This is a genomic window from Arthrobacter sp. Soil736, assembly GCF_001428005.1.
Classification (GTDB): domain Bacteria; phylum Actinomycetota; class Actinomycetes; order Actinomycetales; family Micrococcaceae; genus Arthrobacter.
In genome coordinates, this window is record NZ_LMSB01000045.1 from 230,549 (window position 1) to 286,515 (window position 55,967).

A 55,967-nucleotide genomic window follows, 5' to 3' on the forward strand; every position below is an offset into this window, starting at 1 on the left:
TACGAACCCGGAAACGCAGAGCGCGTAGAGGTCGGCCGTGTGACCACCGCAGGTGACGGCATCGCCCGTGTTGAGGGCCTTCCCTCGGTCATGGCGAACGAGTTGCTTCGTTTCGAAGACGGCACGCTGGGCCTCGCCCAGAACCTCGACGTCCGCGAGATCGGTGTCATCATCCTCGGTGATTTCACGGGCATCGAAGAAGGCCAGGAAGTGCACCGCACCGGACAGGTTCTGTCCGTACCGGTCGGCGACGCGTTCCTAGGCCGTGTGGTTGACCCGCTGGGCGTGCCCATCGATGACCTCGGCGAGATCAAGGCCGAGACCACCCGTGCCCTGGAGCTCCAGGCACCTGGCGTGACGCAGCGTAAGTCTGTGCACGAGCCGATGCAGACCGGCCTGAAGGCAATCGACGCCATGATCCCGATCGGCCGTGGCCAGCGCCAGCTGATCATTGGTGACCGCCAGACCGGCAAGTCCGCAATTGCCATTGACACCATCATCAACCAGAAGGCCAACTGGGCTTCCGGTGACGTGAAGAAGCAGGTTCGCTGCGTTTACGTGGCAATCGGCCAGAAGGCGTCGACCATCGCCGCCATCCGCCAGACGCTCGAGGACAACGGCGCGCTGGAATACACCACGATTGTTGCCTCCCCGGCTTCTGACCCCGCTGGCTTCAAGTACCTGGCACCCTACGCAGGTTCCGCCATCGGCCAGCACTGGATGTACGGCGGCAAGCACGTCCTCATCGTGTTCGATGACCTCTCCAAGCAGGCCGAGGCCTACCGTGCAGTGTCCCTGCTGCTCCGCCGTCCGCCGGGACGTGAAGCCTACCCGGGTGACGTGTTCTACTTGCACTCCCGCCTGCTGGAGCGTTGCGCGAAGCTCTCCGACGAGCTCGGCGCGGGCTCGATGACCGGCCTGCCGCTCGTCGAAACCAAGGCAAACGACGTCTCTGCCTACATCCCGACCAACGTGATCTCCATTACCGATGGCCAGATCTTCCTGCAGTCGGATCTCTTCAACGCCAACCAGCGTCCTGCTGTTGACGTTGGCGTCTCGGTGTCCCGAGTCGGCGGCGCCGCACAGGTCAAGTCGATGAAGAAGGTCTCCGGTACCTTGAAGCTGGACCTTGCACAGTACCGCGACATGCAGGCATTCGCGATGTTCGCATCGGACCTCGATGCCGCATCCCGCCAGCAGCTGACCCGTGGTGCACGCCTGATGGAACTGCTCAAGCAGGGCCAGTACTCGCCGTTCCCGGTCGAGAACCAGGTTGTGTCCATCTGGGCAGGAACGCAGGGCTACCTGGATGAAGTCCCGGTTGAGGACATCAGCCGCTTCGAGTCCGAGTTCCTGGAGCACCTGAAGCACAAGTCCTCCATCCTCACCACGCTGGCGCAGACCAACGTTCTGGACGATGACACCGCAGAAGCACTGAAGACCGCGATCGTGGACTTCAAGAAGGGCTTCTTCGGCGAGGGAGACAACCATCTGGTAGGTGCCGGCCACGAGGAGCATGATGCTATCTCCGAGGGCCAGGTCGACCAGGAAAAAATCGTCAGGCAGAAGCGCTAGTTTCGCTGGCAGGGACTGCCGGACCCATTCGTGGTCCCGGCAGTCCCGGCCATCGGGATCTTAGGAAAGGATAAGTATGGGAGCCCAGATTCGGGTCTACCGCCAGAAGATCGCCTCGACGACGTCGATGCGCAAGATCTTCAAGGCGATGGAACTGATCGCTACCTCGCGCATCGGCAAGGCCCGCGCACGCGTAGCAGCTTCACTGCCTTACGCGAACGCAATTACCCGCGCCGTTTCTGCTGTCGCAAGCCAGAGCGAAATCGACCACCCTTTGACCACCGAGCCGGAGAAAATCCGCCGCGCCGCAGTCTTGGTAATCACCTCGGACCGTGGCTTGGCAGGTTCTTACTCCGCGAGCGTGCTGAAGCAGGCGGAAGGCTTGAACGAACTGCTCCGCGCCGAAGGCAAGGAAGTCAAGACGTACCTGGTTGGCCGCAAGGCACAGGCGTACTTCGACTTCCGGGGCCGCCCCTACGGGCGGGTCTGGACCGGCGGCACTGATGCACCGGAGTTTGCCACGGCGCAGGAAATCGGCACGGCATTGCTGGAGGACTTCGCAACGGACTTTGCGGAGGACGGTGTGGATGAAATCCACGTCGTTTACACCCGCTTCAAGTCCATGGTGACTCAGGAGCCGACGGTCATCCGTCTTCTTCCGCTCGAAGTTGTGGAAGAGCAGGCCGCTTCCGAATCGGAGCTGCTGCCCTTGTACGAATTCGAACCGGAGCCGGAGCAGGTCCTCGATGCCCTGCTGCCCCGGTACATCGAAGCGCGGATTTTCGCGGCCATGCTGCAGGCAGCGGCTTCCGAGCTCGCATCGCGCCAGCGGGCCATGAAGTCTGCCGGCGACAACGCCACGGACCTCATCAAGAAGTACACGCGTCTGCGCAACACCGCCCGCCAGGCTGAGATTACGCAGGAGCTTTCCGAAATCGTGGCCGGCGCCGACGCTCTCGCGTCGTAGCTGGACGGTTCCGGATCCAGCTTTACCTGCACCAAAAGATAAACTTAACCCCCACGCCATCTACTGAGTGAAGTGAGAGAGATGACTGCCACCGCTACCGAACACGTAGCCGCAACGTCCGGTGCTACCGGCCGCATTGCACGTGTTATTGGCCCGGTTGTCGACGTCGAATTCCCGGCTGACGCAATCCCCTCGATTTACAACGCACTCACCACCGAGATTACTCTCAACGGTGAGACCAAGACCGTCACGTTCGAGGTTGCCCTGCACCTGGGTGACAACCTCATTCGCGCCATCGCCCTGCAGGCTACCGACGGACTCGTCCGCGGCACCAACGTGGTGGACACCGGCTCGCCGATCACCGTTCCCGTCGGCGACGGCGTCAAGGGCCACATCTTCAACGTCCTCGGCAAGCCGCTTGACGTTGACGAGTCCGAGATCCAGGCTTCGGACCACTGGTCAATCCACCGCAAGGCACCGTCTTTCGCATCGCTTGAAGGCCAGACGGAAATGCTGGAGACCGGCATCAAGGTCATCGACCTTCTGACCCCCTACATCAAGGGTGGAAAGATTGGCCTGTTCGGCGGCGCCGGTGTCGGCAAGACCGTTCTGATCCAGGAAATGATCACCCGCGTTGCCCGCAACTTCGGTGGTACCTCCGTGTTCGCCGGTGTCGGCGAGCGTACCCGTGAAGGAAACGACCTCTGGGTTGAAATGGAAGAGGCCGGTGTTCTGAAGGACACCGCCCTGGTGTTCGGCCAGATGGACGAGCCGCCGGGAACGCGTCTGCGCGTTGCCTTGTCCGCCCTGACCATGGCGGAGTACTTCCGCGATGTGCAGAAGCAGGACGTGCTGTTGTTCATCGACAACATCTTCCGCTTCACTCAGGCAGGTTCCGAGGTTTCCACCCTTCTCGGCCGCATGCCGTCCGCTGTGGGCTACCAGCCGAACCTTGCCGACGAGATGGGTCTCCTCCAGGAGCGCATCACGTCCACCAAGGGCCACTCCATCACCTCGATGCAGGCCATCTACGTTCCCGCGGATGACTACACCGACCCGGCACCGGCCACCACGTTCGCACACCTCGACGCGACCACGGAACTTTCCCGTGAAATCGCCTCCCGTGGCCTGTACCCGGCCGTGGACCCGCTGACGTCGACGTCCCGAATCCTGGACCCGCAGTACATCGGCAAGGACCACTACAACACGGCCGTCCGTGTGAAGCAGATCCTGCAGAAGAATAAGGAACTCCAGGACATCATCGCCATCCTTGGTGTTGACGAACTGTCCGAGGAAGACAAGATCGTCGTGTCGCGTGCACGCCGCATCCAGCAGTTCCTCTCGCAGAACACCTACACCGCCAAGCAGTTCACCGGCGTCGAAGGCTCCACCGTTTCCATCAAGGACACGGTCGAAGGCTTCACCGCCATCTGCGACGGCGAGCTTGACCACGTTGCAGAGCAGGCGTTCTTCAACGTCGGCGGCCTGGATGACGTTGAGCGCCAGTGGGCCAAGATCCAGGAACAGACCAAGTAATATGGCTGAGCTTGAGGTTGAGATTGTCGCGGCGGACCACTTCGTGTGGTCCGGAGCGGCCAAGATGGTCAAGGCCCGCACCAGCGATGGTGAAATCGGAATCCTGCCCGGCCACTCGCCCGTGCTGGCGATTTTGGCCGAGGGTGAAATGGCAATCGAGCCTGTTTCCGGTGACCGCATTGCAGTAGTTGTTGACGGCGGATTCTTCTCCGTTGACAACAACCGCGTGGTTATTGTTGCTGACAACGCCCAGCTGGGTGACGCGGCCACTGCGGGGATCCGCTAGCACGACCTTGATGGACGTTACTGGTTTTCCGTTCATCGCAATAGCAGCCGTCTTCGCGTTGCTGATCTTTACGCTGTGCCTTTTCGGGGTGCGCCGCTTCAACCTGCGGCGCGCCCTGGGCACGGTGGACGCCTCCATTTGCACAGCTGGTAAAAGCTGGCAGATGGGGGTTTGTCGTTATCAGGACAACGAGCTGGAGTGGTTCAAGCTGCTCTCGCTCAGCGTCCGTCCCCGGCACCGCTTCAAGCGCAGTTCCCTCGAGCTCCTGGGGCGCCGGCAGCCCACGGAGGCTGAGCTGGTCAAGGTCCAGCCGGACGTAGTCATCGTTGAACTGCGCTACGAGGGCCAGGACGTCTTCCTGGCGATGAAGTTCGACGCCTACACTGGACTGTCCTCGTGGCTCGAAGCGGGCCCGGTGATCGGGATCGGCACCTGGCGCTGAACCTGTAACCCCACCATTCTTTCCGGAACATGCGCTTGCCCGTGAATGTTTCAGGTCCTGAAAATATCTATGACACATAAAAAATGATCCCCGGCACGAATGCCGAGGATCATTTGTTTCAAGGGCAATTCCCGTTAGGGAAGTCCTCGATAAATTAGACCAGCGTTACGCCGGTGGCCTGGGGGCCCTTGGCGCCCTGACCGATTTCGAACTGAACACGCTGGTTCTCGTCGAGGGTCTTGAAGCCACCCGTCTGGATCTCAGAGTAGTGAACGAAGACATCGCCATCGGAGTCATCCGGGGTGATGAAGCCGAAGCCCTTTTCAGCGTTGAACCACTTGACGGTTCCCTGTGCCATTTATTTCTCCTCATAATGGAACTAAATTAAGGCCAGCACACTTCGTACTGGTCTTGGTCACTCCGCGAGAAGAATCCTGGCCTGCAGCCCCGGTGAGACCGGATATGCGTTGCAGGAGCTTCGCGCTCGCAACATGTCTTGCGAGCATGAAAAACACCTACACAAAGACTGGTACAAGAATTTCATGACAGTCCGGTCTGGTCAACGGGCAAAACGCGGAATCGCATAAATTTTGGGCAAATCCAAAGTAAACGCGTGATCACGGACGTCTTGCCTTGCCTGCGGGAGCCTCAGAACAGCCGGGACTCGATATCGTCCACGCCCCGCATGGCGTCATAGTCCAGCGTGATGCAGTCAATCCCGCGGTCCGTTGCGAGCACGCGGGCCTGCGGCTTGATTTGCTGCGCGGCGAAGATCCCGCGGACAGGTGCCAGCAACGGATCCCTGTTCAGCAGCTCCAGATACCTCGTCAGCTGCTCCACGCCGTCGATGTCGCCGCGGCGTTTGAGCTCAATGGCAACGGTGGAGCCGTCCGCGTCCCTGGCCAGAATGTCCACGGGGCCGATGGCTGTGAAGTATTCCCGGCGGATGAGGGAGAAGCCGGTGCCGAGGGTTTCTATCTGCTCGGCCAGGAGGCGCTGCAGGTCGGCCTCCACGCCGTCCTTGATCAGGCCGGGATCCTGGCCCAGTTCATGCGACGTGTCGTGGAGCTGCTCATGGATGTTGATGATCAGCCTGTCGTCCGTCTTGGCGGACTGGACGGTCCACTGCTCGATGACACCGACTTCAACGTCTGTGTCATCGGGAGGGGACACCCGCAGCGAGGCGGGAGGGCTCATCCAGTTCAGCGGCTTGTAGGAGCCGCCGTCGGAGTGAACCAGCACCGAGCCATCTGCCTTCACCAGCAGGAGCCTGGTGGCGAGGGGGAGATGGGCTTTGAGCCGGCCAACATAATCTACGGAACAACGGGCTATGACTAGACGCACGCCGTACACACTACCGCGTCGGCAGCGGGGCCCGCGCACCGGGTGGCGGGCGTAACCCGGGGCGCGCGGGACCGGGTACGGCCACGGAGCCGTTCCGGCTGGGGCAGAATGGATGCATGCCCCGCTCGAACCGCCCCCGCCGTGCAAAGACGGGGCGTGCAACCCCTGGCAACGCCGCAGGCGGAGGAAAGCACAGTTCAGGGCCGGCCCCGGAGCTTGACCTGGAGCGGGCCCGGGCGGGGATTGCCCGCCGCGAGAGCGCCCCCGACGGCGTCTGGATGGTGCGGAGCATGACCGCGCGCAAGGCGGAGAAGGCCTACATCTGCCCCGGCTGTTCCACCGCCGTGCTGCCGGGAGTCGCCCACCTTGTGGTGTGGGCCGACGACCACCTCTTCGGCGCGGCCGCCGGCCTGTCGGAGCGCCGGCACTGGCACACGAACTGCTGGACGTCGCGCAATTTCCGCTACCGCTAACCGCGATCGGCGGCCGCCCGCGCGGTCCGGCAGGGAACGAACGCGGCCGGCGCGGAAGATAAGCTGATACGCATGACTTTTGACCCGACGTCGTACGTGTTCAGCCAGCCGTCCGAAACGACCGCGATCCGCGCGTCCACGGTCCTGCCCGCCCGTCGCGAAAACATCGAGATCCGCACCGAGGACGGCCGCACCCTGGTGGGCGAGCTGGCTCTGCCGGAGTCCGGACCGGTCACAGCCACGCTGATCACGCTGCATCCGCTGCCCACGCACGGCGGCTTCATGGACTCGCACGTCTACCGCAAGGCCTCCTACCGGCTGCCGGCGCTGGCCGGCGTGGCCGTGCTGCGGTTCAACACCAGGGGAACGTCGTCGCCGCGGGGAACCAGTGACGGCGAGTTTGAAGAGGGCATCGGGGAGCAGTATGACGTTGAGGCAGCGGTGCGGTTCGCCGTCGAGCGGGGGCTGCCCAACCGATGGCTCGTGGGCTGGTCGTTCGGGACTGAGCTGGCCCTGATGTACGGTGCCGTGGAACCGGTGGCGTCGCAGGTGGAAGGTGCCGTGCTCCTGTCACCGCCGCTGCACCGCGCCACCGACGCGCACCTGAAGCAGTGGGCGGTTGCGGGGAAGCCGCTCACCGTCCTCGTGCCGGAGCACGACGACTACCTCCGCCCCGTCGAGGCAGCCAGGCGCTTCAGCCTGGTTCCCCAGGCACGCGTGGTGGGGGTCGACGGCGCCAAGCACCTTTGGGTGGGGGAGAAGCACGCGGCGAGGGTACTGAACGAAATCGTGGACGACGTCACGAGCAACGGTTCAGGTTCCGCCGGGCTGCCGCAGGAGTGGCAAGGGCCGGTGGCCACGGCCACCGCCTGAGCCGTGTCCCGGGGCCGCCCGCCCCGGACTCCTCGCCCGGGGCCGCCCGCCTGGGGCCCGTGCGGGCCGTTCCCGCGGCTTTCCCGCTAGTGCTTGTCCTGGCGCACGATATAGATTTCCTTGACGAGGAGCAGGAAGGCGGCCGCGGTGGGGATGGCGATCAGCGCTCCCAGGACTCCGAGGAGGCTGCCGCCGGCGATCACCGAGATGACCGCCACGGCACCGGGGACGGCCACGGCCTTCTGCATGATCCGGGGCGAGATGAAGTAGGCCTCAAATTGGAGGTAGGCGAAGTAGCAGATGGCGTACGCGACTGCCGGCTGCCACCCCAGGGTCAGGGTTATCAGGATGACCACCACTCCGGCAATCAGTCCGCCGACCAGGGGAATGAACGCGAGCAGCGCCACCACGAACGCAAGAAGCACCGCAAAAGGCACGCCGATGACGGACATCACGATGAAGGCGAACGTGGCGTTCAGCAGGGCGACAGCCGCCTGGCCGATCACATAGTTGCCCACCGACCGGGTGATTGCCTCGGACAGCGCCTCCACCCGGGGCCGCCTGGACCGCGGGGCGAGCCGGTACCCCCACTTTTTCATGGCGGGCAGGGCTGCGAGGAAGTACAGGCTGAGCACCAGCACGATCAGTGTCCCGAAGAGGCCGTTCGCGACGGTGGAGCCGAAGCCCACCACGCCGCCGAAGATTCCGCCCATGGCCTCGGGGTTCTTGACGAACTTGTCCAGCTCCTCGGTGATGCGGTCGCGAACCCCAAATTGGTTGTCGAGGGACCTGAAGAACTCCGAGTCGATGAAGTCACGGACCCACACCGGCGCCTGTTGGACGAGTTCCGTCACCTGCTCGACGATCGTGGGAATGAGGGTGGCAAAAAAGCCCACCACCGCAGTGATCAGCACCGATACGGACAACAGGATGCCGGCGGGCCTGGGGATCTTGCGGGTTTCGAGCCAGCGCACCACCGGGTCCAGGCCCAGGGCAATGAAAAGCGCCGCCACAATCCACAGGAGCAGCTGCGTGGTGTTGGAGCCGATCCAGTAGACCAGGAGGGCAAGACCGACGCCGACGGTGCCCATGAAGCCGACGTACAGGGGATGCTGCGCAGAAATGCGCGGGCCGGGGGCACCGAAGCGGGCTGTTTCCGTGTCCCCGCCGGCAGCGGCCCCGGGCTCGAGGTTGTCCAGTTCCTCGGGGGGCATCTCAAAGCGGAGCCGGGGCTGTGCCCCGGGGATGGGCTGGCGAAGCCGGCGCAGCACGGCGACGACCGCAGCAGGGCGGGCCCTGGCTGCGGGCACCTTCGCTTGCGGTGCCGACGGATTCTCGGGGGAGCCGGCGTCGGGCAGGTTTTCCGGGCCGTGGGTGGACGGATCCGTCTGTTCAGTCACTGCTTTTGATGCCTTTTCCGTCCATGGCGCCGCGGCTGCGGGCCGGATGTGATGATCATCGCAAACACTATCAGCAGCCTTGTCAATAGACGGATGGGGGCCCGTTCAGGGGGTGGCTGGAGCTTGCTGCGGAGGGCCGAACTGACTGATTGGTAACAAAACGGTTACTATTGAAAGCAAACCCCCCGCTGATGATAGGTATACCTTTGCGTTTCAAGACTGCAGTTGCACTTGTGCTGCTCGGCCTCCTGACACTGCTGGCCGGAATCGGGCAGAAGACGATCTGGGCCCCGGCCGAGACCTTCACGGCCACGGCTCCCGCTGATTCGAAAGCCGCGCCGCTGACCGTTATTGACCACAAACTTCGCACCGTCGAAGGGGGCACGGTCACCATCAAGGTCAAGGGTGAGGGCAGTTTCCTGCTGGCCGCCGGCCGCCCGGATGACGTCGACGCGTGGGTGGGCAAGACCGCCCACAACACGGTCACCGGACTCTCGGAGGACAAGAAAGCCCTGCAGGTGGAACGCACCGACGGTGAAGCCAAGGCTCCCACTCCGGCAGGATCGGATCTCTGGGTTTCCACAGAAAGCGCCAGCGGTGAGATGGACTACACGTGGTCTGCGCCGGCGGACGGCGACTGGTCGCTGCTGCTGGCCAGCGACGGCACCAAGCCTGCTCCGTCGTCGATTTCCATGACGTTCCCCAATGACACGTCCACGCCGTGGGCCGTGCCGCTCATGGTCCTCGGTGGGCTCCTGATGATTGCAGGCGCTGCGCTGGTCGTCCTCAAGCCCAAGGACGGGACGCCCGGGCAGGGCGGTCCGCTGCGCAACCTGGGAAGTCAGTTCGCCAAGCGGGCCCGTGCCAAGGCCACTGCGAGGGCATCCGCCAAGGCCGGCACCGGATCCGGCACGCGGCTCAGCATTCTGGTGGCAGCGTCCACGGCCGCGGTCCTCGCCGGTACCGGCGTGGCAGCCCAGGCCAGCCAGACGCCGGAGCCGGCCGCCACGGGCGCTCCGTCCAGCGCCGCTCCTTCCGCGGCACCGGCCGCCGGTGATTCGCCTGTGCTCCTTGACGCCCAGTTCCGCCGCATCCTGGAACAGGTTGCCAGCGCCACCGATGCCGGCGATGCCGCCAAGGATGCCAAGAAACTTACAACCCGCGTCGCCGGAACGGAGCTCGAAGTCCGGACGCAGAATTACAAGATCCGCTCACGGGTGGCTTCCTACGATGCGCGCATGCCGGTGCGCTCCACCAAGCTCCTGACCACCGTCGTGACGAGCAAGCGCGCCTGGCCGCGGTCTGTCCTGGCGGTCACGCAGGGCGAAGGCAATGTGGTGCCCCAGCTGCTCACCCTCGTGCAGGGCTCCCCGCGGGAGAACTACAAGCTCGTCGGCACCACTCCGCTGCAGCCGGGTACCACCTTCCCGTCGATCGAACGTAACGGCACCGAGACCCTGTCCAAGGACGACAAGTCCGGGCTGCTGTACAGCGGGGAGGAAGCCCTCGCAGGACTGGCCGACCGCCTGACCAAGGCCAACTCGACCTTCAAGGACAAGCTCGTGGAAGGGGAGTCCTCGCCGTACATCGCGGACACCCTGTCCTACCAGGCTGACGTGGTGAAGGAAGGCGTCAACGGCAAGTTCTCCTTTAGCCACAAGGTGGTACCCGGAAGCACGGTGGTCTTCCGGACGGCGGACGGCGGCGCACTGGTTCTTGGCCGCCTCACGTTCAACTTCGACGGCACTCCGAAGTCCGAGGGCGACAAGCTCTCCATCGGAAGCGACGCGGCGGTCCTTGCCGGCGGCAAGGAAACCACCAGCGGAATGGTGCTGAACTTCGCGGAGTCCATGGCCGTCTACGTGCCGCCGGCTGATTCGAAGGACCCGATGAAGCTCGTGGCTGCCACCCGGGGACTCGTCGGAGCCAAATTCAAGTAAACCCGGCTCCAAGCAGACCCGGGCAGGAGGCCCCGGCCCGGTAACCCGGGCCGGGGCCTCCTGCGTCCGCTGTGCTGTCCGCGGTGCTTCCGGCGGACGCGGGAGTGGCTAGAGTGGAAGCTATGAGTTCGCCAGCATCCCGTCCTGTCCCCCCAGCCGCCGCCAGCCAGCTCAACCTCCGCGGCGCCGTCGATCTTTCCTCGCTCAAGCAGCGGCCTGCACCGCCGGCGGCTGCACCCGGAAGCGGCCCCGGAAACGGTCCGGCAGGGGCTCCGGCGTCTGGTCAGCCAGGCGCTGAGGGGCCCGCGCTCCGCGTAGAGGTCACGGAAGGAAACTTCCAGGACCTCATTGAGTTGTCAGCGCAGGTGCCGGTCGTGTTCGCCCTTTGGGCGGCGTATTCGCCGGAGTCCGCCGGCGTGCTGGACGCGCTGGAGCGGATCGTCCAGAGCTATGCCGGACGGCTGGTCCTTGGCGCTGCCGACATTGACGCCTTCCCCCAGCTGGCCCAGGCCTTCCAGGTGCAGGCCGTGCCCACCGCGGTGGCCGTGCTCAAGGGGCAGCCCGTGCCCCTGTTCCAGGGCGGAGCGGACGAAGAACAGATCCGCGCCCTCCTTGACGAACTGCTCAAGGTGGCCGCCGCAAACGGCGTGTCCGGCAACGTTGGAGGCGGATCGCCGGGCGAGCCCGCCCCCGCTCCCTTGCCGCCGCTGCACCAGAAGGCCTTCGATGCCATTGAGGCCGGGGATTTCGCCGCCGCCGCTGCGGCCTACCGGCAGGCGCTCACCGAGATGCCGGCAGACGCCGAAGCGAAGGCCGGACTTGCCCAGGTTGAGCTCATGGATCGCCTCCAGAAGCTGTCCGGGCCTGACGGCGACGCCCTCCGCCAACTCGCGGCGGACGAACCGGACAACCTCACGGCCCAGCTTGGCGTTGCCGACCTCGACATCGCAGGCGGCCATGTGGAGGATGCCCTGAACCGGGTGGTCGGCTTCATCGGCAGGAATTTCGGCCCGGAGCGCGAGACCGCGCGGATCCGCCTGCTGGAGCTCTTCGACGTCGTCGGGGCAACCGACGAACGCGTCGCGAAGGCCCGCCAGGCTCTGGCACGGGTGCTGTTTTAGTGGCTACGCCCGCGCTCTTCAGGCCCCTGGCCCTGCGGTCATTGGAACTGCAGCACCGGGGCTGGGTCTCGCCCATGTGCCAGTACAGCTGTGACCCGGCCGCTGCGCCCGGAGTGCCAAACGACTGGCACCTGATGCATCTGGGCTCGTTCGCTGCCGGCGGAGCCGCCCTCATCCTGACAGAAGCCGCGGCCGTCAACGCCGCCGGGCGCATCAGCCCGCGCGACGCCGGTCTCTACAACGATGAGCAGGCGGCGGGCTGGGAACGCATCGTCAGCTTCGTGCACCGCCACGGCGTGGCAGACACGAAGATCGGTGCCCAGCTCGCCCACGCGGGGCGCAAGGCGTCCACCTACTGGCCGTTCTCCGGGGACAAAGGCTCCGTGCCCGCTTCCGACGGCGGCTGGGGCACTGTCGGGCCGGGCACCGCCGCTTTTGACGGCTATGCGCGGCCGGCGGCCATGACCGAGGAGGACATCCGGGGCGTCATCGCGGACTTTGCGGCCTCCGCCGCGAGGGCCGTTGACGCAGGCTTCGACACTATTGAAGTGCACGGAGCCCACGGCTACCTCCTCCACCAGTTCCAAAGCCCGCTCGTGAACGACCGCACCGATGCCTGGGGCGGAGACTCGGACGGCCGGAACAGGCTGACGCTGGATGTTGTCGACGCCATCCGGAAAGTGATCCCCGATTCCATGCCGCTGCTGCTGAGGATCTCCGCCACTGACTGGGCCGAGGGCGGAATCGGCATCGAGGACTCGGTGCACCTGGCGTCGCAGGCCGCCGAACACGGCGTCGACCTCATCGACGTTTCGAGCGGCGGAGCCGTGGCACACCAGCGGATCCAGCCCGGGCCGGGTTACCAGACCGGATTCGCCGCACGCATCCGGCGTGAAACAGGCATCGCCACGGGGACCGTCGGGTTGCTGACATCGCCCGGCCAGGCAGAGCACGTGGTGGCCACCGGCCAGGCCGACGGCGTCTTCATCGCCCGGGCCGCCCTCCGGGATCCGCACTGGTGGCTCCGGGCGGCCTTCGAGCTGGGCCACGACCTGCGCTGGGCTCCCCAGTACGAGCGGGCGGTTCCGCGCCACGCGTTCTGACCGCCCGCGGTCATCCCTCTTCTACTCCTTCTGGAGGATCCCCATTGGAGGGTGCGCGGCTTAGGGTGAGTTCATGACCCTTCCCGTTACGGCCCTGTCGATCAGGGGCCTCGCCAAGCGCTTCGGCAGCAAGATCGCCGTGGACGGAATCAGCCTGGAGGTCCCGGCAGGTTCGTTCTTCGGAATCGTCGGCCCCAACGGTGCCGGCAAAACCACCACGCTATCCATGGCCACGGGGCTCCTGCGGCCGGATTTCGGCACGGCGGTGGTGCACGGGGTGGACGTCTGGGCCCGGCCGCTGGAGGCCAAAAAGCTGATGGGGATCCTGCCCGACGGCGTGCGCCTCTTCGACAGGCTCAGCGGCGAACAACTTGTCACCTATGCCGGGCTGCTGCGCGGCATGGACAAGGACGTTGTGGCTTCCCGGGTAGGGGAACTTCTGGCCGCGCTTGACCTCAGCCAGGACGCCGGCACGCTCGTGGTGGACTATTCCGCAGGCATGACGAAGAAGATCGCACTCGCGTCCGCACTGATCCATGCCCCGAAAGTCCTGGTCCTGGATGAGCCCTTCGAATCCGTGGATCCTGTCTCCGCCGCCAACATCCGGGACATCCTGGACAGATACGTGGCCACGGGCGGCACAGTGATCGTGTCGAGCCATGTCATGGACCTGTTGCAGCGGATGTGCGATCACGTGGCGGTGGTTGCGGCCGGACGGCTCCTCGCCGCCGGGACGGTGGACCAGGTCCGCGCCGGCGCGAGCCTGGAGGAGCGCTTCGTCGAACTGGTGGGCGGCCGAAGCCAGACAGAGGGGCTGGAATGGTTGCGCACCTCCTAAGGCTGAAGCTGGCGCTCCTGAGGAACGGCCTGCGGCGGAGTCCCTGGCAACTGGTGGGTCTGGCAATCGGCGGGCTCTATGCGCTGGGGATCGTCGGCTTGTGTGTCACGGCATTGCTCTTACTCCGGCAGCACGATGCCGGCGTGGCCCAGACCGTGGTGGTGCTTAGCGGTGCGGCAGCCGTTCTCGGCTGGGGGATCGTGCCGGTGGTCGCCTCCGCGGCGGACATGACGCTGGACCCGGCCCGGTTCACCACGGCGGCTGTCCCCATGCCGCAGCTTCTGGCCGGACTGGCCCTGGGCGGCCTCATCGGCATTCCGGGGCTGGCCACCGTCCTTGTGGCGCTGGCAACAGTCGGCACCTGGTCGCGCGGCATCCTTCCCGCCGCGGGTGCCCTGGTGGGGGCCGTCGTGGGTGTGCTGACCTGCGTCGTGCTGTCCAAGGTGGTCACCACCGCCACGGCAAGCCTGGCGGCCTCCCGACGCTTCAAGGATGTCAGCGGAACGGCGTTCATGGTGCCGCTCGTCCTGCTAGGCCCGATTATGGCAGGAATCTTCCAGGGAGTGTCGGGCTCGGGCGCCTTTCTGGCCGACCTCGCCCGGAGCCTGTCCTGGACGCCCCTGGGCGCGGCATGGTCGCTGGGCGGCGACCTCGCTGCGGGATATGCCGGCCACGCGGTGCTCAAGCTGCTCATCGCCGCCGCCACGCTGGCCGGCCTGGCCTGGTGCTGGAAGCTTCTGCTCGAGCGGGCGCTGGTGACTCCGCCCTATGCGGGAAGCAGCCGCAGGAAGGGCGGACGGATGGGGCTCTTCTCGCTGTTGCCGGCCACTCCGGTCGGTGCCATCACAGCCCGTTCGCTGACTTACTGGTTCCGCGATCCCCGGTATTCCGGATCACTCGTCGTCATTCCGCTGCTGCCTGTGGTGCTCGCGTTCCAGGGCAGCCAGACGAATGACTTTGGCGTCCTGCTGATCGTCGGGCCGCTGACCGCATTCCTGCTGGCGTGGTCCATTTCGTCCGATGTGTCCTACGACAACACGGCATTTGCACTGCACCTTGCCGCCGGAGTGCGCGGCGTCCACGACCGGCTCGGGCGGGCCCTGGCCTGCCTGGCATTCGCGTTGCCCGCCGTGCTGATCCTGGCAACCGTTCCGTTCTTCATCACCGGGGACTGGGACAAGCTGCCCGGCATCCTCGGGCTGTCGGTCGGGGTCCTCCTGACGGGGCTGGGACTGGCCTCCGTGGTTTCTGCCCGCTACACGGTGGCCGTCCCGCTGCCCGGTGACAGTCCGTTCAAGAAACCGCCCGGCAACGTGGCCCAGACCCTGGCCGTCCAGTTCGGCGGAATGGGGGTCCTCCTGGTGCTTATCCTTCCCGAGTCCGCCCTGCTGATCGCCCAGCTGCTGACAGGGGAACAGGCCTTTGGCTGGATCAATCTCGTGCTCGGCCCGCTGCTTGGATCCGTTCTCTTCCTTGTGGGAGTGAAGGTGGGCGGGCGCTGGCTGGATGCCCGCGGACCGGAACTCCTGGCACAGCTGACGGTGAACCGGTAAAAGCCCCTGCCAGGGCGGTACGGACCGTGATTGACTAGGCAGATAAGGGCGCGACAAGGAAAGGCCGTGGACCATGGAGGTCGTCATCCTTCCGGGCATCCGACAGATCGCCGCCCTGGCGGCGGATGCCGTTGAAAGCCTGCTGCGGCGCAAGCCCGACGCCGTGCTGGGCCTCGCCACGGGCTCGTCGCCCCTTCCCGTCTACGACGAACTGGCCCGGCGCCACGAACGCGGGGGGCTGGATTTCAGCAGGGCGTACGGATTTACCCTGGACGAGTACGTAGGGCTGGAGCCGGGCCATCCCGAGTCATACAGCGAAGTCATCCGCCGCGACTTCACGAGCCGCGTCAACTTTGACCCGCAAAACGTCCGCGGACCCGACGGCAATGCCGAGGACATTCCGGCCGCCTGCCGGGCGTACGAGGATGCCATCCGGGCGCGCGGCGGTGTGGACCTGCAGCTTCTGGGCCTCGGCACGGACGGGCACATCGGCTTCAACGAGCCCGGGTCCTCCCTCGCGTCGCGCACGCGCATCAAGTCGCTCATCGAACAGACACGCCGGGACAACGCGCGTTTTTTCCGCAGCCTCGATGAGGTGCCCCATCATGTGGTGACGCAGGGGCTGGGCACCATCCTGGACTCGCGCCATGCGGTCCTCGTGGCCACCGGCGCCCAAAAGGCGCAGGCCGTCCATGATCTCGTGGAAGGGCCCGTGGCCGCGATCTGCCCGGCATCGGTCCTTCAGCTTCACCCCCATGCCAGCATCCTCGTGGACGAAGCCGCGGCGTCGTCGCTGAAACTCGCCGACTACTACCGCCACACGCACGACCACAAACCGGCCTGGCAGGGCCTGTAGCGCCCGGGGCACGGCCGGACGCGGGCCACTCCGGCATGTCCCGACGTCCGGTGCCCGCTGCCCGGAACAGCTAAGATGGATGGCATGACTAGCATGACGGATCCTCTCGACAACGACCCCATGCGTGAGCTTTCCGGAGCCGGATCGTCCACCGCAACCATTGAGCGCGAGGAACTGCGCCAGGAAGTGGAGCCCGGCGACCGCGAGCGCTTTTCGCACTACGTCCGCAAGGAAAAGATCATGGAGTCCGCGCTCTCCGGAGAGCCGGTCATTGCGCTGTGCGGCAAGGTGTGGACGCCGGGGCGGGATCCCCAGAAGTTCCCCGTGTGTCCCATGTGCAAAGAGGTCTATGACGGCCTGCGGCCCGGAAATGACGGCGGCAAGGGGTCCGGCGGGGACTCAGGCAACAACAAGTAGTGACGGAGACACTCTTCGGCGGACCCACCCTGCCTCCGGCTTATCCGGAACGTGCAGCCTGGGGAACCGCCCCGAAGCTGCGCGCCTGGCAGCAGGAGGCCCTGGACCGTTACTTCAGCACCGGCCCGCGCGACTTCATGGCCGTGGCGACGCCCGGCGCCGGCAAGACGACTTTTGCGCTGCGGGTGGCGTCCATGCTCATCGAGGCCGGCACGGTCAACCGGGTGACGATCGTCGCCCCGACCGACCACCTCAAGCGGCAGTGGGCTGACGCCGCGGCGCGCGTAGGCATCGCCATCGATCCGAACTTCAAGAATTCCGACGGCCAGCACGGGCGCGGGTTCATCGGCGTCGCCGTGACGTACGCACAGGTGGCCAGCAAGCCGATGCTGCACCGGGCAAAGACCGAAGCCGCCCGCACGCTGGTGATTCTCGACGAAATCCACCACGGCGGCGAGGCCCTGTCGTGGGGCGACGGACTCCGCGAGGCTTTCGATCCGGCTGCGCGGCGGCTGTCCCTGACGGGTACGCCCTTCCGCTCGGACACCTCGCCCATCCCGTTCGTGGAGTACGCGGAGGACAGGGACGGCATCAGGCGTTCAAAGGCGGATTACACCTACGGCTACGGCAGCGCCCTGCGTGACCACGTGGTGCGGCCCGTCATGTTCATGGCGTACTCGGGGCAGATGCGCTGGCGGACCAGCGGGGGCGAGGAGATGGCCGCTTCCCTGGGAGAGGCGGCAGTCACCAAGGACGTCACGTCCCAGGCGTGGCGGACAGCCCTGAACCCCACGGGCGAATGGATTCCCGCAGTGCTGGCCGGCGCGGACAAACGCCTCAGTGAAGTCCGGCGCTCCGTTCCCGATGCCGGCGGCCTGGTGATCGCAACGGATCACGACGACGCCAGGGCGTACGCGGGGCAGCTGAAGAGGATCACCGGTGAATCGCCGACGGTGATCCTTTCCGATGATGCCAAGGCCTCGAGCAAGATCGAGGAATTCACGGCCAGCGACAAGCGCTGGATGGTGGCCGTCCGCATGGTGTCCGAAGGCGTGGACGTTCCGCGGCTGTCCGTCGGCGTGTACGCGACGTCGACGTCCACGCCGCTGTTCTTCGCCCAGGCCGTGGGCCGCTTTGTGCGTGCCCGGAAGCGGGGCGAGACCGCCTCGGTGTTCCTGCCCTCGGTTCCCCAGTTGATGGCGCTGGCCAACTCCATGGAAGCCGAGCGCGACCATGCGCTGGACCGTCCGGAGAACGAGGACGGGGACGGCCTCTTCAATCCGGAAGACTCACTGATGGACGAAGCCAACCGGGAGGACAAGGCCTCGGACAGCCTGACCAAGGGCAAGTTCGAGGCGCTGGACTCCCAGGCGTCCTTCGACCGTGTGCTGTTTGACGGCGGTGAGTTCGGCACCGGTGGTGACATCGGTTCCGAGGACGAACTGGACTTCCTCGGTATTCCAGGCCTCTTGGATGCGGAGCAGGTGGGCACCCTGCTGCGCCAGCGCCAGCACGAGCAGCAGAGCCGCAAGAAACGCCAGGCACCGGCGGCCGCGCCTGCGGCCCCGGCAGTCCCGGACCACCGGATGCTGATGGAGCTGCGCAATGAACTGGCCAAGAACGTGGCCGCATGGTCGGCGCGGACGGGGACGCCGCACGGCGTGGTGCACACGAAGCTGAGGACGGTCTGCGGCGGCCCCCCCGTGGCGCAGGCGAACGAAGAGCAGCTCCAGTCCCGGCTGAAGAAACTCCAGGACTGGTTCGTCGGCCGGAAGTAGGCCGGAAAGCATTCAAAGCAGGAAAGGCGGGGCCGCCTCAGACGACCCCGCCTTTCCTGCTACCTGCCGGTTCGCTACCCGCTTGTCCTGCTGCTGCAGTTCGACTACTCGAGGTCGACGCCGCCCAGTTCCATTTCGGCATACGTGTCATCAAGGTCTTCGGCTATTCCGGCCGTCAGGCGCTTGATCACGGTGACGGAGTAGCCGGCCTGCACCGCGTCGAGGGAGGTTGCCATGACGCAGTGGTCGGTGGCGAGCCCCACCACCACGACGTCCTCGACATCATGGCTTTGGAGCCAGTCATCCAGCCCGATGGAGTCTTCCTCGGGAGCGTATTCCGGGTCCCCGGCCGACGGCAGGGAGCCGGGTTTCCGGTCCCCGGTGGGTACCGCATCCTCGGGCGCCAGCAGACCTTCAAATCCGGAGTAGGCGGCGGTGTGGAGGCCCTTGTGGAAATAGGCCTGGATGTGTTCGGTGTCGAGGTCCGGATGCAGCTCCGCCCCCTGCGATCCTGCGACGCAGTGCGGCGGCCAGCTGTCCTTGAAGTCCGGGGTCTCCGAGAAGTGGGCGCCGGGATCGATGTGCCAGTCCTGGGTGGCCACGATGTGATCGAACTGCCCGTGGTGCGCCTCGACATACTCGCTGATTGCGCCCGCCACCGCCGCACCGCCCTCGACCGGCAGCGCGCCGCCTTCGCAGAAGTCGTTCTGGACGTCGACAATGATCAGTGCACGTGACATCAGTTCTCCTCGTAGATGGTGGGGATGGCCGGTTCACCGCGCTGCAGGCGGTGGACGACCGCCGGCAGCTCGGCCATTGAGTCGGCATGGCGCTGGCGGGCGCGAAGCACGCCCTCGTGGCCTGTCCAGCCCGGCAGCAGCTCTCCGTTCTTGATGAACTGTTGAAGCAGGGGGCGGTCATCGCCGTCGTCAACCGGGCGGTGGCCAACCCCGACGATTTCGTGGGTCGCCGTGCCGTGCTCGTTGAGCCTGCGGAGGGCGTATTTCCGTCCGCCCTTGCTGATCTTGTCCTTGGCCGTCTTTGCCACGGACACGAATTCCCCGGCGTCATCGGTGCGGCTGACCAGCTTATAGACCATGCTCGCGGTGGGCGCCCCGGAGCCCGTCACGAGGGATGTGCCCACGCCGTAGGCATCGACGGGAGCGGACTGGAGCGCCGCAATGGCGAACTCGTCCAGATCCGAGGTGACCATGATCCTAGTGTTCTCGTTGCCCAGCTCGTCCAGCAGGCGCCGCACCCACTGGGCCTGCTCCACGAGGTCACCCGAGTCCAGCCGGACGGCACCCAACTTGTCCCCGGCGATCTCCACGGCTGTACGGACGGCCGTTTCGACGTCGTACGTGTCCACGAGCAGCGAGGTGCCGGCGCCCAGGGAGGCGACCTGCGCCCCAAAGGCGTCGCGTTCGGTGTCGTGCAGGAGCGTGAAGGAGTGGGCCGCGGTGCCCACGGTTTTGATTCCGTAGCGGAGGCCGGCCTCGAGGTTGGAGGTGCTGGCGAACCCTGCGATGACGGCGGCGCGGGCGGCTGCCGTGGCCGATTCCTCCTGGGTCCGCCGCGAGCCCATCTCGATGCAGGGCCGGTTGCCGGCGGCGGTGATCATCCGGGACGCGGCCGAAGCGATGGCGCTGTCGTGGTTGAGCACGGACAGCACGTAGGTCTCCAGGATGCAGGCCTCCGCGAACGTCGACTCGACGATCAGGACGGGGGAGTTGGGGAAGTAGGCCTCGCCTTCGGCGTAGCCCCAGATGTCGCCGGTAAAGCGGAAGTCGGCCAGATATTCCAGCGTCTCCTTGTTGACCACGCCGGTGCGTCCCAGGAACTCGAGTTCGGCGTCGCCGAACCGGAATGCCGCAATGCCGTCCAGGAGCCGGCCGGTGCCGCCCACGATGCCGTAACGGCGGCCATCAGGGAGCCTGCGCGCGAAGGCTTCGAACACCGACTTGCGGTGCGCAGCGCCGGAATGGAGCGCTGCCTGCAGCATGGTCAGCTCGTAGTGATCGGTGAACAGGGACGTGCGTGGCTGGTCCCAGCCGGCGGAGGTACTCACAAAATCACTCTAGTGCGCATCCCCATAGAATGGACAGATGACCCTAAGCGTTGCGCTCGGCCCTGACACCCGGGAGAGCACCCAGACCGGAACAGCGGCGTCCACCGACACCCTGACGGCCCCGGACATCCCCTGGAACCTCGTGATCTGGAATGATCCCGTCAATCTCATGAGCTATGTCAGCTACGTTTTCCAGAGCTATTTCGGCTATTCGGAGACCAAAGCCAACAAGCTCATGATGGAGGTCCACAAGAAGGGCCGGTCCATTGTTGCCCACGGCAGCAAGGAACAGGTGGAACAGCACGCCGTCGCGATGCACGGCTACGGCCTGTGGGCAACGGTCGAGAAGGCCACCGGCGGAAACAGCGGGGGCGGCAAAAGCGGCGGCCCGGGCAAGGGCAAGGGGAAACGTGGCTAAGGCTTTCAAATACGGACTCAAGGGCATTACCGGATTCCTGGAGCCGGCCGAACGGGAACTCCTGCGCAGCCTCTTCGACGACGTCGTTTCGATGCTTGAGCCCGGAGACAGCGGCAGCCAGGATCCGCTCGCCGCGCTGATCGGGCTCGACATGGACGTCCGCGAGCCCTCGGACCGCGCCCTCCGGAGGCTGCTGCCCAACGTCATGAAGGACGACGGCGCCGCCTCGCTGGAGTTCCGGCAGCTCACCGAACGCTCCCTGCGGGAGACCAAGATCGGCGCGCTCCGCGCCGCCTCGCTGGACCTGGACAAGGACGAACTTGTCCTGGCTGCCGCCGACGCCAGGCACTGGTCCATGGCGCTCAACGATGTCCGCCTTGTGCTCGCCGAACGCCTGGACATCCAGGACGAGGCCGACGCCGACCACGTCCACCAGATGCAGGACTGGTCACAGGCGGAGGACGTGGAAAGCTACCTGGCCCTCGTGTACAACTTCACCACCTGGCTGCAGGAATCCCTGGTCCAGGCCATGCTGCAGTCCATGGAGTCGCGGCCCTGAGGGCGGCTCCGCAGAGCCGGTGATGTGACAAATTAGACATGAGGCGGACGCCACAATGTGATGGCCGCACCCACCCGGAAGACCTATCCTCGAATAATCATGACTTCAGCATCGAGCATGGATCCGGCAGCAGACGCTGCAGCGGAGTCCGCAACGGCCGTCGGCATCAACCTGGGATCGCGGCCGATCGGGGTCTTTGACTCCGGCGTCGGCGGGCTCACGGTGGCACGGTCCATCATCGATCAGTTGCCCAACGAGTCCATTCTCTACGTGGGCGACACCGCCCACGGGCCGTACGGCCCGCTCCCCATCGCCGAGGTGCGTGCCAACGCCCTGGGCGTCATGGACGAACTGGTGGATTCCGGCGTCAAGCTCCTCACGATCGCCTGCAACTCGGCGTCGGCCGCGGTGCTCCGTGACGCCCGCGAACGCTACACCGCCCGTTACGGGATTCCGGTGATCGAAGTGATCCAGCCCGCCGTCCGCCGGGCCGTGGCCGCGACGCGCACCGGCCGCGTGGGAGTGATCGGCACGTCCGCCACCGTCGGTTCGCGGGCGTACGAGGACACCTTCGCCGCGGCCCCGAACCTTGAAATCACCTCTGCGGCCTGCCCTGCCTTCGTCAGCTACGTGGAAGCGGGCATCACGACGGGCCCGGACCTGCTCGCGGTGGCCGGGGAGTACCTCGAACCGCTCAAGGCGGCGGGCGTGGACACCGTGGTTCTGGGCTGCACGCACTACCCGCTCCTGACGGGCGTGATCTCCTACGTCATGGGCGAGGATGTCACCCTCGTGTCGAGCGCCGAGGAAACCGCCAAGGACGTCTACCGGGCGCTGGCCAGCCGCGGCCTGGAGCGGACAGCCGCCGCCCCGCCGGAACACAACTTCATCGCCACCGGAGACGCCGGCCAGTTCGAAGCGCTTGCGCGCAGGTTCCTGGGGCCCGAAGTCCTCAGCGTCCGCCACGTCGACCACGTCGCGGCACAGTACCCGACCGGAAGCCTGGCCCGGATCACGCCGGAAATGATCGCCGCCGCGCAGGGCACCGCCGCGCGGCCCCGCATCTCCAATTTTGTGGGCCAGGCCACCGGCAGCGGCCACGCTCGCGGGGGTTCCGCCCAGTGAAGCTCACGATCGTCGGCTGCACGGGGTCCTTCCCCGGCCCCGGTTCGCCCGCGTCCTGCTACCTGCTGACGGCGAACGACGGCGAACGCACCTGGAAGGTTGTCATGGACCTGGGCAGCGGGGCCCTGGGTGCCATCCAGCGCTACACGGACCTGGAGGACATCGACGCCATCTTCCTCACGCACCTGCATCCGGACCACTGCATGGACCTGTGCGGCCTGCACGTGGCCGTGCGCTGGAAGCCGGGCGGCTGGGACCGCGGACGGATCCCGGTGTGGGGTCCGGCGGCAACGGCCGACAGGATGGCCACCGCGTACGGCCTCGAACTGGACCCCGGAATGCACGAGGAATTCGACTTCACCAACTGGGCCGAGCGCCAGTCCGTCTCCGTGGGACCTTTCACCGTGACGCCCTTCGCGGTGAACCATCCCGTGGAGGAGGCCTATGCGCTGCGCGTGGAAGTCACCGAGCCGGACGCGTCCGGGGCAGCCGCAACGCGCGTACTGACGTATTCCGGCGACACCGATTCGTGCCGCGGACTTGAGGAGGCGGCCAAGGACGCCGATCTTTTCCTGTGCGAGGCTGCCTTCGAGGAAGGCCGCGACGACGGCATCAAGGATGTCCACCTGACCGGCAAGCGGGCAGGGGAGGCCGCCACCGTGGCGGGGGCCCGCCGACTCCTCCTCACCCACATTCCGGTGTGGACGTCCCCGACGACGGTCATGGCCGAGGCGCGCCCCGTCTTCGCCGGTGATGTCGCCGTCGCCGTCGCCGGCGTGCACTACACGGTCTAAGTCCGGACCGCTTGAAACGGGCCGTCCGGGGCTGGCCGTCCGGCGCCTGCCGCCAACGGAGGACGGCGCTGTGCTCCGGCCGCAGCCGGCCGCCGATAAATCGATAAGCTAAAGGCATGACTTCCGAAGCAACCACAACCCCCGTCATCCGTGCCGACGGCCGCACCCCGGACCAGCTCCGCCCCATCAGCATCACCCGCGGCTGGTCCAAGCAGGCGGAAGGATCCGCCCTGATCGAGTTCGGCAACACCCGGGTCCTGTGCACGGCATCCCTCACCGAGGGCGTGCCCCGCTGGCTCAAGGGCGAAGGCCGCGGCTGGGTCACCGCCGAGTACGCCATGCTGCCGCGGGCCACGAACACCCGCTCCGACCGCGAGTCTGTCAAGGGCAAGATCGGCGGCCGCACGCACGAGATCTCACGGCTGATTGGCCGCTCGCTGCGCTCCATCATCGACACCAAGGCCCTCGGCGAGAACACCATCGTGCTGGACTGCGATGTCCTGCAGGCCGACGGCGGCACGCGGACCGCGGCGATCACCGGCGCCTACGTGGCGCTCGCCGAAGCCATCCGCTTTGCCAGGGAGAACAAGATGATTGCCCGGAACGCCCAGCCGCTGGTCGATACCATCGCCGCCGTGTCCGTGGGCATCATCGACGGCATCCCCATGCTGGACCTGCCCTACATCGAGGATGTCCGCGCCGAGACGGACATGAACGTCGTGGTGACCGGATCCGGCAAGTTCGTGGAGGTGCAGGGAACGGCTGAGGGCGCTCCGTTCGACCGCGATGAGCTCAATCAGCTGCTGGACCTGGCGCTGCTGGGGACCGAGCAGCTGGCCGCGATCCAGCGCGAGACCCTGGCCGAAGCCCCGTGACTGAGAACAGCGCCGTCAAGGGAAGGGGATCCGAAGCGCCGGTTCCCCGGCTGGTGCTGGCCACGCACAACAAGGGAAAGCTGCGGGAGCTGCGCGAGCTGCTGCGGGGGAAGGTTCCCGGGCTCGACGTCGACACGCAGGTGGTGGACGCGTCCGCCGTCGGGGGTCCCGACGTCGCAGAGACCGGGGTGACCTTTGCGGAGAACTCGCTGCTGAAGGCGCGCGCGGTGGCCGAGGCGACCGGACTGGTGGCGATCGCCGATGACTCCGGTCTTTCCGTTGACGTGCTGGGCGGTGCCCCCGGTATCTTTTCGGCCCGCTGGGCAGGGCGGCACGGGGACGACGACGCCAACCTCCGGCTGCTGCTGGCCCAGCTCGCCGACGTACGCGACCCGCACCGCGGCGCCGCCTTCGTCTGCGCAGCAGCGCTGGCGGTTCCGGCGCCGGCCTCGGAGGACGGGGTGCGCGAGGTGGTGGAATACGGCCAGCTCGCAGGAACCCTGCTCCGGGAGCCGCGCGGGGAAGGCGGCTTCGGCTACGACCCCGTGCTCCAGCCCCTCGGGCTGGACCGGAGTTGCGCCGAGCTGAGCCCGGAGGAGAAGAACGCCATCAGCCACCGCGGCCAGGCGTTCCGCGCCCTGCTGCCGGCCATCGTGGAAGCCCTCGGCGGGCACTGACGGCAGCAACCGGCACCAACTGCAGGAAAGGCACCCCCACGGCCGTGGGGGTGCCTTTCCTTTTCAAGTCCTTGGAAAAGGAGCCGGGCTAGTTGTCGAGGTTCGTCTTTCGCTCGGCCTCGGGCTCGTGCTCCTCGATGAACTCTTCCACCGGGTCGGTTCCCAAGGCGGCCGCCTGGCGCTTGGCCGCGACGCCGCGCAGCACTTCGATGCCGATCGGAATGACCGAGACCAGGACAATCACGATGAAGATGATGTCCAGGTTCTCCCGGACCCACGGAATCTTGTCACCCAGCAGGTAGCCGAGGAGCGTCACGCCGCCGCCCCACAGGAGTGCGCCGATCACGTTGAAGAGGAAAAACTTCCGCTTGCCCATCTGGGCCACGCCCACGATGACCGGAACGAACGTCCTGATGATGGGTACAAAGCGGGCCAGAATCAGTGCCTTGCCGCCGTGCTTTTCGAAGAAGTTGTGGGCGCTTTCCACGTTCTCGCGCTTGAAGAGCCGCGAATCCGGCTTGTTGAAGATCGCCGGGCCGGCCTTGGAACCGATCAGGTATCCCGCCTGGTTTCCCACGATCGCGGACACAATGATCAGCGCCGCGAACGCCCAGATGTTGAACTTGATGGTGTCCGTGGCCACGAGCAGGCCTGCCGTGAACAGCATGGAATCACCGGGGAGGAAGAAGCCGACCAGCAGCCCGGTTTCAGCGAAAATGATCCCGCAGACCAGCAGCACCACCCAGGGCGCCAGGGCCGGGTCGGCGAGGAAGACCTGGGGGTTGAGCCAGTCGGGCAGGAAGGAGGACAGATGCGGCTGGACCGGTCCGGCTCCTCCCAGTGCGGGCACGGCAAAGTCGCTCATTGCATTAAAGTTCACGTTTCAAGGGTACTTGACGGTCCTTGGCGTTCCGCGGCGCTACAGTTGTCCCCGTGGGTTTGGACTTTACGGCGATCGACTTCGAGACCGCCAACGGCTTCCGCGGTTCGCCGTGTGCTGTTGGCCTCAGCAAGGTCCGAGGCGGTGTGATCGTCGAGGAGGCCTCGTGGCTGATGCGCCCGCCGGAGAACCACGACGCCTTTGACTATCACAACGTCCGGGTCCACGGGATCCGCCCGGCGGATGTGGCGGGCCGGCCGCGCTTCGGGGAACTGTTCCCGGAGATCGGAGCGTTCATCGGCGGCGACATCCTGGCCGCCCACAATGCCGCCTTCGATCTTGGCGTCATCCGCTCCGGCCTGGAAGTCTCGGGCCTGCCGGGGCCCGCCTACGACTATGTCTGCACCGTGATGCTGTCCCGGCGGTGCTACTCGCTGGTTTCGAATTCCCTGCCCTTCGCCGCCGAAGAGGCGGGCGTGCCGCTGGTCAACCATCATGACGCTGCCGAGGACGCCCGGGCCTGTGCCGGCATCCTGATCGACATCGCGGTCCGCAACCAGGCCAACAGCATCGCGGAGCTGTACCTCTCACTCGGCCTTGCGCTTCCGCAGCAGCCCGCCTTCCACCCCGCGCACGACACCCTCTCCAAACCGACGCTCTCGGCGCTTGCCGCCCTGGGCGGCACGGCAGCCGCGCGCCCCTTCCGAAGCGGATGGCCGGAGGAAGGGGACAATCCCCAGCCCAACCCGGACGCCGAACCCGGCAATCCGCTCTTCGGCCAGACTGTCGTGTTCACAGGCCAGCTGGCCATGCCGCGGCCGGAAGCCAAGATGCGTTCCGCGGAGATGGGGGCGCGACCGGAAAGCCGCGTCACCGCCAGGACCAGCGTCCTCGTGGTGGGTGACGGCTTCGTCGCCGGTGACCTGAGGTCAGGGCGGCTCACGGGAAAGGCCAGGCGGGTGCTTGAGCTGCACGACCGCGGGCAGCCGATCGAGGTCATCTCCGAGGGAGAGTTCCTGCAGATGGTGGGCGGGGCTTCCATTCACATGGCGCAATAAAGCTTTCCCGTGCCGCCCTGCGCTCTTAGCCTTGCTCCATGAGCAGACAGAGCCCCCCGCGCACGTCCGGAGCCGCCGCGGCGATAGGGGTGGACTGGAGGGCCGTGTTTGCCTTCCCCAACCCGGTGAATGAATACGCGGCCAGAATCACGGCCGGGCTGGTGGTGGTGCTCGCCGTAGTCACACTGCTGTCCGGCTTCGGCTGGGGCCTGGCAATCATCGCCGCCGGGTTCTGGCTCCGGGTGCTTTTCGGCCCCAGGATATCCCCGCTGGCGCTCCTGTCCGTCAAGGTTCTGGCCCCGCGGCTGGGACGCGCCAAGCTGGTTCCCGGTCCGCCGAAGCGGTTTGCGCAGGGGATCGGCGCCGCGGTGTCCACCGGGGCGGCTGCGCTGTTCGTGGCGGGCCTCGCCCAGGCGGCGTGGATCCTGCTGGCCGTGCTGATTGTCGCCGCATCCCTGGAGGCGTTCGCCGGCTTCTGCCTGGGCTGCGCGATCTTCGGGTTCCTGCAGCGCCGCGGGATGATCCCGGAGGACGTGTGCGAGGCCTGCAACAACGTGTCCCTCAGGCAGTTGTAACCGCCACCAGCTGGCTGGCCATGCCGCGGATCACCTCGGGCGCTTCCAAGGCTCCGAGCCAGTCAGCCGGCAGGCAGTCCTCGCCGTAGTGCGCGCCCAGGATGTTGCCCGCGATGGATCCGGTGGAATCGCTGTCCCCGCTGTGGTTGATCGCCAGGGCGATCGCGGCCTTGAAGTGCTCCACGGGATCTGCCGCGGACTGTCCTGCGGAGGAGTCGGCGGGAGCGTCAGCCGGAGAGGCGCCGGGCGCCGTCGCGAGGACCGCGTAAAGCCCGACGGCGAGAGCCTCCTCCGCCACCCAGCCCTCGCCCAGCTCGCTGACAAGGTCCTCCGGGTTGAGCACCGGCCGCGTCCCGGTGTCAGCGCCGGCGCGGCCGGCGAGGCGGAGTGCGGCGGCAAGGCGCTCGCGGAGTTCCGGCGCTGCCTCGGCATCGGACTCAACCCGGTGGACGGCGGCCTGCGCTGCCTCCACCAGGCCGTGGCCCTGGATCAGTGAATGGATCAGCAGGCTGAAGACCCCCGCGCTTTGCCGTGCGGACGGATGACCGTGCGTGAGGGACGCCGCGTCGGCGCTCAACTTGTACACGTATTCGGCCGGGATGTGGGGGATGAGCCCGAACGGAGCCGAGCGCATCACGGTTCCGCAGCCCTTCGAATCCGGATTGACCGGGCGGTACACCGTGCCCATCTCGCCGGTGGCGAGCCCGCTCAGGCAGGTGTTGCCGGGCGCCCGGCGGTGACGGAGCACGGGCTGCTCGTCGATCCAGCGCGGCTGCGGCCTGGGAGCCCGTTCCGGGGCAGGCACGCCCTGGGTGTCCAGCCAGCGCAGATAGGCCAGCCAAAGGCAGGCGTTTGCGTCCGCACCCACGCCCGAGTTGGCCCATTCCAGCGCCTCAACGAGCCCGTCCACTGTGTAGAGCGTCATCTGGGTGTCGTCGGAGAAGTGACTCCCGCCGTCGAGGGCTTCGAAGCCCCGGAGCCCGGCCTCGCCGAAGCGGCCGCGGATGGCGGTGATGGAATCAAACTCGATGGCGTAGCCGAGGGAGTCGCCCAGGGCGCCGCCCAACAGGCAGCCATGGATGCGGGACGCCGGGGACGGCAGCGCGGTGGCGCCGGGAACATTGCTCATGCCACCAAATTTACCCGCCAGCCCGGCGGCGCAGCACAGCGGCTTCTTCCCCCGGAGCCATTGCGCGCTCCTTCGGGAGGCAACTTCACGGGAAACGGGCCGGCCCGCGGGAGGCTAAGCTCGAATTCAGCAACCGTCCAGACTCTGCTGCCAGAATGCAGGGTCTGACTCCCGCAGGTGCCGGTGTCACCGGCTCACCGAAACAAAGGATTTCCTGAACATGACCACCCCTGTGTCCGCATCCCCGACCGACGCCGAGTTGCACCGCTCCGGTGACGACGGATTCCGGCCCGGACTGGTTTCCAGGCTGGGGGCCGAAGCGTTCGGAACCCTCTTCCTGGTGATCGCCGGACTGGGCGTGCCGCTCTTCACGCTTCCGCAGTCGAATCCGCTGCCGGCCTCGCTTGCCGGCGGCCTGGCCGTGACGGCCGCGATGCTGGCCTTCGCCTACATCTCGGGCGGGCACTTCAACCCGGCCATCACGTTGGGCAATCTCGTGGCAGGAAAGATCCGGATTGCCCACGCCGCCGCCTATATCGGCGCGCAGCTCGTGGGCGCCGCCGCCGGTGCGCTGACGCTGTTCGGCATCCTCCGCACCGTCCCCAACATTCCCGACACCCGGGCGGCGTTCGATACCGTAACCGCCGGATTCGGCGAACACTCCGTCATTCAGACGCCCATGGCGGGCGTCCTGCTGGCCGAAGTCCTGGGCGCAGCCCTCCTGGTCGCTGTTTTCCTTGGCACCACGGCGCGCCGCAACGTCCACGCGGCAGCGGCCCCGTTCGCCGTCGGCCTGGCGTTTGCCGTGCTGCTGCAGTTCGGGCAGGCCATCGGAAACGCGCCGTTCAACCCCGCCCGGGCCACGGCGTCGGCGCTGTTCAGCAACAGCTGGTCGCTGGAGCAGCTCTGGCTCTTCTGGGTGGCCCCGCTGGTGGGTGCGGCGATCGCCGGCCTTGTATTCCGGGGTTTCTCCGACAGCAGTGCCGCAGCGGCCGCCGCCGCTGCGCGTCCGGCCGGCGACGACGAGGACACCGCAGCAGACGCACTTGACGCCGGCGATGAGCGGAACGGCGGGTTGGACGACAGCGGGTTCGGCGACGGCGCAACGCCAGGCGCAATCCCAGGTGAGGCAGGTCCGGCTTCAGCCGGAGACCGTACCGCGGGGACGCGGGACGAGGCCCGCGACTTTTTCGACGGCCCGCACAACAAGTAGCCCCCGCAACAAGTAGCCCGCACGACAAGTAGCCCCCGCAACAAGTAGCACCGGGCATCAGCCCGGCAACAACAGCAGGCAGCAGAAGCGCCCAAATGACGGCCGGCACGGACCGCTGCCCGGGCGTGCCCCCGGACGCGCCGGACGGGGGGTCGGCAATACTGTCAGTGCCTGCGGATAGCGTAAGAATATGCGGTTATTGCACACCTCCGACTGGCATCTGGGCCGGTCCTTCCACGGCGTTGGCATGCTCGATGCCCAGCGCTCCTTTGTCGACCAGCTGGTCGCCCGGGTCCAGGACCTGTCCGTCGATGTGGTCCTGATAGCCGGCGATGTGTATGACCGCGCCCTTCCCGGCGTCGACGTCGTCGGGCTGCTGGACGACGCCCTAGTCCGGCTGACCGGTGCCGGGGCGCGCGTGGTGCTGACCAGCGGCAACCATGACTCCGCCATCAGGCTCGGATTTGCCTCGAGGCTGCTGGAGCGCGGGGGCGTCCATCTGCGGACCCGGCTCCAGGAGCTGGACGTGCCGCTGATGCTGCCGCTGGTGAGCGGGCCCGGGTATGACCAGTGCCCGGCCGTGGCGATTTACGGCATTCCCTGGCTCGAACCGCGCCTCGTGGCCGATCAGCTCGGCGTCGCGACGGCCAGCCACTTTGAGGTCACGCGTGCTGCCACGGAGCGCATCCGCGCGGACCTGGCCGCACGCAGTGAGTCGCGGACCGTCCATTCGGTGGTCCTTGCGCACACCTTCGCGAGCGGCGGAATCAGCTCGGACAGCGAACGTGACCTCAGCATCGGAGGAGTCGGCGCCGTTCCGCTGGATCTTTTTTCGGGCTTCAGTTACACCGCCCTGGGCCACCTCCACGGCCGGCAGGCACTCGCGCCGGACGTGAGATATTCAGGTTCGCCGCTGGCCTATTCCTTTTCCGAAGCGGGGCACCAAAAAGGCGCCTGGCTCGTCGACGTCGATGAGACCGGCGTGACCGCCGTGCAGGAGGTCCTTTGGGAGGCGCCGCGGAAACTCGCTGTCCTCCGGGGGACCATCACGGAGCTGCTCGAGTCGGCTGACCACGCGTGGGCGGAAGACGCCTACTGCCAGGTGACCATTACGGATGCCCAGCGGCCGGCCCAGGCCATGGAGAAGCTGAGGGCGCGGTTCCCGGACACGCTCGTACTCGGGTTCGATCCCGAGGGCGCGCCGGCTTCTGCGAAGACCAGTTACAGCAGCAGGCTCGCCGCGGCGGAGGACGACCTCTCGGTCTGCTGCGGGTTCCTGGAGCATGTCCGTGGCCGCGAGCCCGATGAGGCGGAGCGGTCCGCCATGACTGAAGCCTTGGACAACGTGCGCCTGCAGGGAGTGTCACTATGAGAATCCACCGCCTTGAGATCTGTGCCTTCGGCCCGTTCGCCGGCACCGAGGAAATCGATTTCGACCGGCTCAGCGGCCATGGGCTGTTCCTGCTCAACGGAGCCACCGGCGCCGGCAAGACCAGCGTGCTTGACGCCATCTGCTACGCGCTGTACGGATCCGTGCCCGGCGCGCGGCAGGACGGCAAGAGACTGCGCAGCGATCACGCGGAGTCAGCCACCGAACCCCGGGTGAGCTGCGAGTTTTCGGCCCGCGGCAGGCGGTTTGAAGTCTCCCGCTCCCCGGCCTGGGAGAAGCCCAGCGCGCGCGGCCGGAACGGATACACCACACAGCAGGCCAAAACGCTCCTGCGCGAGCGGGTGGGCGGCGAATGGATCGAAAAGTCCGGCAGGAATGACGAAGCCGGGGCCGAGATAGCTGCGATCCTCGGCATGGACAGGGAACAGTTCACCAGGGTGGTCCTGCTCCCGCAGGGAGACTTCGCGGCCTTTCTCCGCTCCAAGGCCTCGGACCGCCTGGAACTCCTGCAGAAACTTTTCGGGACCGAGCGCTTCGAGGCGGTGGAACGTGAACTGGCCCTGAAGGCCGCCGAAGCCGCCAGGGAAGTTGCAGGCCACAACGGCAAGCTGGCGCTGATCGCGGCACGTGCCGATGCCGAGGCCACGGCACTGGAGCTGGACCTGACCGGCGCCCCGGATGCCGGCCGCGCCGGCGATCGGCTCGGCTGGCTCGAATCTGCCGCGTCGGCCAAGGCGTCGGCGCTGGCCGCGGAGGCTGAATCGTGTGAGGCCCTGCACCGGGAATGCGCGGCCCGGCACGATCGCGAGCTGGCCCGCGAGGGCAGGCGGCTGAAACTTGCCGCTGCGCTGCGCCGGAAAGCGGACGCTGCGGCTGCTGCTTCGGCACTCAGCGACACCGCTGCCAGGCTGTCACTGCACCGAAAAGCCGAGATCCTTGGCGGACAGCTCCAGGCCGTGGCCGCGGCCGACGCCTTCGTGACACGTGCGGCCGAGGCGATGGAGAGTGCTGCGGCAGGCGTGGCGCGGGCTGCCAGGGAGCACGCCGAGCTGGCCGCCGCCGACCCCTCCGCCGTTGACGTCAGCGCCGAGCTGGTCCGGCTGCGGTCGCTGCTGGCCGTCGTGAACGAACGCCTGGCTGACGAGGACAGACTGGCTGGCCTGCGGTCCCGGGCCGCCGGGCTCGCAGGGGAGCGCGGGAGACTTTCGGACGCCATCCGGTCCCATGAAACCTCCCTTCTTTCGCTGCGCTCAGAGATGGCCGGGCTGCAGGCGGGCCTTCAAGCGCTGGAATTGCTGGCAGGCGAATCCGTGCTCCGCACCAAGGAAGCCGCGGCCGCCGACGAACTCGTGGACGTTGTCCGGCGCCATGGAGCAGCGGCCGTGGAATGTGCAGCGGTGACGGAGCGCCACCTTAGAGGCCGGGAAGAACACCAGGAACTGCGCACACGGTGGCTTGACGTCCGGGAGGAGCGCCTGTCCAACGCGGCAGCCGAACTCGCGGCGCGTCTGGAGCACGGCGAGCCGTGCCCGGTCTGCGGCAGCGCGGAACACCCGGCGCCGGTTCCAACCGCTGAATCCGCCCTGGGACTTGCCGACAAGGAGGAGCAGGCAAAGGCCGAATATGAGCGCGCGGAGAAGGCACTCGCCGCCCTGGACGCGGAACTCTCCGCCGCGCGGCAATCGGTCGCCGTGCTGGCCGGGCAGGGCGGCGACACTGATCCCGCCGAAGCACACGATGCGGCGCGGGCCGCAACGGAAGCGGCCGCCGAGGCCGCGGCCGCTGAGGTTGAACTGGCGAAGAGCCGGGCGCGGCAGGCGCAGCTTGCGGACCGTGTTGACTCCACGGAGCGGGCACGCGTGGAGGCAATGTCGCGCCTGGCCCAGACAGAGTCCGCCATGGTGGAAATCGAACAGCAGGCGGCCATGCTGGAGTCGGCGCTGGCCACGCTGCGGGCCGGCTATGGCAGCCTCAGCCTCCGCTGCGGCGGCATCGGCGAAACGATCGACATCCTGGAACGGGCCTCCTTGGCCCGAGCCCAACTGGACCAGGCGGCGGCCCGGCTGGCCGACGCGCAGGGCCAGCTGGACCGCGCGCTGCCGGAAGCGGGCTTCGATTCGGCCGCTGATGCGCAGGCGGCGCTTCTGGCGCCGTCTGAGTCGGCGCGGCTGGATGCTGCCGTCCGTGCCGGGCATGACGAACTGGCCCGGCTGGAGGAGCTGTTCGCCAGCGAGGAACTCATTCTGGCCAGCCAGGAACGCGAAACCGGCAACGCGACGGAGGCCGGGGAGCTGGAGCGGCTTCGGGCCGAGGCCCACCAGGCGGAGAGGGCGGCGAAGGACGTGGCGCTGGCCGCCGGACTGGCCCTGCAGAGCTGCGGGTCCCTTGGCCGGCTGCGGCGCGAATACGAGGAACTCGCGGAGGCCGGCCGGGGGCCGCAGGAACGCGCCGAGCTGTTGACGGCCCTGGCAGACGTTTCGCGCGGCTCCGGCGACAACAGCTACCGCATGAGCCTGAACAGCTATGTGCTGGCCGCACGGCTCGAACAGGTTGCCATTGCCGCGTCCGAGAGGCTCGTCGCCATGAGCGATGGGCGGTACACGCTGCAGCACACGGATGCCAGGGCCGCGAGGAACGCAAAGTCCGGGCTCGGCCTGGAAGTAGTGGACGAGTGGACCGGCCAGCGCCGCGATACATCCACACTGTCCGGCGGGGAGTCCTTCATGGCTTCGCTGTCCCTCGCCTTGGGCCTTGCGGACGTCGTGCAGCAGGAGGCCGGCGGCGTGGACATTGAAACCCTGTTCGTCGACGAAGGCTTCGGAAGTCTCGACGAACAGGCGCTGGAGCAGGTGATGGACGCGTTGGAGGGCCTGCGCGACGGCGGCAGGGTGGTCGGTCTTGTCAGCCACGTGGCGGAGATGAAGCAGCGGATCGGCACCCAGCTCCAGGTCGTGAAGGGACGCAACGGGTCCACCCTGCACGTCTCAGACACAGCCGCTGCAGCGTGAAGCCTGTGCAGGAGGAGCCTTTGCCCGTCGAGTAGAATCTAATGGTTACCGGGTTGCGCGCATCGGGAGGAGGGACGATGCGCACTACTGAACGAGCCCGGATACATGATCACCTCTACGGCGCCGCAGCGCCCTTCACTGCACTCTCCTTCACAGCACTCTCCTTCGCAGCCTCCCGCCGACACAGGCAACCCGTCCGCCGATTCGCCTTCGGCCCGCACGGGAAGCCGGTTCTCCCGGCTGCCTGAACTTGCGGGCAGGGGCTTTATTCCGCTGGGCCTGTTCGCCCGGCTGCCGCTGGCCATGCTGACGGTCGGCACGCTCACGCTCATCACCTCCGTCAGCGGCTCGTATGCCGTCGGCGGAACCTCGGCCGGCGCAGTGGGCATCGGATCGGCCATCGGCGCCCCCGTTCTGGGCGCCTTGGCGGACCGCTTCGGCCAGCGCCCGGTCCTCGAGGTTACGGCCATCCTGAACACCCTGGCCGTCCTCGCGCTGATCGCCACGGCATATGTGGTGCACGGTGCAGAAAGCAGCGCGGTACCCGTCCTCGCGGCGGCCTTCGTCGCCGGTATCAGCTGCCCCCAGGTCGGTCCGCTGGCGCGGGTCCGCTGGATGGCGCTGACGTCGGCCGGAAACCGCCAGGGGCGCGGCAAGGACCTGGACACGGCACTGTCCTATGAGAGCACGGCCGACGAGCTCACGTTCGTCCTCGGCCCTGCCCTCGTGGGCATCCTGGCCAGTCTGATCGCGCCGTGGCTCCCGCTGGCCCTTGCCGCCGCTCTGACCATCACGCTGGTGCCGGCCTTCGCCGTGCACCGGACGCATCTTTCGGTTCCCCGCAGAACTGTTGAACGCAGAACGGTTCCCCGCGGAACGGTTGAAGGCACAACTGTTGAACGCCGCGCCGAGCCACGCCGTGCGAACCGGGCGGGACTCGCTTCCTTCGCCGCCGTGTCGCTGCCCGTGCTGGCAATGGTCTGCATGGGCAGCTTTTTCGGCTCCACCCAGGCTGCCCTCAGTTCGTTTTCTGCCGCGTTTGCAACGTCCGAAGTCGCTGGTCTCCTGTATGCGGTCATGGGGCTCAGCTCGGCTGCGGCCGCCATTTCCGTGGCCTACTGGCCGGCGCGCTTCACCCTGGCTGCGCGCTGGCTGGCCGGGGCGGCTGTCATGGCCGGCCTGTCAACACTCCTGCTGCTGCCGGGCGACGGCTGGGCCATGGTCCTGGTGCTGCTGGTTCTGGGGCTGCCGGTGGGACCCGTCATGGTCACCGTGTTTGCCATTGGCGGCATCGTGGCGCCGGCGGGCCGGCTCGGAACCGTGATGACGGCGCTGGCCAGCGGCATCGTCGCCGGCACGGCCCTCGGTTCATCGGCCGCCGGCCAGCTGGCGCAGGGCAGCGGATACTCGGCGGCGTTCCTCGTTCCGGTAGCCGCCGCAGCGGCGCTGTTTGTGCTCGGCGCGGCTGCCGCCGTCGTCGTCCGCCGGAGCCGGCCCAAGTAGGTAACAGCACGCGCCGTTTTCAGCGCTGGGAACGGCGTGAGCTGCTACTCAGTTGGGCGGGAACGGGTCAGGCGAGCTGGCCTTCAATCCGCGCCGCGCTGGCCGTCAGCGCCGCGGCGAGTTCGGCTGGGTCCTGCGATGAACGGATATAGACGACGGCGACCGCCGCGGCCCGTCCGCCCGGCACCCTGATCGGGGCGGCCAGCGAGGAAACCCCCGCGATGACTTCGTCGTGGCTTGCCGCGTAGCCGCGCCGGCGCGCTTCTGCAGCCTCGGCACGGTACGGCACTCCAGGCGCCAGCTGGTTCCAATCGTGTTCCGACACGGCCGACTGGATGGCGATGCCGGGGGCGCCCGTGCTGATGGGATGCCGCGATCCGGGATGCTGGACCACCGTGGCGGCCGAATGGCGGGGCTCCACCGTGACCAGCGTGACGCAGTCCTGGTGGTCCCAGACGGCGACGAAGGCAGTCATGTTCAGTGTGTTGGCGAGCTGGGTCAGTTCCGGCAGCGCGGCCGTCTGCAGGTTGCGGGAAACCCCGCGCGCCAGCACGGCAAGGCCCGGACCGGGCTGCACCCTGCCCGCGTCGTCGCGCACCAGGAGCGAGTGGTCCTCCAGCGTCCGGAGAATCCTGTAGGCGACCGAGCGGTGGACGCCCATGGCGTCGGCGAGTTCGGCGATGGTCAGCGGGCGGTCGGCCTCGGCCAGGATTTCCAGGGCCCGGATGCCCCTGGAGAGAGTCTGTGACGGGGAAGCCTGGGCGGGCGCGGCCTGGGCGCCGGCACCGGCGATTGGATTCATGCTGTCCATCCTAGGCGGGGGAGCGGGACGTTTTGCCAGAGGGTCTTGTGTTGCGCGTCACCTTGGGCTAGCGTTCCATATAGGAATTTTGCGTTCAACTATAGAACAGCTCAACTATAGAACAGCTTCGGAAGAGCACGCCAGAGGCAGCCGCTCCGCAACGGTCAGCCTCAGCGACTGAAGGATTCGACGATGATCGCCAAGCCAGAAGCGGCCCCGGACGTCCCCAGCCGGACGTCCGTTCCGCGGGCCCATCACTTCCGCGGCAGCCTGGGCAGGTTCGCGACCGGCGTCGCGATCGTCACGTTCGACGGCGTCACCAAGCGCCACGGCATCACCGTGAACTCCTTCACGTCGGTCTCCATGGAACCGCCGCTCGTCCTGGTCAGCATCGCCCGCACCGCCAAGGCGCACGATGAGCTCGCGGGCCGCCCCTTCACCGTCAACATCCTGGGCGCCGAGCAGCGGCAGCTGGCCATGCATTTCGCCGGGCGCCCGGGACCTGAGCCCCTGTGGGTGGAGAGTGCGACGGCGCCGCGCCTGTCCAATGTCCTCGCCTACTTTGAGTGCAAGCCCTGGGCCGCGTACGACGGCGGCGATCACACGCTTTATCTCGGCGAGGTAGTGGACTTCAACTACCGCAACGGCGACGCCCTGGCGTTCGCCAACAGCGCGTTCACCATCATCCCGGAAAGCCAACTGGGCATGGAAGACCTTCTCTGACGCAGCATCACCCGTCCGACCCCCTGCAGTTCAACGACGACTGGAGACAGAACAATGGGAATCCGTACCGGCCAGCAGTATCTGGACAAACTCAATGCAATGACGCCTCATGTCGTCATCGACGGCGAAGTGGTTCGCGAAAAGGTGGCGGAGCACCCCGCCTTCCGTAATGTGGCGCGGTCCTACGCCAAGTTGTTCGACATGCAGCACGACAAGCAGTACCAGGAGGCGCTGACCTACAGTTCACCCACCACCGGCGACCTGGTGAACGCGTCCTTCATGGTGCCCAGGACCGTCGAGGACCTGCAGCACCGGCGCCGGGCGATCTCCACCTGGGCGGAAGCGACCAACGGATTCCTGGGCCGCACGGGGGACTACATGAACTCCGCCCTCACGGCCCTGGGCACGGCGGAGAAGTGGTTCGCCCAGGCTGATCCCAAGTTTGCCGAGAACATCCGCAACTACTATGAGTGGGCCCGCGAAAACGACGCCCTGGCTACCCACACGCTGATTCCGCCGCAGGTCAACCGGTCAGTGTCCGGCTCCGAACAGCTCGGCGGCCAGCTTACCGCCCACATCGTGGAGGAACGCGAGGACGGCATTGTCATCCGCGGCGCCCGCATGCTGGCCACCATCGCGCCCATTGCCGACGAACTGCTCGTCTTCCCGTCCACTGTGCTGCGCGGCACCCCTGAAGATGCGCCCTATTCCTTCGCCTTTGCCATTCCCAACGACACTCCGGGCCTGCGGTACCTGTGCCGCACATCGCTCTACAACGGCGGCAGCACGCACGACGAGCCGCTGGCCTCCCGGTATGAGGAGATGGATGCGGTGGCCATCTTTGATGACGTCCTGGTCCCGAGCGACCGCATCTTCATGCTCGGCAACCCGCAGCTGTGCAACTCGTTCTACGCGGAGACCGGCGCGGGGGCGCTCATGACCCACCAGGTGGTCACCCGGACCATAGCGAAGAGCGAATTCTTCCTTGGCCTTGCGTCGGAGCTTGCCGACTCCATCGGCATCGACGGCTTCCAGCACATCCAGGAGGACATCGCCGAACTGATCATCGACGTCGAGATCGGCAAGGCCCTGGTGCGCGCATCCGAGGCGGACGCCGAACTCAATGAGGCCGGTGTCATGCTGCCGAAGTGGACCACCCTGAATGCCGCGCGGAACTGGTATCCCAAGATCGCCCAGCGTTTTCCGCAGATCATCCGGAAGTTCTCCGCCTCAGGGCTCATGGCGCTCCCCGGCGAGGCCGACGTGAACAGCGAGGCGCGAGCGGACATCGACCTGTACCTGCAGGGGAAGACCCTCACGGGACCCGAGCGGGTGCGCCTGTTCAAGCTCGCCTTCGACGCGTCGATCTCGGGCTTCTCGGGCCGCCAGTCCCTCTACGAGTACTTCTTCTTCGGGGATCCGGTGCGGATGGCCGCGGCGCTCGTCAATACCTACGACCGCGGACCCGTCAGGGCCAGGCTCCGGGAATTCCTGAACCGCGCCGACTAAATGCACAGGCCCAAAAGATTTAAGTGCGATCCATCACAATTTCATAGTATCCTTCATACCAACTGACCGTTCGATCAGTAAATCGCTCGGCACCCCAACCCCGGCAGCATCTCTGCCCCAGCCACGGAGTTCACATGACCGCAGCTTCTTCCGTTGATTCCGAGACCGGCCCCAGCAGTAAGCACGAGGAACGCAAGGTCCTCGCGGGGACGCTGGTCGGCACCACCATTGAGTGGTACGACTTCTTCATCTTTGCCCAGTTGACGGGAACGCTGCTGTCGCCGCTCTTCCTGACCCCGCTGCAGCAGTCCAACCCCGGCCTTGCGCAGATTCTCTCCTTCGCCCTCATCGGCATCAGCTTCCTCTTCCGCCCGCTCGGTGCCGTCATTGCCGGCCACCTCGGTGACAGGCTGGGACGCAAGGCGATGCTTGTGTTCACACTCGTCATGATGGGGGCCGCAACATCCCTGATCGGCATGCTGCCGACCTACAAGGACATCGGTGTCTGGGCACCGATCCTGCTGATCACCCTCCGGATCATCCAAGGCTTCTCAGCCGGCGGCGAGTGGGGCGGAGCTGCCCTGATGGCCGTGGAGCACGCGCCGATGAGCAAGCGTGGAATCTTCGGCGCATATCCCCAGATCGGCGTGCCCATCGGCATGATCCTCGCGACAGGCCTGCTGTTCTTCCTCAACTCCAGCATGTCCAAGGAAGACTTTGCCTCCTGGGGCTGGCGTGTGCCGTTCCTGCTCTCCATCGTGCTGATCGTCGTCGGCTACCTGATCCGGCGGGCCGTGGCGGAAAGCCCCGTCTTCCGCGAGATGGCCGCCCGCAAGGCGGAGAGCAAGGCGCCTCTGGGGGAGCTCATCCGCCACCACAAGAAGCCTGTCCTCTACTCAACGCTGATCTTTATCGCCAACAACGCTGCGGGTTACCTGCTGATCGCCTTCTTCATCTCTTATGCCACCAGGGCCCTGCAAATGCCCGTGCCCCAGGTATTGCTCGCCACGACCCTTGCATCCTTCGGCTGGCTGATCTTCACACTGGCCGGCGGCTGGCTTTCGGACCGCATCGGCCGCGTCAAGACCTTTCTGACGGGCTACGCCATCATCTTCGTCTGGATGATCCCGATGTTCGCGCTCATCGACACCAGAAACATCTGGCTTTATGGCGTGGCGCTGTTTGTCCTGACGATCGGCCTGGGCCTTTCCTACGGCCCCATGTCCGCCATGTATGCCGAGATGTTCCCCGCGAACGTCCGGTACTCGGGCATCTCGATCGGGTATGCGTTCGGCGCGATCCTCGGCGGGGCGTTTGCCGCCACGATCGCCGAATCGCTGCTGCAGAGCACCAAGTGGACCGGATCCATCGGCATCTACATCATGATCCTCTGCGTGGTCTCCGCCGTCGGCGTACTGCTGGCGAAGGAGACCAAGGGCCGACTGCTCGGCGTCAGCCGGCACTGACGGATCTGCCGTAAGCAGTCAGTTCGCGGGAGCGGGTCCGGGCCGATGGTCCGGGCCCGCACCCGTGCTCAGGGCTGGGCGCCCCGCAGCAGGCCGATGGCCTCGTCGTCGGTCAACTGGTCGAAATGCCGGTAGAAGCTGCCCACGGCCCGGAACTTGCCGGGCAGGTGCAGGCACAGGACGTCGCACACCCGGGAAAGCGACTTTTCAGCCTCGATCGATCCGACCGGAGCGGCGGCGACGACGCTCGCGGCCCCCGCCGAACGTACGGCCTCGACGGCGGCCCGCATGGTGGCGCCGGTGGCCAGGCCGTCGTCGACCAGCAGCGCCGTCTTCCCGCGGACCTCATGGTTGATGCCGGGATACTTGTCGGCGCGGCGCAGGAGTTCATCCCGTTCGCGGCTTTCCACCTCGTCCAGCCACGCTTGGCGGACGCCGTTTTCCAGGACGCGCGCCACGAGCGGCCTGTTGAGCAGCCGGACAATCCTGCCCTCGGAATAGGCCAGGGCGCCGTAGGCCGTCTCGTCATGGCCGGGGATGCCGAGTTTTCTGACCAGGACGGCTCCGAACGGAAGGTGCAGGACGTTCGCTACGGCCGCGGCGACCGGAATGCCCCCTCGCGCGAGCCCGAGCAACACAGTGTCCGGCCGTTCGCGGAACTGCGGAAGTGCCGCCGCAAGCCGCTTTCCTGCTTCATCCCGGTCTTCAAAAACCATGCCCATGGGTTCCTCTTCCGGAGTCTCCGCCCGTCAAATCCAGCCTACCGCCGACGGGCCGCGCCGCGCGGGGCAAGTCTGCCGGGCTACCAGCTGCCGGGCTGCTAGCTGCCGAGGAACGCGACGGCCGCCTGTTTGAAGCCCCGGCTGGTGATGGCGCTGGTGTGGTTCCGGCCGGGAAGCACCAGCTGTTCGGCCATGGAACCGTACGTGGCGGCCAGTTCCGCGAGCCGCGGCATCGAGGCCGCGCGTTCGTCGTTTTCGCCCGCCACCAGCAGCATGGGCATATGCGGAACCGCTTCGGCGGGGTCGTAGGGCTCGCCCTTGATGGCCTCCACCAGTGACAGGAGCGCGAAGATGTTGTTGCTCGGCAGGGCCTGCGCCATCTTCAGGAGCCCGGCCGTGGATTCGTCGGCGATCGGCGTGCCGTCGGCGAGGTACCGCTGGGCTGCCACGAGATCGAACTCGGCCAGCGGATCAGCCACATTGGGTCCGCCGAGGACAATCCGGTGCACAATTTCCGGCTGCGTGGCACCGAACTCCCAGGCGAGCCGGGAACCGAGCGAGTAGCCGATCACGTCCAGGCCGCTGGAAGGGTCACCCGCGCGCACCGGCCGCACACCGGCGTCGAACGCTATCTGGAGGAGGTCCGCCCGCATCCGGCTGGGCGAGTAGGAGTCCATGTCTTCCGGGGCGCCGCTGCGGCCGTGGCCCGGCAGGTCCACCGTGATGACCCGCCTACCAGCGGCGAGGAGTGCGGAGAGCCAGCCGGTGTCCTCCCAGTTCAGTTTGCTGGAGGAGGAGAAGCCGTGGATCAGCAGGATGGGGCGGAGGCCGGCGTCGGCATCGGGATCGTGCACCTCGACGTACAGCTGGGGATCGGTGCCCTCCACGGTGTGGGAGTGCTGTTCGCCGGTGTGCCTGCCGCTCATCATGTCAGTCCTCATCAAATACGGCGCTCAGGCGGACCCGGCGCTTCGGTGCCTCTTCCTTCGGGACGGTGCCCACGATGCCGGCGGTGTTGTCCGGCACCTCAAACACAATCAGGGGCTCGCCGACATTGATCTTGTCGCCGGGCCCGCCGTAGATACGCACCACTTTACCTGCCTGCGGACTGGGCAATTCAACAGCGGATTTGGTGGTTTCCACCTCCACGAGCGGCTGGTTGCGCTCCACCTGTTCCCCGGGGGAGACCAGCCATTCGAGGACGGTTGCCTCGATCAGGCCTTCGCCCAGATCCGGGAGCGGGAAGGATATTTCAGCCACGTCGGTACTCCAATACTCGCTGCATGCCGAAAAGAATCCGGTCAATGTTGGGAATGTATTCGTCCTCGAGGTCCCCGGACGGGTACGGGACGTCGAAGCCCGTCACCCGCTCCACCGGCGCCTTGAGGGTGTCGAAACAGCCGTGCGTGATCAGCTGGGCCACTTCGGCACCCAGGCCGGAGGTCAGCGGCGCCTCATGGACGACGACGGCGCGCCGCGTCTTGCGCACGGACGTCACCAGTGCGTCTGCGTCGATCGGCTTGAGCCAGCGCAGGTCCAGGACCTCGACGTCGATGCCGTCCTCGGCGGCGAGTTCGGCCACCTGCAGGCAGCGGGACACCATGGCGCCCCAGGCAATGAGCGTCAGGTGGCGGCCTTCCCTCATGACCTTGGCGCCGGTGGGCGAGCCGGCGCCGGGGGCATCGGCGGCGCTGACGTCGACGTCGCCCTTTTGCCAGTACCGGGACTTCGGCTCCATGAAGATCACCGGGTCCGGGCGCGTGGCGGCGTACTTGAGGAGGTGATAGGCCTCGTGCGGGTTCGACGGCGACACCACCTTCAGCCCCGGCACGTGCGCGAACAGGGCCTCGAGACTTTCGCCGTGGTGCTCGGGTGCCCGGATGCCGCCGAAGCTGGGGACGCGCAGCGTGATCGGCATCGGCAGGGTGCCGCGGCTGCGGTAGTTCATCCGGGCGATCTGGCAGACGATCTGGTTGATGGCGGGGTACGCAAAGCCGTCGAACTGCACCTCCGGAATGGGATGGAAGCCGGCCATCGCGAGACCCACGGACATGCCCAGGATGCCTGATTCAGCCAGCGGGGTGTCGAAGACACGGTTTTCGCCGTGTTTGGACTGCAGCCCGTCGGTGATGCGGAAGACGCCGCCCAGCCGGCCGCAGTCCTCGCCGAGGATCACCGCTTTGGGGTTTTCCGTCAGCACCTCGTCCAGCGCGCGGTTGAGCGCCTGCTGCATGGACAGCTGTTCCACTCCCTGGCGTGGAGTTCCACCGGCCATGGCGGCCTCGCTTTCAAGGATGGCGTTAGACATGTTCGGATTCCTCTCGCCAGCTGGCGGCCTGGTTCTTGAGCGCGGGGGTGGTTTCCTGGAAGACGAGGTCAAACATCTCGCTGCCCGGCCGCGGACCGAGCGCTTCGATGCCTTCGCGGATTGACGTTTCCTCGGCTGCCGCGGCAGCCTGCGCCGCGGCGAAGAAGGCGTCGTCGGCGATGCCGTCATCCAGCAGCCGCTGGCGCAGGCGGCGCAGCGGGTCCTCGCCCGCGCCGGACCGCTCCTCGTCCAGTGAGCGGTAGCGTCCGGGATCATCGGATGTGGAGTGGGGGCCGCGGCGGTAGGTCATGGCCTCGACCACCACGGGCCCGTTTCCGGAGCGGCAGTGGGCCATGGCCCGCCGGGTGGCATCCAGCACGGCGACGACGTCGTTCCCGTCCACCTGGAGGCCGGGAATGCCGTAACCGGCGGCACGGGCGGCGACGGAGCCGCCCGCAACCTGGCGCTCGGTCGGGACGGAGATGGCCCAGCCGTTGTTCTGGACGAAGAAAACCACCGGTGCCTTCATGACGGCCGCGAAGTTCATGGCCTCGTGGACGTCGCCCTGCGAGGAGGCGCCGTCGCCCAGGTACGCGAGCGCAACGCCGTCGTTCTGTTCGAGCGTCTGGCCGTGGGCCCAGCCCACCGCGTGCAGCACCGAACCGGCCACCACGGCCTGGATCGGGGCGAGGCGTGAGGTGACGGGGTCGTAGAGTCCGCCGTGCCAGGTGGCCTTGTGCGTGGACATGTACGCCACCATGTCCACGCCCATGGCCCGGGCCACGCCCATCTCGCGGTACGTGGGGAAAACAAAGTCACGGGACGTGTCCACGGCATAGCCGCTGCCCACCTGGGCGGCCTCCTGGCCGAGTTCCGGGGCGTAGCCGGGGATGATGCCCTGGCGCTGCCACGCGACGGCCGAGACGTCGAGGTGGCGGACCGCGGCCATCAGCGAGTACAGCTCACGCAGCTGGTCAGGAGTGGGCGGGGGAGCGGCGTTGCCGTCGTCCGGAAGGGGCAGGGTGTCCATAGCTGTGACCCTAGTCACCGCGAAGTCGCCCGGCAATCAGCTCCGCGGACACTGATCAGACTGTCAATACTGCACAGTCAAACGCGGAAGGGGCTGCACAAATTGTGCAGCCCCTTCCGTTTGTGTTCGGCCGGGCGCTAGTCCGCTGCGGAGCCGGCGCGGACGGCGACCCGCGAGGCGGTGAACCTTGCGCCCAGCCAGCAGGCGGCGGCGATGCCGGCGATCAGCAGGACGGTGCTGATCAGCTGGATCCGGCTGCTCTCGGCGCTCAGACCAACGGCGAAGATCAGGCCAAGGAGGACGAGGCCGAACACCGTCAGGGCGGGGAAGCCCTTCATGCGCAGGGGCAGGGGAGTTCCATCGCGGTCCGCGCGCCGGCGCAGGATCAGCTGGGAGACGAGGGCGGTACCCCACACCACAAGGCAGGTTGACCCGACGAGCTGGAACAGCGCGGGCAGGATCCGTTCAGGAAACAGCAGCTCAAGCACGGTGGCAATGAAGCCGAACGCAACAGAGACGCCGACGGCGACCATCGGCACCTTTGCGCCGCTGAGCCGCGACAGGAAGGCCGGCGCCTCGCCGCGTTCGGACAGCGAGTAGACCATGCGGGACGCCCCGTAAAGGTTGGCGTTCAGTGCGGACAGGAGCGCGACGACGGCCACCAGGGTGATCGCCGTGCTGGCCCCGGGAATGCGGGCGGCGTCCAGGACGCCCGCGAACGGCGACGCCAATGCCTCCGAGGTGGCGGGCAGCACCGCCGCGATGACGAACACGGATCCGATGTAGAACACCAGGATCCGCCACACCACGGTCCGGATGGCCTTGGCCACGCTGTGCTCCGGATCTTCTGTTTCGGCGGCCGCGACGCTGACGATTTCCGTCCCGCCGAACGCGAAGATCACCACGAACAGGGCCGTCGCGATGCCGCCCAGGCCCGCCGGAGCGAAGTCCGTGGCGATGTTGCTGAGCCCGGGCGTGGCGACGTCGGGCAGGAGCCCGAAGAGCAGTGCGGCGCCGATGGCCAGGAAAATCACGATCGCGGCGACCTTGAGGATGGCGAACCAGAATTCAAATTCGCCGAAGTTCTTCACGCCGGCCAGGTTGATGGCCGTAAACACCACCATGAACACCAGCGCGAGGGCCCAGACCGGAATGGCCGGCCAGACCGAGAACAGCAGCCCCGCGGCGCCGAGGGCCTCCGCCGCGATGACCACCACGAGCTGGAGCCACCACAGCCAGCCCACCGTGGCCCCGGCCGTCTTGCCCATGGCCCTCTCGGCGTAGACGGAGAAGGCCCCGCTGTTGGGGTTTGCCGCCGCCATCTCGCCGAGTGCCCACATGACCAGGATGATCAGTGTGCCGGCAACCAGGTAGGAGATCAGGACGGCCGGGCCGGCGGCCTGGATCCCGGCCCCCGATCCGAGGAAGAGCCCGGCGCCGATTGCGCTGCCCAGTCCCATCATGGTCAGTTGGCGGGGTTTCATGCTGTGGCCGAGTTCTACTGCCGGACGCTCCGCCGTGGACTTCATCGTCATGCTGCGTACCTTCTTGGGGTTGGTGAAAACAGGGGTCCTTTTGGGACCTTTCGAATCTACCGCCTCGCCGGGAACACCGCGGCCCCGGCGCGTGAGATCATGGGTTCAGTTTGCTCAAGACATCGGCCCAAGTGTCAGCATTTTGTGTTGCTGCATATCCGAGGACGGGAAAACCTGATGAACGTGGATGCGCTGGACGCCAAAATTGTCCGATTCTTCACCGATTCGCCGCGTGCTTCCGTCCTTGAGGCCTCCCGGGTGCTCAGGATCGCCCGGGCCACCGTCCAGTCGCGGCTGGACCGGATGGCGGAAGCCGGCGTGATCGGATCCTGGGTGCCGCACCCCGACCCGGCCCATTTCGGGTTTCCCGTGGTTGCCTTCTGCTCGCTGACCATCAACCAGGACCTCGGGCACGATGCCGTGGTGGCGGCGCTCGCGGAGATCCCGGAGCTCATCGAGATCCATACCGTCTCCGGCAGCTCGGACCTGATGGCGCGCATCGCGGCCCGCTCCAATCCGGACCTCCAGCGCGTCCTCGATGCGATGATCGCCACCAGGACTGTGCTGCGGTCCTCCTCGGTGATCGTCCTCAACACCCATTTCGAGGGCCGGACGCTTCCCCTGCTTGAAGCGGTGGCCGCAGGGAACCGTGCCTAGGGCAGGGGGCCGCGCAAAGGGCCGGGCCCGACGAAACATTTTGTTCCCCCGCCGGAGAGCCGTAGAATCAGTTTTAGTCATTTTGACTATAACTAACCGGATGGTCAGCAGGACCCCCGAACGCGCAGTGAAGCGGGTGAAAAACCGTGTACACCACCTCAGCCAACGTTGCCGAGCGGCAGGCCGCTCCGCCGTCGTTGGCGATTTCCACGGTGATCTTCGCCCTTCGCCCCAGTGAGGCCTCCGGCCGTCCCACGCTCTGGCTGCCGCTGGTCCGCCGGATCCGGGAGCCGTTCAAGGGCCTCTGGGCGCTCCCGGGCGGACCGCTGACACACTCTGAGTCGCTGCAGGACGCCGCCTCGCGGAACCTGCGGGAAACCACGGGCCTGGCCCCCAGCTACCTCGAGCAGCTCTACGCTTTCGGGGGCCTGCACCGGTCGCCCACCCAGCGCGTCGTGTCCATTGTTTACTGGGCGCTGGTGCAGCCGACCGAGGCCGCGCTCGCCGACGAATCGGAGAACGTCAGGTGGTTCCGGGCCGACAAGCTGGGGGAGCTGGCCTTCGACCACAACGCGATCGTCGACTACGCGCTCTGGCGGCTGCGGAACAAGCTCGCCTACGGCTCGATCGCGTACCACCTGCTGGGGGAGTACTTCACCCTCGCCCAGGTCCGGGAAGTCTACGAAGCCGTCCTGGACACCCGGCTGGACCCGGCCAACTTCCGCCGCCAGATCAAAGCCACACCGGAAATCGAAGAAACCGGTGAATACCTCCAGGGCGGCAAGCACCGCCCGCCACGCCTCTACCGATTTACCGGCCGCCCCGGCCTTGACCCAGATAACAGGAGTACCCCATGAGCAGCGTCAATACGGCAATCCAGCTGATCACGCGTGAACAGGCCGAAAAGGGCCGCGCCGCAGCCGCCGGCAGCACTTGCAGCCCGGCCCTGGCCAAGGGGCCCTGGGACTATGACCTCGCGGAAGCGCTGGCCGGCATCCCGGCGTACGGTCCCGGAGCCTCCAGCGCCGACGTCGCGCCGCCGTCGACGCCGCGCCAGGGCCAGCTCCCCGAGGAGTACAAGCTGGCCGGCGACGCCGAGCTGGACGCCCGGATCCGCGCCGCCAAGGCCACACTCGGCGACCGCGCCCTGATCCTGGGCCACTTCTACCAGCGCGACGAAGTGGTGCAGTACGCCGATTTCGTCGGCGATTCCTTCCAGCTGGCCAACGCCGCCCTGACCAGGCCGGACGCCGAGGCCATCGTCTTCTGCGGCGTGCACTTCATGGCGGAAACGGCCGACACCCTCTCGAAGCCTGAGCAGGCGGTCATCCTGCCCAACCTCGCCGCCGGATGCTCCATGGCGGACATGGCGGACGCGGACTCCGTGGAGGACTGCTGGGAACAGCTGGAGGAGATCTTCGGCACCGAGCCCGACGCCGAGGGTCGGGTTCCGGTCATCCCCGTCACCTACATGAATTCTTCAGCCGCGCTGAAGGCCTTCTGCGGCAGGCACGGCGGCATCGTCTGCACCTCCTCGAACGCCAGGACCGTCCTGGAGTGGGCCTTCGAGCGAGGCCAGCGCGTCCTGTTCTTCCCGGACCAGCACCTGGGCCGCAACACCGCGAAGGCGCTGGGCGTCCCGCTGGAGCAGATGCCGATGTGGAACCCGCGCAAGGAACTCGGCGGGAACGACGAGCAGGCCCTGCTGGACTCCAAGGTGATCCTCTGGCACGGCTTCTGCTCGGTGCACAAGCGCTTCTCGGTAGCGCAGATCGAGAAGGCCCGCGCCGACTTCCCCGGCGTCCAGGTGATCGTCCACCCCGAATGCCCGATGGAAGTGGTGGACGCAGCGGACTCCGCCGGATCCACGGACTTCATCCAGAAGGCCATCGCCGCCGCCGAGGAGCCCACGGTGTTCGCGATCGGCACCGAGATCAACATGGTGAACCGTCTCGCGGCCCAGTACCCGCAGCACACCATCTTCTGCCTGGACCCGGTGATCTGCCCGTGCTCCACCATGTACCGGATCCACCCGGGCTACCTGGCGTGGGTGCTCGAAGAACTCGTGGCGGGCCGCGTGGTCAACCGCATCACCGTCGACGACGCCGTGCAGCAGGACGCCAGGACCGCGCTGGAGCGCATGCTGGCCGCCAAGCCCTAATGAAACCCGAAGTGAGCCCCGCATGAACACCACCAGCGGAACCGAGAACCCCCAGCGCCCGCGGCTGATCGTCGTCGGCAGCGGCATAGCAGGCCTGTACGGGGCGCTGCTCGCCGCCGACGCCGGCGCTGACGTGGTGCTGCTGACCAAGGGCGCGCTCGCGGACAGCAACACGTACTACGCCCAGGGCGGCATTTCAGCGGTCCTGGACGAGCCGGCGCCGGGGGATACCGTGGCCGCGCACATCGCCGACACGCTCCAGGCCGGAGCGGGCCACTGCAACCCGGAAGCCGTCCGGGTGCTGTGCACCGAGGCGCGCCGGGACATCGCCGGGCTTGGGCGCTTCGGCGTGCGTTTTGACCTGGACGACGACGGCGATCCCGCCTTGGGGCTCGAAGCCGCCCACTCGGCGCCGCGCATCCTGCACGCCGGCGGCGACGCCACCGGCGCGGGGATAGCCAACGCCCTCATCTGCGCCGTGCTGGCGGCCCAGGCGTCCGGCCGGATCCGGCTGCTGGGCCACGCGCGGGCCACCGCGCTGCTCCAGTCCGGGCGGCGCGTGACGGGCGTTGAATTCCTCCATGACGGCCAGCTGAAGACCATCCAGGCCGACGCCGTCCTGCTGGCCACCGGCGGAGCGGGACAGCTGTTTGCCCAGACCACCAACCCGTCCGTCGCCACCGCGGATGGACTTGCCCTGGCCTGGCGCGCCGGAGCGGCGGTTGCGGACCTGGAGTTCTTCCAGTTCCACCCCACCTGCATGGTCCGCACGGCCGAAGTAGCCGAGGCGGAAGCGAACCAGGACCCGCTGCTGATCTCCGAGGCGGTCCGCGGCGAGGGCGCATTCCTCGTGGACGCGCAGGGCCGCCGGTTCATGCGGGAGTACCACGCGGACGCCGAACTCGCCCCGCGGGACGTCGTCTCGCGCAGCGTTGCCCTGCACCTTGCCGCCCTCGGCGATCCGAACGGCCACGTCTACCTCGACGCCCGCGTCATCGAGGCCGCGAAAGGTCCGGGATTCCTGGAGAAGCGCTTCCCCACCATCACGCGGCGCACGCGCGAAGCCGGCATCGACTGGACGCGGGAACCGGTTCCCGTGGCGCCGGCCGCGCACTACTGGATGGGCGGCGTGTCCACCGACCTGCACGGCCGCACCACCGTGCCCGGGCTCTTCGCCGCCGGCGAGGCCGCGTGCACCGGGGTCCAGGGCGCCAACAGGTTGGCCAGCAACTCCTTGCTTGAAGGGCTGGTCTTTGGACGTCGGGCTGTTGAAGCGTTCCTTGGCGAGCAGCGTGGGCCGTCGCAAGACAGCGGTTCCGTTGGGGCGTCGCCTGACGGCGCCCCTCCGCGTGCTAGCTCGGCCGCTGGCGGCCTCCCTTTGACGCACGCTTCCGGGACCCCGTCAGTTGACGCGTCCGAAGCGCCGTTCAGCGCTTCTCTGGAACCGTCGCCTGACGGCGATTTCCCCGCTTGGGAGTTCGAAGCTGCGCCTGGACCTGGGCCTATAGAGGCTTCCTTTGCTCGGCCGGGGACGTTTTCCCGTGGCGCCCTGCGGCGGCTGATGACGGCGAACGCCGGGGTGCTGCGCACCGGTGGGCAGCTGCGCGAGGCGGGTGCCGCGCTTGCGGCGTGGGCCGCCGTCGTACGTCCCGACAACGTGCCGGACGCCGGGGACCCGCGGGAGCACGAGGACGCCAACCTGTTGCTGGCCGCCCAGCTGCTGGTCCATGCCGCCCGGGAGCGGCGGACGTCCCTCGGGGCGCACTACCGCGACGACGGCAGGCCGGAGGCCGCGGCCGCCGAAGACATTGACAAACGATACAGAATGACCCGGAAAGCGAGCCTCGTCCATGACTAGCCTGACCCTCCCCGCAGCACCCGTCCGGGAGATCCTGGAACGGGCCTTCGCGGAGGATGCCCCCAGCGGTGACATCACCTCGCAGCTGCTCATTCCGGCCGAAGCCCGGGCCACAGCGGTGCTGAATGCCCGTGTTCCCGGCGTCTTCAGCGGCGGCACCGTGTTCAAGGACGCCATGCAGCTGATCGACCCGGACACCGAAGTGGAGCTGCTCGTCGCCGACGGCCAGGCGTTCGACGCCGGGACGCGGCTTGCACGGGTCAGCGGACGGGCGCGCAGCGTGCTGCTGGCCGAACGCGTGGGGCTCAACCTCGCGCAGCGGATGAGTGCCATTGCCACGCGGACCGCGGAGTTCGTGGCGCTGGTGGACGGGACGAAGGCCCGCATCACGGACACCAGGAAGACCACGCCCGGCCTGCGCGTCCTGGAACGCTACGCCGTGCGGTGCGGCGGCGGCGCCAACCACCGGTACAGCCTGTCCGACGCCGTGCTGGCGAAGGACAACCACCTCGCCGTCATGACCGGGGGCGATCCGGGCAAGCTGACCGCGCTGCTGGCGGCGGCCAAGGCCCAGCTCGGGCACACCACGCACTTCGAGGTGGAGGTGGACAGCGCGGACCAGATCGAACCCGTCCTGGCCGCCGGGGTGGACACCATCATGCTGGACAACTTCACGCTCGACGAACTCCGGGCCGGTGTCCGCCAGGTGGGCGGGCGTGCTGTGGTGGAAGCCAGCGGCAACGTCAACCTGGGCACCGTCGCGGACATTGCGGCCGCCGGAGTGGACGTCATCTCCGTCGGAGCACTCACCCACAGCGTCACGGCGCTGGACCTCGGCCTGGACGTCGAGCTGACGGTCACCTGAGCCGGCCATGATCTTCCTCGACGCAGCAGCCACCACGCCGGTCCGCCGCGAGGTGCTGGAGGCCATGTGGCCTTTCCTTACCGGCGAGTTCGGCAATCCGTCGAGCCATCATTCGCTGGGCGATGCCGCCGCCCGGGCGCTCGCGGAGGCCCGCAAATCTGTAGCGAACGTGCTGGGCTGCCGCGCGGCGGAGGTGACGTTCACCTCGGGCGGCACGGAGGCTGACAACCTGGCGGTCAAGGGAATTGCGCTGGCACGGCAGGCCGCGGACCCTGCGCTGAACCGCGTGGTGATCAGCGCCGTCGAACACCCGGCGGTGGAGGAATCAGCGCGCTATCTCGAACGCTTTCACGGGTTCACCGTGGATGTGGCGCCCGTGGACAGCTACGGAACGGTGACCGCCGAGGCACTCGCCGCGGTGCTCCGGCCCGAAACGGCGCTGGTCAGCATCATGTATGCCAACAACGAGGTGGGCACGGTTCAGCCCGTTGCGGCGCTCGCCGCCCTGGCACGGGAGCGCGGCGTTCCCTTCCACACCGACGCCGTGCAGGCCGCCGGGTGGCTCCCGGTTGACGTGAAAACGCTGGGCGTGGACGCCCTGAGCATTTCCGGGCACAAGCTCGGCGCCCCCAAGGGCTCCGGCGTCCTGTTCCTCCGCGGCAGGACGAAGACGGAACCGCTGGTGCACGGCGGCGGGCAGGAGCGCGGCCGGCGTTCCGGCACGGAAAATGTGGCCGGGGCCGTGGGCCTGGCCACCGCGCTCGCCCTGGCCCACGCCGATCAGGAGGCGCTCTCGGAACGGGTCACGGGGCTGCGGGACAGGTTCATCAGCGCTGTGCTGGACCGTGTTCCCGGCGCAGTGCTGACAGGCCATCCGGCCGAACGGCTGCCGTCCGTGGCATCCTTCTGCTTCCCGGGCACCAGCGGCGAGTCCGTGCTCCTGGAGCTGGAACGCCAGGGCGTGGTCTGCTCCAGCGGTTCGGCCTGCGCGGCAGGATCGGACGCGCCATCTCCGGTGCTCCTGGCGCTGGGGATCGGGGCCGAGATTGCCCAGACCGCGGTCCGGTTCAGTTTTGACTCCTCGGTGACCGCAGCGGACCTGGAGACCGCCGCCGCTGCGGTGACGGCCGCCGTCGGAAGTGTGCGGAACCTGGGCCACCTCCCCGCGTAGCCGGCAGCCCAACTAACACGAAAGTAGAAGTCGGTTAGGCCGCCGGGGACGGRGTGAGGGTGACGGTGAAGCCAAGGCTGTTGAGTTTGCTGATGGCGTTGTTTCTGGCTTTGGCGGGGTCGATGCGGGTGAAGTGTCCGGGTCCGGGGTCGGCATAGCATTCGCCTTGGGCGAGCATGTGCCAGACGGCWTTCAGGATCGAATGTTCAACAGCAACGAGCGCTCTCATGGGCCCGCGTCGGGCCGTGATGTGCCGGTATTTGGCAGCCAGGTAGGTGTTTTTACTCCGGGCAGCCGACATCGCTGCAGTGCCCAGTGCTGCCTTGAGGTATTTGTTGCCAGGCAGGATGTGCGCGGACTTGACCCTGCCCGCGGATTCGTTCGAGCCGGGACAAACTCCCGCCCAGGACGCGAGCCTGCCCGGGGTTTCAAAGACCATCATGTCCGCGCCTGTTTCGGCGATGATCACTTCGGCGCCTCGGAGCGAGACGCCGGGGATGGTGGCCAGGAAGTCCCTGGCTGCACGAAAGGGCGCCATCGCCTCCTCGACCCGGGCGGTGAGCGCCTCGATGATGCGTGACTGGGCATCGATCTGGTCCAGATGCAGCCGGACCATGAAAGCATGGTGGCCCTTGAAGCGGCCGGTGAGCGCGTCGACGAGTTCGGGGATCTTGGAGCGCAGGGTCCCCCGTGCCAGCCCGGCAAGGACTTCCGGGTTCCGTTCACCGGCGATCAGGGCCTCCAACATGGCCCTCGAGGAGACCCCGGTCAGGTCCGCAACGACAGAAGAGAGCTTGATGCCCGAGCCCTCCAAAAACTTTTCCAGCCGCTGGATCTCCCGGGCCCGGTCCCGGGTGGCTATGGAGCGGGCACGGGTCAGGTCCCGCAGCTCACGGATCGGCTCCGGCGGAACGAACGAGGCCCGGATCAGCCCGTGGGCGGCAAGCTGGGCAAGCCAGGCCGCGTCGGAGACATCGGTCTTGCGTCCCGGGATGTTGCGGGTCGCTTTGGCGTTGACCAGCACCACCGGCAAGGTCTCCTCCAACAGGTAGAAGAACGGTTTCCAGTAGTCGCTGGTCGCTTCCATTGCCACCACCGTGACGTGCTCGCGCTCCAGGAAGTCCCGCAGTTCCAGGATGCCGGTCGTGGTCGCGCCCCACGTTGTGACCGTGGAGGTGTACGTTCCGGCACGTTTGCCTGGCACACGCAGGCAGACCTTGGCGTCGCGTTTGGAAATATCCATCCCGGCCGCCCGCTCGTGCAYGATATCCATGACCATTCCTCCTGACATGCTGTGCCGATGGTTGGCGTCTGCCGCGGGAAGGACAGGGAAAATCAGGAATCTAACACTCGTGCTCAAGGGCAACAATCCACGGTTCCCGTGGAAGTCCTCCGCGCCACGCTAAGTAACAGGCTCAACCACAGCACCAAAGTTGGACCGGCGTCCACCACGACAGACACCACCATGATCCGCCCAGCCACAACCGCCCGCCAGAACCAATGGCGAGACGACAACGAACTTTCTCCTGCCACGGCGCGGCAGCGACGCCTGACCGCTANCCGGCGTCCACCACGACAGACACCACCATGATCCGCCCAGCCACAACCGCCCGCCAGAACCAATGGCGAGACGACAACGAACTTTCTCCTGCCACGGCGCGGCAGCGACGCCTGACCGCTARGTAGCAGCACACGCCGTTCTCAGCCCTAGGAACGGCGTGTGCTGCTACTCAGTTGGGCCGCCGGGCGGGGCTGGGCACCGCGGGGACGCTTCGGACAAACGTTCCCTTCCACTCCCGGCCGCCGGGTGCCATGAACGAGCAGCCAGGCGGACTGGTCCTCAATCTCAAATGCGCTGTCAGTGCGCCGCGGGAGCGGGTCTTCAACCTGCTGACCGAGCCGGCGGATTTGGTGAAGTGGTGGGGGCCGCACGGCTTCACAACGCCCGAGGCGGAGCTCAACTTAGTAGTCGGCGGTGGCTACCGCTTCTCCAGGAAGCCGCCTGACGGTGAGGAGTTCCACCTCGCGGGAGAGTTCCTCGAAATCGAACCGCCGAGTCGCCTCGCCTACACCTTTCGCTGGGAAGAACCTACCCCTGACGACCGCGAAACGGTGGTAACCCTCACCCTCGAAGCACTGGATAACGGCACCGAGGTCACCCTGGCGCAAGGCACCTTCGCCACCGCGGAACGGCTCGAGCTGCACCGAAGCGGCTGGACCGAGGGGTTCGAGAAGCTGCGGCTGCTGGCAGGATCCGCTGTGGATAGGCCTCAGCCGACGCCGTAACCTGTTGACAGCCGGACGTGACGCATGCCATATTTGCAGCATGAACCTGTTGGACAGCTGGACAGTTGGACAAGCTAAAGTGATACGGGTCGGCGCAGCTGAGGCCGTGTTCGCATCCCTTCGCAACGCCATTGAAGCTGGCAAGATTCCGGTCGGCGCACGGCTGGATTCGGAGGCGTCGCTGGCCCAGCTGTACGGCGTGAGCCGGTCGATGGTCCGGGAAGCACTGAAGTCGTGCAATGCGCTCGGTCTGACGGCTACCTTCACCGGAAAGGGCACCTTCGTCATCGCCGACCGCGTCGCCCCGGACCTGAAGCTCGGAAAATACTCCGCCCGCGACCTCGTGGAGGCGCGTCCCCACATCGAAGTACCCGCCGCTGCCCTTGCCGCCGAACGCCGGACCGGCGAGGATGTGGAGGCACTTCGGGACATTCTCGAGGCCATGTCGGATGAAGATGATCTCCAGCAGTGGATCCTTCTCAACGCCGAGTTTCACGCCACTATCGCCCGGTGCAGCGGCAACGAGGTCTTTGTCGGCGTTCTGACAGACATCCGCGAGGCCATGGCTGACCAGTCGAACACCCTGAACCTGGTGGCTGATCGGCGGAAGGAATCCGACCGGGAGCACGCCCGCATTTTCGCTGCCATCGAGCGCGGGTCCGCCCAAGAAGCCTCCAGGGCCATGACACGGCACCTGCACGGGGTGGAGTGTGCGTTGGGCAGCATCGTCCCCGGCGGCGAGAGCTGACCCACGATCTGACCCGTCCCGGACCTATTCCCGTTAGTTAATCGCTGCACGCGGCGGCCTCGGTGCTGCCTGCCCGCGAGGCGCCGCGCCGGTTCCGCCATGACCATTCCCAATCACTCTGCAATGCAGACCGCCGGTGTCCCTTGCTGCGCCGGGCCGCCAAGTCGGCCTGCCGCGACCCCCTGATTTCCCGTCCAAACCCGTCAACGAAGCCCCGTGAGGACCCCTTATGACCACCATCACCGCCGCCCCGGACGTCCGGTCCGAGCACGATCTCCTCGGCGACCGGGACGTTCCCGCGGCCGCCTACTGGGGCGTGCACACCCTCCGCGCCGTGGAAAACTTCCCCATC

53 protein-coding genes (1 of these 53 cut by a window edge) are annotated in these 55,967 nt (G+C 67.0%); 38 read left to right on the top strand and 15 right to left on the bottom strand.

Annotated elements, in window-relative coordinates:
• The 5 genes from atpA to ASG92_RS22195 form a co-directional block, all read left to right on the top strand.
• Positions 1–1,575 carry the 3' portion of a F0F1 ATP synthase subunit alpha gene (gene atpA / locus ASG92_RS22175; protein ID WP_056633841.1) on the top strand. 63 nt of this gene lie to the left of the window's left edge, so the window shows 1,575 of its 1,638 coding nt (coding positions 64–1,638); the start codon falls outside the window, past its left edge; its stop codon occupies positions 1,573–1,575.
• A gap of 76 nt (positions 1,576–1,651) precedes the next feature.
• Entirely contained in the window at positions 1,652–2,542 is an 891-nt protein-coding gene (locus ASG92_RS22180) for a F0F1 ATP synthase subunit gamma (RefSeq protein WP_056633483.1), read from the top strand.
• Between the two features lie 81 nt (positions 2,543–2,623).
• Complete coding sequence (gene atpD, locus ASG92_RS22185; protein ID WP_056633486.1) at positions 2,624–4,078, top strand: F0F1 ATP synthase subunit beta; 1,455 nt, start codon at positions 2,624–2,626, stop codon at positions 4,076–4,078.
• A 1-nt stretch (position 4,079) separates the two neighbouring features.
• Positions 4,080–4,364 carry a F0F1 ATP synthase subunit epsilon gene (locus tag ASG92_RS22190; RefSeq protein WP_056633489.1) on the top strand — a complete coding sequence of 95 codons (285 nt, stop codon included), beginning with the start codon at positions 4,080–4,082 and terminating at the stop codon, positions 4,362–4,364.
• Between the two features lie 10 nt (positions 4,365–4,374).
• Positions 4,375–4,806, top strand: a complete 432-nt coding sequence (locus ASG92_RS22195; RefSeq protein WP_056633491.1) for a DUF2550 domain-containing protein — start codon at positions 4,375–4,377, stop codon at positions 4,804–4,806.
• Between the two features lie 154 nt (positions 4,807–4,960).
• On the opposite strand, the gene ASG92_RS22200 is transcribed toward ASG92_RS22195, so the two are convergent.
• A complete protein-coding gene (locus tag ASG92_RS22200; RefSeq protein WP_011692441.1) occupies positions 4,961–5,164 on the bottom strand; it encodes a cold-shock protein in 204 nt (67 codons plus the stop codon).
• Positions 5,165–5,454: 290 nt separating this feature from the next.
• On the bottom strand, positions 5,455–6,150 hold the full coding sequence (gene nucS, locus ASG92_RS22205) for an endonuclease NucS (protein WP_056633843.1): 696 nt from the start codon (positions 6,148–6,150) through the stop codon (positions 5,455–5,457).
• A gap of 116 nt (positions 6,151–6,266) precedes the next feature.
• Here nucS and ASG92_RS22210 point away from each other — a divergent pair, with 116 nt between their 5' ends.
• Both ASG92_RS22210 and ASG92_RS22215 read left to right on the top strand, forming a co-directional pair.
• Positions 6,267–6,623 carry a hypothetical protein gene (locus ASG92_RS22210; protein WP_056633493.1) on the top strand — a complete coding sequence of 119 codons (357 nt, stop codon included), beginning with the start codon at positions 6,267–6,269 and terminating at the stop codon, positions 6,621–6,623.
• 72 nt (positions 6,624–6,695) lie between these two features.
• Positions 6,696–7,496, top strand: a complete 801-nt coding sequence (locus tag ASG92_RS22215) for an alpha/beta fold hydrolase (protein ID WP_056633496.1) — start codon at positions 6,696–6,698, stop codon at positions 7,494–7,496.
• An 86-nt stretch (positions 7,497–7,582) separates the two neighbouring features.
• Here the strand turns inward: ASG92_RS22215 and ASG92_RS22220 are convergent, their stop codons facing one another.
• Entirely contained in the window at positions 7,583–8,896 is a 1,314-nt protein-coding gene (locus ASG92_RS22220; RefSeq protein ID WP_056633498.1) for an AI-2E family transporter, read from the bottom strand.
• 191 nt (positions 8,897–9,087) lie between these two features.
• On the opposite strand from ASG92_RS22220, the gene ASG92_RS22225 reads away from it, so the two are divergent.
• From ASG92_RS22225 to ASG92_RS22260, 8 genes are all read left to right on the top strand, one after another.
• Entirely contained in the window at positions 9,088–10,836 is a 1,749-nt protein-coding gene (locus ASG92_RS22225) for a hypothetical protein (RefSeq protein WP_056633501.1), read from the top strand.
• 122 nt (positions 10,837–10,958) lie between these two features.
• Positions 10,959–11,957, top strand: a complete 999-nt coding sequence (locus ASG92_RS22230; RefSeq protein WP_056633503.1) for a tetratricopeptide repeat protein — start codon at positions 10,959–10,961, stop codon at positions 11,955–11,957.
• Positions 11,957–13,060 carry an NADH:flavin oxidoreductase/NADH oxidase gene (locus ASG92_RS22235; protein WP_056633507.1) on the top strand — a complete coding sequence of 368 codons (1,104 nt, stop codon included), beginning with the start codon at positions 11,957–11,959 and terminating at the stop codon, positions 13,058–13,060. Before ASG92_RS22230 ends, ASG92_RS22235 begins: the two co-directional genes overlap by 1 nt.
• A 73-nt stretch (positions 13,061–13,133) precedes the next feature.
• The gene (locus tag ASG92_RS22240; RefSeq protein WP_056633508.1) at positions 13,134–13,898 is read left to right on the top strand and encodes an ABC transporter ATP-binding protein; all 765 of its coding nucleotides are present in this window, start codon (positions 13,134–13,136) and stop codon (positions 13,896–13,898) included.
• Positions 13,880–15,451: a hypothetical protein gene (locus ASG92_RS22245; RefSeq protein ID WP_056633511.1), complete on the top strand. Its 1,572-nt coding sequence runs from the start codon at positions 13,880–13,882 to the stop codon at positions 15,449–15,451. Before ASG92_RS22240 ends, ASG92_RS22245 begins: the two co-directional genes overlap by 19 nt.
• 73 nt (positions 15,452–15,524) lie before the next feature.
• Positions 15,525–16,307, top strand: a complete 783-nt coding sequence (gene nagB / locus ASG92_RS22250; RefSeq protein WP_056633514.1) for a glucosamine-6-phosphate deaminase — start codon at positions 15,525–15,527, stop codon at positions 16,305–16,307.
• Positions 16,308–16,382: 75 nt separating this feature from the next.
• Positions 16,383–16,724 carry a DUF3039 domain-containing protein gene (locus ASG92_RS22255; protein ID WP_056633517.1) on the top strand — a complete coding sequence of 114 codons (342 nt, stop codon included), beginning with the start codon at positions 16,383–16,385 and terminating at the stop codon, positions 16,722–16,724.
• On the top strand, positions 16,724–18,502 hold the full coding sequence (locus tag ASG92_RS22260) for a DEAD/DEAH box helicase (RefSeq protein WP_056633520.1): 1,779 nt from the start codon (positions 16,724–16,726) through the stop codon (positions 18,500–18,502). The genes ASG92_RS22255 and ASG92_RS22260 overlap by 1 nt, the downstream gene beginning before the upstream one ends.
• A gap of 104 nt (positions 18,503–18,606) precedes the next feature.
• On the opposite strand, the gene ASG92_RS22265 is transcribed toward ASG92_RS22260, so the two are convergent.
• Both ASG92_RS22265 and ASG92_RS22270 read right to left on the bottom strand, forming a co-directional pair.
• Complete coding sequence (locus tag ASG92_RS22265; RefSeq protein WP_056633523.1) at positions 18,607–19,242, bottom strand: isochorismatase family protein; 636 nt, start codon at positions 19,240–19,242, stop codon at positions 18,607–18,609.
• Entirely contained in the window at positions 19,242–20,570 is a 1,329-nt protein-coding gene (locus tag ASG92_RS22270) for a nicotinate phosphoribosyltransferase (RefSeq protein WP_240987251.1), read from the bottom strand. The genes ASG92_RS22265 and ASG92_RS22270 overlap by 1 nt, the downstream gene beginning before the upstream one ends.
• Positions 20,571–20,607: 37 nt before the next feature.
• Between ASG92_RS22270 and clpS the strand changes: the two genes are divergently transcribed.
• The 6 genes from clpS (at position 20,608) to rdgB (ending at position 25,018) form a co-directional block, all read left to right on the top strand.
• The gene (gene clpS / locus ASG92_RS22275; RefSeq protein ID WP_056633526.1) at positions 20,608–20,988 is read left to right on the top strand and encodes an ATP-dependent Clp protease adapter ClpS; all 381 of its coding nucleotides are present in this window, start codon (positions 20,608–20,610) and stop codon (positions 20,986–20,988) included.
• Positions 20,981–21,547, top strand: a complete 567-nt coding sequence (locus ASG92_RS22280) for a DUF2017 domain-containing protein (protein WP_056633529.1) — start codon at positions 20,981–20,983, stop codon at positions 21,545–21,547. Before clpS ends, ASG92_RS22280 begins: the two co-directional genes overlap by 8 nt.
• A 117-nt stretch (positions 21,548–21,664) precedes the next feature.
• Entirely contained in the window at positions 21,665–22,672 is a 1,008-nt protein-coding gene (gene murI / locus ASG92_RS22285; protein ID WP_056633532.1) for a glutamate racemase, read from the top strand.
• A complete protein-coding gene (locus ASG92_RS22290) occupies positions 22,669–23,466 on the top strand; it encodes an MBL fold metallo-hydrolase (protein ID WP_056633535.1) in 798 nt (265 codons plus the stop codon). The genes murI and ASG92_RS22290 overlap by 4 nt, the downstream gene beginning before the upstream one ends.
• Before the next feature lie 116 nt (positions 23,467–23,582).
• Positions 23,583–24,341 carry a ribonuclease PH gene (gene rph / locus ASG92_RS22295; RefSeq protein WP_056633539.1) on the top strand — a complete coding sequence of 253 codons (759 nt, stop codon included), beginning with the start codon at positions 23,583–23,585 and terminating at the stop codon, positions 24,339–24,341.
• Positions 24,338–25,018, top strand: coding sequence for an RdgB/HAM1 family non-canonical purine NTP pyrophosphatase (rdgB, locus tag ASG92_RS22300; protein WP_056633541.1), 681 nt, complete (start codon positions 24,338–24,340; stop codon positions 25,016–25,018). Before rph ends, rdgB begins: the two co-directional genes overlap by 4 nt.
• Positions 25,019–25,106: 88 nt before the next feature.
• Here the strand turns inward: rdgB and ASG92_RS22305 are convergent, their stop codons facing one another.
• Entirely contained in the window at positions 25,107–25,883 is a 777-nt protein-coding gene (locus tag ASG92_RS22305; RefSeq protein ID WP_056633545.1) for a VTT domain-containing protein, read from the bottom strand.
• A gap of 68 nt (positions 25,884–25,951) precedes the next feature.
• Here ASG92_RS22305 and ASG92_RS22310 point away from each other — a divergent pair, with 68 nt between their 5' ends.
• Positions 25,952–26,956 (top strand): exonuclease domain-containing protein, encoded by a 1,005-nt coding sequence (locus ASG92_RS22310; RefSeq protein ID WP_056633851.1) that lies wholly within the window; start codon positions 25,952–25,954, stop codon positions 26,954–26,956.
• 38 nt (positions 26,957–26,994) lie between these two features.
• Positions 26,995–27,531: a DUF4395 domain-containing protein gene (locus tag ASG92_RS22315; RefSeq protein WP_056633548.1), complete on the top strand. Its 537-nt coding sequence runs from the start codon at positions 26,995–26,997 to the stop codon at positions 27,529–27,531.
• On the opposite strand, the gene ASG92_RS22320 is transcribed toward ASG92_RS22315, so the two are convergent.
• Positions 27,518–28,660, bottom strand: coding sequence for an ADP-ribosylglycohydrolase family protein (locus ASG92_RS22320; protein WP_056633551.1), 1,143 nt, complete (start codon positions 28,658–28,660; stop codon positions 27,518–27,520). The genes ASG92_RS22315 and ASG92_RS22320 overlap by 14 nt on opposite strands.
• Positions 28,661–28,880: 220 nt before the next feature.
• Between ASG92_RS22320 and ASG92_RS22325 the strand changes: the two genes are divergently transcribed.
• The 4 genes from ASG92_RS22325 to ASG92_RS22340 all read left to right on the top strand — a co-directional run bounded on the left by ASG92_RS22325 (position 28,881) and on the right by ASG92_RS22340 (position 35,774).
• Positions 28,881–29,873 (top strand): aquaporin, encoded by a 993-nt coding sequence (locus ASG92_RS22325; protein ID WP_056633554.1) that lies wholly within the window; start codon positions 28,881–28,883, stop codon positions 29,871–29,873.
• A 190-nt stretch (positions 29,874–30,063) separates the two neighbouring features.
• Complete coding sequence (locus tag ASG92_RS22330; protein WP_056633556.1) at positions 30,064–31,245, top strand: exonuclease SbcCD subunit D; 1,182 nt, start codon at positions 30,064–30,066, stop codon at positions 31,243–31,245.
• Entirely contained in the window at positions 31,242–34,271 is a 3,030-nt protein-coding gene (locus ASG92_RS22335; protein ID WP_056633560.1) for an SMC family ATPase, read from the top strand. Before ASG92_RS22330 ends, ASG92_RS22335 begins: the two co-directional genes overlap by 4 nt.
• Positions 34,272–34,376: 105 nt before the next feature.
• Positions 34,377–35,774: an MFS transporter gene (locus ASG92_RS22340; RefSeq protein ID WP_082579659.1), complete on the top strand. Its 1,398-nt coding sequence runs from the start codon at positions 34,377–34,379 to the stop codon at positions 35,772–35,774.
• Positions 35,775–35,841: 67 nt separating this feature from the next.
• On the opposite strand, the gene ASG92_RS22345 is transcribed toward ASG92_RS22340, so the two are convergent.
• Positions 35,842–36,576, bottom strand: coding sequence for a helix-turn-helix domain-containing protein (locus ASG92_RS22345; RefSeq protein WP_157372394.1), 735 nt, complete (start codon positions 36,574–36,576; stop codon positions 35,842–35,844).
• Positions 36,577–36,768: 192 nt separating this feature from the next.
• Here ASG92_RS22345 and ASG92_RS22350 point away from each other — a divergent pair, with 192 nt between their 5' ends.
• From ASG92_RS22350 to ASG92_RS22360, 3 genes are all read left to right on the top strand, one after another.
• Positions 36,769–37,299, top strand: coding sequence for a flavin reductase family protein (locus ASG92_RS22350; RefSeq protein ID WP_056633566.1), 531 nt, complete (start codon positions 36,769–36,771; stop codon positions 37,297–37,299).
• Between the two features lie 54 nt (positions 37,300–37,353).
• Entirely contained in the window at positions 37,354–38,808 is a 1,455-nt protein-coding gene (gene hpaB / locus ASG92_RS22355; protein ID WP_082579660.1) for a 4-hydroxyphenylacetate 3-monooxygenase, oxygenase component, read from the top strand.
• 134 nt (positions 38,809–38,942) lie between these two features.
• Positions 38,943–40,274, top strand: coding sequence for an MFS transporter (locus ASG92_RS22360; protein ID WP_056633568.1), 1,332 nt, complete (start codon positions 38,943–38,945; stop codon positions 40,272–40,274).
• Between the two features lie 68 nt (positions 40,275–40,342).
• On the opposite strand, the gene ASG92_RS22365 is transcribed toward ASG92_RS22360, so the two are convergent.
• The 6 genes from ASG92_RS22365 to ASG92_RS22390 form a co-directional block, all read right to left on the bottom strand.
• Positions 40,343–40,996 carry a phosphoribosyltransferase family protein gene (locus ASG92_RS22365; RefSeq protein WP_056633572.1) on the bottom strand — a complete coding sequence of 218 codons (654 nt, stop codon included), beginning with the start codon at positions 40,994–40,996 and terminating at the stop codon, positions 40,343–40,345.
• A 98-nt stretch (positions 40,997–41,094) separates the two neighbouring features.
• Entirely contained in the window at positions 41,095–41,922 is an 828-nt protein-coding gene (locus ASG92_RS22370) for an alpha/beta fold hydrolase (RefSeq protein ID WP_056633858.1), read from the bottom strand.
• A 4-nt stretch (positions 41,923–41,926) separates the two neighbouring features.
• Positions 41,927–42,256: a biotin/lipoyl-containing protein gene (locus ASG92_RS22375; protein WP_056633573.1), complete on the bottom strand. Its 330-nt coding sequence runs from the start codon at positions 42,254–42,256 to the stop codon at positions 41,927–41,929.
• Entirely contained in the window at positions 42,249–43,304 is a 1,056-nt protein-coding gene (locus tag ASG92_RS22380) for an alpha-ketoacid dehydrogenase subunit beta (RefSeq protein WP_056633574.1), read from the bottom strand. Before ASG92_RS22380 ends, ASG92_RS22375 begins: the two co-directional genes overlap by 8 nt.
• Positions 43,297–44,334 carry a thiamine pyrophosphate-dependent enzyme gene (locus tag ASG92_RS22385; RefSeq protein ID WP_056633575.1) on the bottom strand — a complete coding sequence of 346 codons (1,038 nt, stop codon included), beginning with the start codon at positions 44,332–44,334 and terminating at the stop codon, positions 43,297–43,299. The genes ASG92_RS22380 and ASG92_RS22385 overlap by 8 nt, the downstream gene beginning before the upstream one ends.
• A gap of 137 nt (positions 44,335–44,471) precedes the next feature.
• Positions 44,472–45,869: an amino acid permease gene (locus tag ASG92_RS22390; protein WP_056633578.1), complete on the bottom strand. Its 1,398-nt coding sequence runs from the start codon at positions 45,867–45,869 to the stop codon at positions 44,472–44,474.
• A gap of 177 nt (positions 45,870–46,046) precedes the next feature.
• On the opposite strand from ASG92_RS22390, the gene ASG92_RS22395 reads away from it, so the two are divergent.
• From ASG92_RS22395 to ASG92_RS22420, 6 genes are all read left to right on the top strand, one after another.
• On the top strand, positions 46,047–46,526 hold the full coding sequence (locus tag ASG92_RS22395) for an Lrp/AsnC family transcriptional regulator (protein WP_056633581.1): 480 nt from the start codon (positions 46,047–46,049) through the stop codon (positions 46,524–46,526).
• Between the two features lie 146 nt (positions 46,527–46,672).
• Positions 46,673–47,383: an NUDIX domain-containing protein gene (locus ASG92_RS22400; protein ID WP_056633584.1), complete on the top strand. Its 711-nt coding sequence runs from the start codon at positions 46,673–46,675 to the stop codon at positions 47,381–47,383.
• The gene (gene nadA / locus ASG92_RS22405) at positions 47,380–48,687 is read left to right on the top strand and encodes a quinolinate synthase NadA (protein ID WP_056633587.1); all 1,308 of its coding nucleotides are present in this window, start codon (positions 47,380–47,382) and stop codon (positions 48,685–48,687) included. Before ASG92_RS22400 ends, nadA begins: the two co-directional genes overlap by 4 nt.
• Positions 48,688–48,709: 22 nt before the next feature.
• Positions 48,710–50,545, top strand: a complete 1,836-nt coding sequence (gene nadB / locus ASG92_RS22410; RefSeq protein ID WP_056633588.1) for an L-aspartate oxidase — start codon at positions 48,710–48,712, stop codon at positions 50,543–50,545.
• Positions 50,538–51,410, top strand: coding sequence for a carboxylating nicotinate-nucleotide diphosphorylase (gene nadC, locus ASG92_RS22415; RefSeq protein WP_056633591.1), 873 nt, complete (start codon positions 50,538–50,540; stop codon positions 51,408–51,410). The genes nadB and nadC overlap by 8 nt, the downstream gene beginning before the upstream one ends.
• A gap of 7 nt (positions 51,411–51,417) precedes the next feature.
• Positions 51,418–52,581, top strand: coding sequence for a cysteine desulfurase family protein (locus ASG92_RS22420; RefSeq protein ID WP_056633594.1), 1,164 nt, complete (start codon positions 51,418–51,420; stop codon positions 52,579–52,581).
• A 34-nt stretch (positions 52,582–52,615) separates the two neighbouring features.
• On the opposite strand, the gene ASG92_RS22425 is transcribed toward ASG92_RS22420, so the two are convergent.
• Complete coding sequence (locus ASG92_RS22425; RefSeq protein WP_056633864.1) at positions 52,616–53,854, bottom strand: IS110 family transposase; 1,239 nt, start codon at positions 53,852–53,854, stop codon at positions 52,616–52,618.
• Between the two features lie 539 nt (positions 53,855–54,393).
• On the opposite strand from ASG92_RS22425, the gene ASG92_RS22430 reads away from it, so the two are divergent.
• The gene (locus ASG92_RS22430; protein WP_056633866.1) at positions 54,394–54,867 is read left to right on the top strand and encodes an SRPBCC domain-containing protein; all 474 of its coding nucleotides are present in this window, start codon (positions 54,394–54,396) and stop codon (positions 54,865–54,867) included.
• 40 nt (positions 54,868–54,907) lie between these two features.
• The gene (locus ASG92_RS22435) at positions 54,908–55,615 is read left to right on the top strand and encodes a FadR/GntR family transcriptional regulator (protein ID WP_056633597.1); all 708 of its coding nucleotides are present in this window, start codon (positions 54,908–54,910) and stop codon (positions 55,613–55,615) included.
• The last annotated feature ends 352 nt before the right edge of the window (positions 55,616–55,967 follow it).

Excerpts from the sequence above, each read along its gene's own strand:
- ASG92_RS22420 (WP_056633594.1), top strand. The coding sequence starts at position 51,418 with ATGATCTTCCTCGACGCAGCAGCCACCACGCCGGTCCGCCGCGAGGTG.
- ASG92_RS22200 (WP_011692441.1), bottom strand. The coding sequence starts at position 5,164 with ATGGCACAGGGAACCGTCAAGTGGTTCAACGCTGAAAAGGGCTTCGGC.
- ASG92_RS22230 (WP_056633503.1), top strand. The coding sequence starts at position 10,959 with ATGAGTTCGCCAGCATCCCGTCCTGTCCCCCCAGCCGCCGCCAGCCAG.
- ASG92_RS22190 (WP_056633489.1), top strand. The coding sequence starts at position 4,080 with ATGGCTGAGCTTGAGGTTGAGATTGTCGCGGCGGACCACTTCGTGTGG.
- ASG92_RS22360 (WP_056633568.1), top strand. The coding sequence starts at position 38,943 with ATGACCGCAGCTTCTTCCGTTGATTCCGAGACCGGCCCCAGCAGTAAG.
- ASG92_RS22385 (WP_056633575.1), bottom strand. The coding sequence starts at position 44,334 with ATGGACACCCTGCCCCTTCCGGACGACGGCAACGCCGCTCCCCCGCCC.
- ASG92_RS22365 (WP_056633572.1), bottom strand. The coding sequence starts at position 40,996 with ATGGGCATGGTTTTTGAAGACCGGGATGAAGCAGGAAAGCGGCTTGCG.
- ASG92_RS22380 (WP_056633574.1), bottom strand. The coding sequence starts at position 43,304 with ATGTCTAACGCCATCCTTGAAAGCGAGGCCGCCATGGCCGGTGGAACT.
- atpD (WP_056633486.1), top strand. The coding sequence starts at position 2,624 with ATGACTGCCACCGCTACCGAACACGTAGCCGCAACGTCCGGTGCTACC.
- ASG92_RS22320 (WP_056633551.1), bottom strand. The coding sequence starts at position 28,660 with ATGAGCAATGTTCCCGGCGCCACCGCGCTGCCGTCCCCGGCGTCCCGC.
- rph (WP_056633539.1), top strand. The coding sequence starts at position 23,583 with ATGACTTCCGAAGCAACCACAACCCCCGTCATCCGTGCCGACGGCCGC.
- hpaB (WP_082579660.1), top strand. The coding sequence starts at position 37,354 with ATGGGAATCCGTACCGGCCAGCAGTATCTGGACAAACTCAATGCAATG.
- ASG92_RS22395 (WP_056633581.1), top strand. The coding sequence starts at position 46,047 with ATGAACGTGGATGCGCTGGACGCCAAAATTGTCCGATTCTTCACCGAT.
- nadC (WP_056633591.1), top strand. The coding sequence starts at position 50,538 with ATGACTAGCCTGACCCTCCCCGCAGCACCCGTCCGGGAGATCCTGGAA.
- ASG92_RS22335 (WP_056633560.1), top strand. The coding sequence starts at position 31,242 with ATGAGAATCCACCGCCTTGAGATCTGTGCCTTCGGCCCGTTCGCCGGC.
- ASG92_RS22370 (WP_056633858.1), bottom strand. The coding sequence starts at position 41,922 with ATGAGCGGCAGGCACACCGGCGAACAGCACTCCCACACCGTGGAGGGC.
- ASG92_RS22345 (WP_157372394.1), bottom strand. The coding sequence starts at position 36,576 with ATGAATCCAATCGCCGGTGCCGGCGCCCAGGCCGCGCCCGCCCAGGCT.
- ASG92_RS22390 (WP_056633578.1), bottom strand. The coding sequence starts at position 45,869 with ATGACGATGAAGTCCACGGCGGAGCGTCCGGCAGTAGAACTCGGCCAC.
- ASG92_RS22325 (WP_056633554.1), top strand. The coding sequence starts at position 28,881 with ATGACCACCCCTGTGTCCGCATCCCCGACCGACGCCGAGTTGCACCGC.
- ASG92_RS22305 (WP_056633545.1), bottom strand. The coding sequence starts at position 25,883 with ATGAGCGACTTTGCCGTGCCCGCACTGGGAGGAGCCGGACCGGTCCAG.
- ASG92_RS22225 (WP_056633501.1), top strand. The coding sequence starts at position 9,088 with ATGATAGGTATACCTTTGCGTTTCAAGACTGCAGTTGCACTTGTGCTG.
- ASG92_RS22435 (WP_056633597.1), top strand. The coding sequence starts at position 54,908 with ATGAACCTGTTGGACAGCTGGACAGTTGGACAAGCTAAAGTGATACGG.
- clpS (WP_056633526.1), top strand. The coding sequence starts at position 20,608 with ATGACCCTAAGCGTTGCGCTCGGCCCTGACACCCGGGAGAGCACCCAG.
- ASG92_RS22350 (WP_056633566.1), top strand. The coding sequence starts at position 36,769 with ATGATCGCCAAGCCAGAAGCGGCCCCGGACGTCCCCAGCCGGACGTCC.
- ASG92_RS22240 (WP_056633508.1), top strand. The coding sequence starts at position 13,134 with ATGACCCTTCCCGTTACGGCCCTGTCGATCAGGGGCCTCGCCAAGCGC.
- ASG92_RS22315 (WP_056633548.1), top strand. The coding sequence starts at position 26,995 with ATGAGCAGACAGAGCCCCCCGCGCACGTCCGGAGCCGCCGCGGCGATA.
- ASG92_RS22210 (WP_056633493.1), top strand. The coding sequence starts at position 6,267 with ATGCCCCGCTCGAACCGCCCCCGCCGTGCAAAGACGGGGCGTGCAACC.
- nagB (WP_056633514.1), top strand. The coding sequence starts at position 15,525 with ATGGAGGTCGTCATCCTTCCGGGCATCCGACAGATCGCCGCCCTGGCG.
- ASG92_RS22215 (WP_056633496.1), top strand. The coding sequence starts at position 6,696 with ATGACTTTTGACCCGACGTCGTACGTGTTCAGCCAGCCGTCCGAAACG.
- murI (WP_056633532.1), top strand. The coding sequence starts at position 21,665 with ATGGATCCGGCAGCAGACGCTGCAGCGGAGTCCGCAACGGCCGTCGGC.
- ASG92_RS22255 (WP_056633517.1), top strand. The coding sequence starts at position 16,383 with ATGGATGGCATGACTAGCATGACGGATCCTCTCGACAACGACCCCATG.
- ASG92_RS22195 (WP_056633491.1), top strand. The coding sequence starts at position 4,375 with ATGGACGTTACTGGTTTTCCGTTCATCGCAATAGCAGCCGTCTTCGCG.
- ASG92_RS22430 (WP_056633866.1), top strand. The coding sequence starts at position 54,394 with ATGAACGAGCAGCCAGGCGGACTGGTCCTCAATCTCAAATGCGCTGTC.
- nadA (WP_056633587.1), top strand. The coding sequence starts at position 47,380 with ATGAGCAGCGTCAATACGGCAATCCAGCTGATCACGCGTGAACAGGCC.
- ASG92_RS22245 (WP_056633511.1), top strand. The coding sequence starts at position 13,880 with ATGGTTGCGCACCTCCTAAGGCTGAAGCTGGCGCTCCTGAGGAACGGC.
- ASG92_RS22265 (WP_056633523.1), bottom strand. The coding sequence starts at position 19,242 with ATGTCACGTGCACTGATCATTGTCGACGTCCAGAACGACTTCTGCGAA.
- nadB (WP_056633588.1), top strand. The coding sequence starts at position 48,710 with ATGAACACCACCAGCGGAACCGAGAACCCCCAGCGCCCGCGGCTGATC.
- ASG92_RS22180 (WP_056633483.1), top strand. The coding sequence starts at position 1,652 with ATGGGAGCCCAGATTCGGGTCTACCGCCAGAAGATCGCCTCGACGACG.
- ASG92_RS22330 (WP_056633556.1), top strand. The coding sequence starts at position 30,064 with ATGCGGTTATTGCACACCTCCGACTGGCATCTGGGCCGGTCCTTCCAC.
- ASG92_RS22340 (WP_082579659.1), top strand. The coding sequence starts at position 34,377 with ATGATCACCTCTACGGCGCCGCAGCGCCCTTCACTGCACTCTCCTTCA.